Source organism: Pseudoalteromonas denitrificans DSM 6059 (assembly GCF_900112265.1).
GTDB classification, from domain to species: domain Bacteria; phylum Pseudomonadota; class Gammaproteobacteria; order Enterobacterales; family Alteromonadaceae; genus Pseudoalteromonas; species Pseudoalteromonas denitrificans.
In genome coordinates, this window is record NZ_FOLO01000022.1 from 11,868 (window position 1) to 69,538 (window position 57,671).

At 33.9% G+C, this 57,671-nt stretch carries 49 protein-coding genes (1 of these 49 only partly in view); 17 read left to right on the plus strand and 32 right to left on the minus strand.

Annotated elements, in window-relative coordinates; genetic code table 11:
• The 5 genes from BM088_RS14105 to BM088_RS14125 all read right to left on the minus strand — a co-directional run.
• Positions 1 to 2,490, minus strand: a 2,490-nt coding sequence (locus BM088_RS14105; protein WP_177208053.1) for a fibronectin type III domain-containing protein, incomplete at its 3' end; no start/stop codon positions are given.
• 599 nt (positions 2,491 to 3,089) lie between these two features.
• Positions 3,090 to 4,721: a M28 family metallopeptidase gene (locus BM088_RS14110; RefSeq protein ID WP_091985127.1), complete on the minus strand. Its 1,632-nt coding sequence runs from the start codon at positions 4,719 to 4,721 to the stop codon at positions 3,090 to 3,092.
• A 442-nt stretch (positions 4,722 to 5,163) separates the two neighbouring features.
• The gene (locus BM088_RS14115; protein ID WP_091985132.1) at positions 5,164 to 6,162 is read right to left on the minus strand and encodes a tetratricopeptide repeat protein; all 999 of its coding nucleotides are present in this window, start codon (positions 6,160 to 6,162) and stop codon (positions 5,164 to 5,166) included.
• Positions 6,159 to 6,842, minus strand: coding sequence for a hypothetical protein (locus BM088_RS14120; RefSeq protein WP_091985135.1), 684 nt, complete (start codon positions 6,840 to 6,842; stop codon positions 6,159 to 6,161). The genes BM088_RS14115 and BM088_RS14120 overlap by 4 nt, the downstream gene beginning before the upstream one ends.
• Positions 6,843 to 7,071: 229 nt before the next feature.
• The gene (locus tag BM088_RS14125) at positions 7,072 to 7,365 is read right to left on the minus strand and encodes a YciI family protein (RefSeq protein ID WP_091985139.1); all 294 of its coding nucleotides are present in this window, start codon (positions 7,363 to 7,365) and stop codon (positions 7,072 to 7,074) included.
• 174 nt (positions 7,366 to 7,539) lie between these two features.
• Between BM088_RS14125 and BM088_RS14130 the strand changes: the two genes are divergently transcribed.
• Complete coding sequence (locus tag BM088_RS14130) at positions 7,540 to 8,520, plus strand: hypothetical protein (protein WP_091985144.1); 981 nt, start codon at positions 7,540 to 7,542, stop codon at positions 8,518 to 8,520.
• 184 nt (positions 8,521 to 8,704) lie between these two features.
• Here BM088_RS14130 and BM088_RS14135 read toward each other — a convergent pair whose 3' ends face one another.
• The 3 genes from BM088_RS14135 to BM088_RS14145 are packed head-to-tail and all read right to left on the minus strand — an operon-like array spanning position 8,705 to position 10,346.
• Entirely contained in the window at positions 8,705 to 9,298 is a 594-nt protein-coding gene (locus tag BM088_RS14135; RefSeq protein WP_091985149.1) for a class I SAM-dependent DNA methyltransferase, read from the minus strand.
• Positions 9,299 to 9,343: 45 nt separating this feature from the next.
• Complete coding sequence (locus BM088_RS14140) at positions 9,344 to 9,763, minus strand: GFA family protein (protein WP_091985154.1); 420 nt, start codon at positions 9,761 to 9,763, stop codon at positions 9,344 to 9,346.
• Between the two features lie 49 nt (positions 9,764 to 9,812).
• On the minus strand, positions 9,813 to 10,346 hold the full coding sequence (locus BM088_RS14145) for a GNAT family N-acetyltransferase (protein WP_091985157.1): 534 nt from the start codon (positions 10,344 to 10,346) through the stop codon (positions 9,813 to 9,815).
• Positions 10,347 to 10,465: 119 nt separating this feature from the next.
• Between BM088_RS14145 and BM088_RS14150 the strand changes: the two genes are divergently transcribed.
• A complete protein-coding gene (locus BM088_RS14150; RefSeq protein ID WP_091985161.1) occupies positions 10,466 to 11,842 on the plus strand; it encodes a DNA-3-methyladenine glycosylase 2 family protein in 1,377 nt (458 codons plus the stop codon).
• Positions 11,842 to 12,381: a methylated-DNA--[protein]-cysteine S-methyltransferase gene (locus tag BM088_RS14155; protein ID WP_091985164.1), complete on the plus strand. Its 540-nt coding sequence runs from the start codon at positions 11,842 to 11,844 to the stop codon at positions 12,379 to 12,381. The genes BM088_RS14150 and BM088_RS14155 overlap by 1 nt, the downstream gene beginning before the upstream one ends.
• Positions 12,382 to 12,581: 200 nt before the next feature.
• Here the strand turns inward: BM088_RS14155 and BM088_RS14160 are convergent, their stop codons facing one another.
• Positions 12,582 to 12,854, minus strand: coding sequence for a hypothetical protein (locus BM088_RS14160; protein WP_091985168.1), 273 nt, complete (start codon positions 12,852 to 12,854; stop codon positions 12,582 to 12,584).
• Between the two features lie 509 nt (positions 12,855 to 13,363).
• Between BM088_RS14160 and BM088_RS14165 the strand changes: the two genes are divergently transcribed.
• Both BM088_RS14165 and BM088_RS27260 read left to right on the plus strand, forming a co-directional pair.
• Positions 13,364 to 13,618 carry a DUF2960 domain-containing protein gene (locus BM088_RS14165; protein WP_091985172.1) on the plus strand — a complete coding sequence of 85 codons (255 nt, stop codon included), beginning with the start codon at positions 13,364 to 13,366 and terminating at the stop codon, positions 13,616 to 13,618.
• A gap of 281 nt (positions 13,619 to 13,899) precedes the next feature.
• Entirely contained in the window at positions 13,900 to 14,076 is a 177-nt protein-coding gene (locus BM088_RS27260) for a hypothetical protein (RefSeq protein ID WP_177208054.1), read from the plus strand.
• Between the two features lie 211 nt (positions 14,077 to 14,287).
• Here BM088_RS27260 and BM088_RS14170 read toward each other — a convergent pair whose 3' ends face one another.
• Entirely contained in the window at positions 14,288 to 14,923 is a 636-nt protein-coding gene (locus tag BM088_RS14170) for a thioredoxin domain-containing protein (RefSeq protein WP_091985176.1), read from the minus strand.
• Positions 14,924 to 14,991: 68 nt separating this feature from the next.
• On the minus strand, positions 14,992 to 15,636 hold the full coding sequence (locus BM088_RS14175) for an outer membrane beta-barrel protein (protein WP_143085080.1): 645 nt from the start codon (positions 15,634 to 15,636) through the stop codon (positions 14,992 to 14,994).
• A 222-nt stretch (positions 15,637 to 15,858) separates the two neighbouring features.
• Between BM088_RS14175 and BM088_RS14180 the strand changes: the two genes are divergently transcribed.
• Positions 15,859 to 16,596 carry a type 2 periplasmic-binding domain-containing protein gene (locus tag BM088_RS14180; protein ID WP_091985181.1) on the plus strand — a complete coding sequence of 246 codons (738 nt, stop codon included), beginning with the start codon at positions 15,859 to 15,861 and terminating at the stop codon, positions 16,594 to 16,596.
• A 9-nt stretch (positions 16,597 to 16,605) separates the two neighbouring features.
• Here the strand turns inward: BM088_RS14180 and BM088_RS14185 are convergent, their stop codons facing one another.
• The 6 genes from BM088_RS14185 to BM088_RS14210 all read right to left on the minus strand — a co-directional run bounded on the left by BM088_RS14185 (position 16,606) and on the right by BM088_RS14210 (position 22,970).
• Positions 16,606 to 16,839, minus strand: coding sequence for a hypothetical protein (locus BM088_RS14185; RefSeq protein ID WP_091985184.1), 234 nt, complete (start codon positions 16,837 to 16,839; stop codon positions 16,606 to 16,608).
• A 5-nt stretch (positions 16,840 to 16,844) separates the two neighbouring features.
• Positions 16,845 to 17,144, minus strand: coding sequence for a PAAR domain-containing protein (locus BM088_RS14190; protein WP_091985188.1), 300 nt, complete (start codon positions 17,142 to 17,144; stop codon positions 16,845 to 16,847).
• Positions 17,144 to 17,749 (minus strand): DUF6931 family protein, encoded by a 606-nt coding sequence (locus BM088_RS14195; RefSeq protein WP_091985191.1) that lies wholly within the window; start codon positions 17,747 to 17,749, stop codon positions 17,144 to 17,146. The genes BM088_RS14190 and BM088_RS14195 overlap by 1 nt, the downstream gene beginning before the upstream one ends.
• Complete coding sequence (locus BM088_RS14200; RefSeq protein ID WP_091985195.1) at positions 17,749 to 19,737, minus strand: type VI secretion system Vgr family protein; 1,989 nt, start codon at positions 19,735 to 19,737, stop codon at positions 17,749 to 17,751. The genes BM088_RS14195 and BM088_RS14200 overlap by 1 nt, the downstream gene beginning before the upstream one ends.
• 42 nt (positions 19,738 to 19,779) lie before the next feature.
• A complete protein-coding gene (locus tag BM088_RS14205; RefSeq protein WP_091985199.1) occupies positions 19,780 to 20,925 on the minus strand; it encodes a hypothetical protein in 1,146 nt (381 codons plus the stop codon).
• Positions 20,926 to 20,999: 74 nt separating this feature from the next.
• Entirely contained in the window at positions 21,000 to 22,970 is a 1,971-nt protein-coding gene (locus BM088_RS14210) for a hypothetical protein (RefSeq protein WP_091985202.1), read from the minus strand.
• A gap of 178 nt (positions 22,971 to 23,148) precedes the next feature.
• On the opposite strand from BM088_RS14210, the gene BM088_RS14215 reads away from it, so the two are divergent.
• Entirely contained in the window at positions 23,149 to 26,151 is a 3,003-nt protein-coding gene (locus tag BM088_RS14215) for a response regulator (RefSeq protein WP_091985206.1), read from the plus strand.
• Here BM088_RS14215 and BM088_RS14220 read toward each other — a convergent pair.
• The 3 genes from BM088_RS14220 to BM088_RS14230 form a co-directional block, all read right to left on the minus strand.
• Complete coding sequence (locus BM088_RS14220) at positions 26,129 to 26,737, minus strand: LysE family translocator (protein ID WP_091985211.1); 609 nt, start codon at positions 26,735 to 26,737, stop codon at positions 26,129 to 26,131. The two genes, BM088_RS14215 and BM088_RS14220, sit on opposite strands and share 23 nt — an antisense overlap.
• Before the next feature lie 307 nt (positions 26,738 to 27,044).
• On the minus strand, positions 27,045 to 27,497 hold the full coding sequence (locus tag BM088_RS14225) for a hypothetical protein (RefSeq protein ID WP_091985215.1): 453 nt from the start codon (positions 27,495 to 27,497) through the stop codon (positions 27,045 to 27,047).
• Between the two features lie 134 nt (positions 27,498 to 27,631).
• The gene (locus BM088_RS14230) at positions 27,632 to 30,895 is read right to left on the minus strand and encodes a hypothetical protein (protein WP_143085081.1); all 3,264 of its coding nucleotides are present in this window, start codon (positions 30,893 to 30,895) and stop codon (positions 27,632 to 27,634) included.
• Between the two features lie 363 nt (positions 30,896 to 31,258).
• Here BM088_RS14230 and BM088_RS14235 point away from each other — a divergent pair, with 363 nt between their 5' ends.
• On the plus strand, positions 31,259 to 33,130 hold the full coding sequence (locus tag BM088_RS14235; RefSeq protein ID WP_091985223.1) for a TonB-dependent receptor domain-containing protein: 1,872 nt from the start codon (positions 31,259 to 31,261) through the stop codon (positions 33,128 to 33,130).
• Between the two features lie 30 nt (positions 33,131 to 33,160).
• Here the strand turns inward: BM088_RS14235 and BM088_RS14240 are convergent, their stop codons facing one another.
• The 5 genes from BM088_RS14240 to BM088_RS14260 form a co-directional block, all read right to left on the minus strand.
• Positions 33,161 to 34,093, minus strand: coding sequence for a LysR family transcriptional regulator (locus BM088_RS14240; protein WP_091985233.1), 933 nt, complete (start codon positions 34,091 to 34,093; stop codon positions 33,161 to 33,163).
• Between the two features lie 66 nt (positions 34,094 to 34,159).
• A complete protein-coding gene (locus BM088_RS14245) occupies positions 34,160 to 34,591 on the minus strand; it encodes a DoxX family protein (protein WP_091985236.1) in 432 nt (143 codons plus the stop codon).
• Positions 34,592 to 35,011: 420 nt separating this feature from the next.
• Positions 35,012 to 35,473, minus strand: a complete 462-nt coding sequence (locus tag BM088_RS14250) for a hypothetical protein (protein WP_091985240.1) — start codon at positions 35,471 to 35,473, stop codon at positions 35,012 to 35,014.
• 131 nt (positions 35,474 to 35,604) lie between these two features.
• Positions 35,605 to 35,979, minus strand: coding sequence for a response regulator (locus BM088_RS14255; RefSeq protein ID WP_091985243.1), 375 nt, complete (start codon positions 35,977 to 35,979; stop codon positions 35,605 to 35,607).
• Between the two features lie 65 nt (positions 35,980 to 36,044).
• Positions 36,045 to 36,941 carry a GGDEF domain-containing response regulator gene (locus BM088_RS14260; protein ID WP_091985247.1) on the minus strand — a complete coding sequence of 299 codons (897 nt, stop codon included), beginning with the start codon at positions 36,939 to 36,941 and terminating at the stop codon, positions 36,045 to 36,047.
• A gap of 939 nt (positions 36,942 to 37,880) precedes the next feature.
• Between BM088_RS14260 and BM088_RS14265 the strand changes: the two genes are divergently transcribed.
• A complete protein-coding gene (locus tag BM088_RS14265; protein WP_091985251.1) occupies positions 37,881 to 40,040 on the plus strand; it encodes a prolyl oligopeptidase family serine peptidase in 2,160 nt (719 codons plus the stop codon).
• Between the two features lie 374 nt (positions 40,041 to 40,414).
• Here the strand turns inward: BM088_RS14265 and BM088_RS14270 are convergent, their stop codons facing one another.
• The 4 genes from BM088_RS14270 to tmpT all read right to left on the minus strand — a co-directional run bounded on the left by BM088_RS14270 (position 40,415) and on the right by tmpT (position 43,970).
• The gene (locus BM088_RS14270; protein ID WP_091985254.1) at positions 40,415 to 40,834 is read right to left on the minus strand and encodes a hypothetical protein; all 420 of its coding nucleotides are present in this window, start codon (positions 40,832 to 40,834) and stop codon (positions 40,415 to 40,417) included.
• Between the two features lie 125 nt (positions 40,835 to 40,959).
• Positions 40,960 to 41,328 (minus strand): hypothetical protein, encoded by a 369-nt coding sequence (locus BM088_RS14275; RefSeq protein ID WP_143085082.1) that lies wholly within the window; start codon positions 41,326 to 41,328, stop codon positions 40,960 to 40,962.
• Positions 41,329 to 41,894: 566 nt separating this feature from the next.
• A complete protein-coding gene (locus tag BM088_RS14280) occupies positions 41,895 to 42,797 on the minus strand; it encodes a hypothetical protein (protein WP_091985260.1) in 903 nt (300 codons plus the stop codon).
• Positions 42,798 to 43,325: 528 nt separating this feature from the next.
• Complete coding sequence (tmpT, locus tag BM088_RS14285) at positions 43,326 to 43,970, minus strand: thiopurine S-methyltransferase (protein WP_091985263.1); 645 nt, start codon at positions 43,968 to 43,970, stop codon at positions 43,326 to 43,328.
• Positions 43,971 to 44,122: 152 nt separating this feature from the next.
• Between tmpT and BM088_RS14290 the strand changes: the two genes are divergently transcribed.
• Positions 44,123 to 44,527: a helix-turn-helix domain-containing protein gene (locus BM088_RS14290; RefSeq protein ID WP_218156526.1), complete on the plus strand. Its 405-nt coding sequence runs from the start codon at positions 44,123 to 44,125 to the stop codon at positions 44,525 to 44,527.
• A 378-nt stretch (positions 44,528 to 44,905) separates the two neighbouring features.
• Here BM088_RS14290 and BM088_RS14295 read toward each other — a convergent pair whose 3' ends face one another.
• On the minus strand, positions 44,906 to 45,721 hold the full coding sequence (locus BM088_RS14295) for a substrate-binding periplasmic protein (RefSeq protein ID WP_091985274.1): 816 nt from the start codon (positions 45,719 to 45,721) through the stop codon (positions 44,906 to 44,908).
• A gap of 450 nt (positions 45,722 to 46,171) precedes the next feature.
• Here BM088_RS14295 and BM088_RS14300 point away from each other — a divergent pair, with 450 nt between their 5' ends.
• The 6 genes from BM088_RS14300 to BM088_RS14325 all read left to right on the plus strand — a co-directional run bounded on the left by BM088_RS14300 (position 46,172) and on the right by BM088_RS14325 (position 54,516).
• On the plus strand, positions 46,172 to 47,410 hold the full coding sequence (locus BM088_RS14300) for an efflux RND transporter periplasmic adaptor subunit (protein WP_091985279.1): 1,239 nt from the start codon (positions 46,172 to 46,174) through the stop codon (positions 47,408 to 47,410).
• A gap of 25 nt (positions 47,411 to 47,435) precedes the next feature.
• A complete protein-coding gene (locus tag BM088_RS14305) occupies positions 47,436 to 48,143 on the plus strand; it encodes an ABC transporter ATP-binding protein (RefSeq protein WP_091985283.1) in 708 nt (235 codons plus the stop codon).
• On the plus strand, positions 48,140 to 50,635 hold the full coding sequence (locus BM088_RS14310; protein WP_091985286.1) for an ABC transporter permease: 2,496 nt from the start codon (positions 48,140 to 48,142) through the stop codon (positions 50,633 to 50,635). Before BM088_RS14305 ends, BM088_RS14310 begins: the two co-directional genes overlap by 4 nt.
• A gap of 106 nt (positions 50,636 to 50,741) precedes the next feature.
• Positions 50,742 to 52,124 (plus strand): sigma-54-dependent transcriptional regulator, encoded by a 1,383-nt coding sequence (locus tag BM088_RS14315; protein ID WP_245763828.1) that lies wholly within the window; start codon positions 50,742 to 50,744, stop codon positions 52,122 to 52,124.
• Complete coding sequence (locus BM088_RS14320; protein ID WP_091985290.1) at positions 52,114 to 53,367, plus strand: sensor histidine kinase; 1,254 nt, start codon at positions 52,114 to 52,116, stop codon at positions 53,365 to 53,367. The genes BM088_RS14315 and BM088_RS14320 overlap by 11 nt, the downstream gene beginning before the upstream one ends.
• A 15-nt stretch (positions 53,368 to 53,382) precedes the next feature.
• A complete protein-coding gene (locus tag BM088_RS14325) occupies positions 53,383 to 54,516 on the plus strand; it encodes a GNAT family N-acetyltransferase (RefSeq protein WP_091985293.1) in 1,134 nt (377 codons plus the stop codon).
• Here the strand turns inward: BM088_RS14325 and BM088_RS14330 are convergent.
• On the minus strand, positions 54,493 to 55,083 hold the full coding sequence (locus BM088_RS14330; RefSeq protein WP_091985296.1) for a DUF938 domain-containing protein: 591 nt from the start codon (positions 55,081 to 55,083) through the stop codon (positions 54,493 to 54,495). The genes BM088_RS14325 and BM088_RS14330 overlap by 24 nt on opposite strands.
• Positions 55,084 to 55,139: 56 nt before the next feature.
• Positions 55,140 to 56,480, minus strand: a complete 1,341-nt coding sequence (gene astB, locus BM088_RS14335) for an N-succinylarginine dihydrolase (protein ID WP_091985300.1) — start codon at positions 56,478 to 56,480, stop codon at positions 55,140 to 55,142.
• Positions 56,481 to 56,756: 276 nt separating this feature from the next.
• On the opposite strand from astB, the gene BM088_RS14340 reads away from it, so the two are divergent.
• Positions 56,757 to 57,671, plus strand: partial view of a sigma 54-interacting transcriptional regulator gene (locus BM088_RS14340; protein WP_091985304.1) — the 5' portion only. The gene runs 621 nt beyond the window's last position; only the first 915 of its 1,536 coding nucleotides appear in the window; its start codon is at positions 56,757 to 56,759; its stop codon lies off the right edge, out of view.

Here is a 57,671-nt window from a genome sequence, read left to right on the forward strand (position 1 = left end):
AAAAGATATATCTGAAGTCATGCTTTTAAACTTTGACCTTTGTGCTCCATCTGGTTTATCAACATAAAGATTGTAAAATGCATCTCCAAGATAACCTGAAGGTTCAGTCCATTTTAACTGTATTATTTTACCCGCAACAACAGTATTTGGCATTGCACTAAATGAACTAACTTTACCTATGCTTGCCGTGACAGTTTTTGATATAGCAGGGCCACACTCACCACTGCTATTACACGCTTCAATATGAATTGTATGAACACCCGTCATATCAAAAACATGCGAATACTGCTCAACTGATACCAAACTCAAAAGCGCTAATTTAGCTGAACCGTCAGGTTTACTAACATAAAGGTTATACAGCGGTGTATTTATGAAGCCTTCAGGTTTTGACCATTTAATTAAAGCAGACTCACCTGTTACTAATGCATCTTTACTAATAGTAAATAAACTTACTTTACTGATACCAATAGCCTTCACGGTAGTACTTTGTTCATCTCCACATTGCCCTGTTGAATCACATGCTGCAACGAAAAATGTATGCACACCGTTCATATCAATCTTTCGATCAAAGGTTTCCGCTGTTATCATGCTTTGAAATTTAGTTTTTGATGAACTATCAGGTTTATTTACTGAAAGATTATAATATGTTGTTCCTACAAAACCTTGAGGTGCCTCCCATTTTAGCTTAGTCACTTCTCCCGTATTTATTTCAGAGGGAGTTCCAATGAAAGAGCTCACTTTGCCAGGTTTTACAGCAACGTTTAATGAGGTTTCGGCACCACAGACTCCTGAAACATCACACGCCTGAACATAAAAAGAATGTATTCCTTGCAAATCAATTAAACGTGAGAAACTGCTACCCAAGATCATACTTTCAAATTTCGATTTTGCTGAGCCACCAGGTTTCTTTACATAAAGGTTATAATATGGTGTACCCACAAAGCCTTGCGGGGCACTCCATATAAGTTGTGTGCTTTCACCCGACTTAATGTTATAAGACGAAGCTGTAAATGAACTCACTTTATTTGGATTAACAGTTACAGATAATGATGCCTCAGCACCACATATACCTGAAGCATCACACGCCTGAACATAAAAAGCATGTGAACCTTGCAAATCAATTAAACGAGTAAAACTGGTAGCTGTCATGCTTTGAATCTTTGTTCTCGATGAACTATTAGGTTTCTCAACAAAAAGATTATAATAGGGTGTGCCCACAAAGCCTTGTGGTGCCCCCCAAGTGAGTTGAGTACTTTCACCAGATGTTATTTTATAAGACGAAGCTGTAAATGAACTCACTTGATTTGGATTAACAGTTACAGATAATGATGTCTCAGCACCGCATATACCTGAAGCATTACACGCCTGCACATAAAAAACATGTATTCCTTGCAAATCAATTAAACGGGAGAAGCTGTTACCTGTCATGCTTTGAATTTTTGTTCTCGATGAACTATTAGGTTTATCTACATAAAGATTATAATAAGGTGTACCAGTAAAACCTGCAGGCATTGACCATTTTAATATTGTTGTATTACCACTATTTATTACACTAGATGAAGCAGTAAAAGAAGAAACACTTCCTATTCCCGTGACAGAAATAGACTTGCTAGCACTGCAACCGGCGCCATTAGGATTACATGCAATTACTTGATACGTATTACTACCACTTTTTTCAACAACAGCATTGTATTGAGTACTACTAATCGTTGCTTTTAAATTACCATTAATTAATATTTGATAAGTAATACCCGCGACAGCATCTCCGGGAGCTGACCAAGTTAAAACTATATTTTCATTTTGTTTTTGTGATGTCATTGAAGCGTTTAAGTTTTGCACCTGACTGGGAGCAGCATAATAATAAACTGAAGCAGAAGCAGACTGTCCACCACAGCCGCCATCATTACAAGCTACAACCGTGTAATTCCTATATCCGGGAGTATTATTATTTACATATGCATATTGGTTAGAACCACTATATATTTGCGCACCATTTTGATAGAAACGATAATAATTTGCATTGGCGACTCCTCCCCAACTCACTATTAAATTTTGATTGATAGGCTGCTGACTTTTTTGTGGTATTGGTGTACTGGCAGTTCCTGGTGCAACAACACGCTCACTCACCATCACACTTATTGATGATTCTGAGCTACACTCACCAGATGCATTACAAGCCTGTACATAAAATGTTTGGCTCCCTGTTATATTTATTGTGCGTGTAAATGATTGCGATGTTGTATTACTTAACTTTACAAATTTAGAACCATTTGATTTTTGAATCGAAAAATTATAATAAATAGTACCACTTGCACCAGAAGGTCGCCCCCAACTCAAAACGGTACTCCCGCCACTATAAATGTTATAAGAGGATGCAGTAAAATAACTCACCCCATTTGGAGCTGCAGCTAATACTGAAGTACTAACAAACGTGATTGCAATTAATATATAAGGTAAATATATTCTGTGTAAATGTAAGAGCGGGGTCATTAAATAAAATCCTTTAGAAATGACTTTTTATTATTTTATAAAAATGAATAAATCAAAAGTATTAGGTATTAGGTATTAGGTATTAGGTATTAGGTATTAGGTATTAGGTATTAGGTATTAGGTATTAAAATGCTAATTCTAATACGATAAATTGATATCGAACTAAATCATCACAAAACAGTCACTCTAAAGGGTAATTATTACAAGGCCGCAGATTATACTTGTTTTTTGTACCTATACAATAGAAATCAAGACTTAATAAAAAATCACTATATACAAACCAAGAAAATTAATACTAGAAAATAGATGTAAATATATAGCCTTAACTCTAAACACAGTGATTGGGTGCTATAGCAATTCTTTTACTTAGTGTAATTTTGAGTCTTTCGTGGGCAACTTTATGAGTGATTAATCTAAGTTGATAGTGTTATAAATTTTGATCTCAAGAAATTTTACAAATAGCTTTGACATCATTGCATTTGAACCAAATAGGATAGTCACAGTTGAAACCACTAAATGTGACTTCAACAATGAATTATAATTTAAAGGATTCAGCAAATAAATTTAAAAGATATGTTTACTTAACCAAAACTCGAATTTTAACGTTTGAATTCTGAAGTTTTACTCCATTGTGGCCAAATATTTTCTTTAGATAACTTATGACCAATCTCAAAAAATGCTTGCATATCTTCAACAGCACCGGAGAGATCCCATTGTTCATTATATTCATCACACAGGTTGTGATAACATTTTCCCAAACTTGATTTTAACTGCTCACGCAATGCCTTAGTCGCTTCATCTACAGGAACTTTTCCGCTTTTAGCGTAAAGCGCTGGAATACCGATATTGGCAAATGCAAAATGATCTGAACGATAATAAATGCCTGCAGCAGGGCGAGGATCACCAGAAATAATACGCCCTTGTTTTTTTGCAGCAACGGTTAGGTAATCATCAAGTTGAGATTGCCCTAACCCATATACTGAAACATCTTTGCTACGACCATCAACATTTAATGCATCCATATTAATATTGGCAACGGTTTTTGCTGCAGGAATAATCGGATTAGCAGCATAAAACTTAGACCCTAATAGCCCTTGCTCTTCTGCTGTGACAGCCATAATTGTAATTGAACGTTCCGGGGCTACAGGTAATTTAGCAAACGCTTCAGCAACTTCGATAAGCGCCGCTGTGCCAGATGCGTTATCTACAGCACCATTATAAATTTGGTCACCTGTTAAGCTTGTATCTTTACCCAAGTGATCCCAATGTGCAGTATAAAGAATATGCTCATCGGGCTGAGTGCTGCCAGGTAAAGTTGCGATGAAATTGTAGGAGACCGACTCTTTTACTGTATTTTTCACACTAATCGATGCTTTTAAATCGCCCATATCAAGATTATAACTGCCCTTTGCAGCTAATTCTTTCGCTTGATCAAAATTTAGGCCCGCATTGGTAAATAACTCTTTTGCAACATCGCTATTTATCCAACCTTCGACAGCAACACGGCCTTTATTTAAATCATCACGCACAAAACCAAACTGAGGACCTGTCCATGAATGCTCAACCACAGACCAATTGTATGATGCAGGCGCAGTTTCATGAATAATAATTGCCCCTTCAGCACCCTGGCGACTCGCTTCTTCATATTTGTAAGTCCAACGACCGTAATAAGTCATTGCATTGCCATTAAATATCGCAGGGTCTTGAGTCGCAAAACCAGGATCATTAACTAAAATAACAACTGTTTTACCTTTTACATCTAAGTTTTTGTAATCGTTCCAATCGTATTCTGGTGCATTAATGCCATAACCCACAAAAACCAAGTCAGAATTTTTTAATTCTGAAAACTCAGTAATTCGGCTAGAGCCCATCACCATATCATGACCATATTGATAGTCTTTACCACCAATTGATAATGTCATATCAGGCGATGCCTCAATTGACACCATAGGAACGGCTTGTAAAAAACTATCACCATTTCCAGGCTTAAAACCAACAGCGGTTAATTGCTTGGTTAAATAGTCAAGCGTAAGCTCCTCTCCCTTACTTGATGGTGCTCTCCCTTCAAATTCATCTGATGCAAGCACTTTTATATGCTCAATTAACTGCACTTTATTTATGCTATTGTAGCTGGCAGTTATATCTACCGCCGTATTTGTTTTTTCAGAATTCGAACCACAGCCACTTAATAAAACTGAGGTTAGCAAAGTTAAACCGATTACTTTTTTCATTTTTTTATTCTTTGATTGAGAATGACGCCATGATTATATTGAGTTTAAATCCAATAAGATATCTGATTTTATGTACTGGCTAATTTCAAGTTGTAGTTATGTACTTTTAAAGATAAAAAACACTCACTGAATAGTTCCATTTTGCTTTGTATTATTTTTATACTTTCAGCCACAAGTAAGTCAATTATTGAACTTAATTTAACAGGACGCTTGTAGCGATTAATCGATTTTTCTAATGCAAGGTTTTTCAGGCTTTGCTGAGTTTGTATTAACGAAGCTTTCAGCTTTTTTCACAACGACAGTTTGCACTACGACTTACAAGCCCGCAGCTTTGTGACGTAAACTCAACTATTGTTGTTCTCGTAGTAAATATCAAATGCATTGAATCATTTCAATGCATATAAACTTAGACATTTCTACAAATGAAGGTGTGACAAAACATTTAACTTAATTTTTTAATCCGCTTTTCCCCTTTGCTTTTTAAATCACTATTTTTTGTTTGTTTAACAATCTCTTTATACAATGCAATTGCAGCCTTCTTATCACCTTTAGCTTCAAAAATATTAGCCAAGCGATATTTAGCCCAATCTTTTTCTATCATAGATGATGTTACCTCTGTTCCTTCAATATATTGCTTTAATGCTTTTTCACCTTCATCAAAATGACCTTCACTTATGACACTTATTCGTCCTATTTGATATAAAGCGTTAAACTTAGACTCATATTGTCTGGTTGTTGATGTAGTCATATCCGCAGCTTTATGCAAATCTTTTAGAGCCTTTACATAATCTTTTTGTTGTTGAAAATACATACCTCTTCGATAAAACAATTCAGGTTCATTTGAGAATAGTTTAAGCGCATTATTAAAAACATTTTCCAATTTTTCATGGTCTTCTAATTTAGCATACACTTGTATAAGTGCTGACGCCCCAGACAATACATCAAGCTTTTTAATTGCAAAAGCCTGCTTTAAGGCTTCATCAATATCTCCTCCCATTAAGCTTGGCGCCATTAAATGAAACCCCATTAAACGACGACGATAGTCAACTTTTTCAGGTGAAATTTCAACTGCAGCACGAAAGGCCTCATGCATTTTATTGACATAACCCATTTTGCTAAAAATACTTGACTCTTTGGCTTGTAAGCCCATGATCATACCGTAAAAATATTGCACTTCATCACTTTTAGGGTTCATCTTTTCGGCTATTTCTATATATTTTTCAGCTTCATCAAGTTGATTATTTTTTACTGCTATTTGCGCTAAATATAAATATTTTTTAAAACTATCATCCGCTTCTTTAAGCAGCATGACTTTAGCAAATTCAAAGTTGTTATTTTCAAAAGCAGTAATGCCTTCGCCAATACTCGCATGTATGGGTAAGTTTAAAGTACCTGAAATGAATGTGATTAATACAAGTTTTTTTAGGTTGAATATCTTCATACAGCTCTCTTTTTCATCGTAGGATAAAAGTTGGTGAATTTAATACGTAATAGCCAGAATCCCGAAAATAAGATAACTAACACAACAGGGATGGCTAAAAATTCAATTTTTCTAAGTGACTCAGGAAATAACTTAGCTTGCCCTAAAAAGAAAGCGGCTGTTGCCATAAACATTGGAAAACACATACGCCAAACATGCCTAACAATACGTTGAGATCCACGGGTGCCGCCTTGATAAATCATTTTAAAATCGAGAATCGCAGCGAATGCTGCAATACTGGCAAAAAAATAAAAGACGCCGAGTCCAAAACCGCTTAATTTCCCCGTTTCACTCATAGCAGCCTGCCAGCCATATTTAACCAACATGACTGTTATAAAAACAACTCCAATAAATGAGATATATTCAAAATAACCAATTGTATTCGCTTTACGTTTAATGGCCATCCAAGAAGTTGAAATTAAATAACAAATAAAAATACCATTGATCAGTGACAACATGATGCCTCTGCTATATGCCACATAAACTGATGTAACTCCTAACATCAGCATCGCGATTAAAAATGTATTTCCGGCAGTTTTGTGAATTTTAATATTATTAGGGAAAATAAGAACTGAAAAACCCGCTAAAATTGCGAGTGCTCCTGCAATAAAGTGAATAAGTACAAGTGGAGGTAATGTCATTTCAAGCTCGCTAAAGTTTAATTGTTAATATAGAACGTTAGATTGCAGGTAACACGCCACATTGTTAAGGCATTGTTATAAAAGAAGTAACTTAGAATTATGTAAACTAAATTCAGTTTCATCCCAAAGATGGGAATGAAAAAACATATAAAGTCCGAATAATGGGAAACTGGATGAATTGAATGAAATAAAATGGCTTTCCTAAATCAATTGAAAGCCATTAATTTAGTCATATATAGGTTTTAAATATATCTAACCCTTGCTTGGTCATCGTTGGCATAAATTCTGTGATGTCATAATTTGCGATATCTGCAATATAAAAAGGATCTTCTTTTATAATTAAATCAAGTTCACTGCGGTCAGTGGCATTAACTAAAATAATCCCACCATCACGAGGAATTTTACGACCTGAGACTAAGAACTTGCCTAAGTTATAATATTTTTCCAAATATATTATATGCTCATTTATATAGTTATCGACTTGTGATAACTGAGTTTTATAGGTTAAAGATACTATAAACATTCAAGTCTCCATTTAAATTTATATTTCACTGTTATGAATAAATAATTACCTAAAATTAATACATTAAAGATATTTTCCTTATTTCCTCCACATTTGTTCCTTAAACATTACATATACTAATGAAATATTGTTCCAAAATCATGATTTCTATCATTTAAATAAAAAGGATTTAATATGCCAAAGTCTATAGTGATTTTAAATTTACTCGCCGATAAATCAGATGGCGCTTTTGACAAGCTTGAACAAGGCTTAATAGAAATGAACCGATCATCTGGCACACAGGTTGAAGTGATTGATGCTGCAGAGTATGTATTCAATTTCAAAAAAGGTAATATTTTCCATTCCGATAAGAAAAAAGTAAAAACCTATTTAGAAGAAATGTCTGATGTTCGCATGAAGCTATTTAACGCAAAAAAAATTGTAATTTCTGCTCATGGCACCGAAAAAGACAGCGACCATTGTTTTAATAAAGTAACTAAAGGCGATGTGATTTTTTCACATACTCAATTAGTTAAATTTTTAAAATGCTTCTTGCTTTCAGGTGGCAATTTTAATATAGATTTAATGATTTGTTATGCAGCAAGAACCGCGAACTACGCAGGTCCTCAACTTAAAGATGTGCGAAAACACGACATCATTACCAGCTTTGCTTATAAGGTATTTAAAGGACTTAAAAACTCAGCTCCCTACAAAGTGAGCATTGTGGGTCGCGTAGGTGCTTGTGGTTATGTTAGTGGACAAAAACCAGCAAAAAAAGGCCGCACAGTCCCAGATTTATTTATAGGTGTTGAAAGTGAAACCACCACATCACAAAGACGATTATTACCCACTTTAAAAGATGGGTATTTAGTAGAAAAAGAAAAAATAGAAGCAACATTAGGCAAAGTTGCTATGAATGAAATGTATTCTAAATTTCACCCAAGTTATAGCATGACGGAACAGTCTTTACAGGTTATAAGAGCTGATACAATGCCTGAAATACAATATAAAAGTTATTTGCTTAAAAAAGCCAGTTGGAATGATTTACGCCATACTTTGCAAACCACAACCAAAGAAAAAGATTTATACGGTACCTTAGTATACTTTGATTGTCCGCCAGGTATTATGGTAATGGATATGAGCAATAATAGAGAGCTTTATCATGGAGCAATTTAGCTGGCACAGTCTTAATTTTAGTCAATAAGAGAATGAGTTAAAAACATTAAATGATAATCAAAATTCACTTTTATATGACATCAATTATGAGTCCTGATTGACTGAGCCATTCCCCTAAATTTGAGTTTTTTTACTTCATAACCTTAAAACCGCGTATAGCGGTTTTTATATATAGAAGTTACAGCTAATTTTTAACCGCATTTTCACCGACAGCCATTAAAACGGGCATACTGCCTTTTTCACTTTGCATTATAAAAGGGCTAGATAATTCTTTTATATTGAAATCAATAGCTTCAAACGCATTTTTGACTCTGAGTTCAGTTAACCCTGTCGTTGCATTGTCTTCTTCTGAAAGCCAATCCCATTGAACAAATAAACCATCATTTTTTAATAGTGATTTTAATAACCCTAAAGTGACTTCATACTCTGGTACAAAACCACACACTGATGAAGCTACAATAATATCAAATTGATTATTTAATGCTGGGTATTGTAGGATTAAGTTTTCAGATAAATAATCTGAGATGGTAGCAACATTTTTTAGTTTTTTTTGTGCTAATTTTTTAATCATTTCAGATGAAGGGTCAATAGCAGTAATATTATCTGCTATTGGACTCATTAACTGAGTAAGCGCTCCCGTGCCACATCCGAAATCAAGAATTGTTTTTTCTTTTATATCAACAATCCGATTAAGCTGTGTAAAGACTTTGTTAGCATATAAGGAAACTGAAGGATCAATATCCCAATTTTGTGCGTATTCATCCCATTCATTTTTCACATGATTCTCCTTTGGACTTTAATATTGATTGAGTAGATAAAGTATTTATATTTTTGATGCAAAGTAAGTCAAAATTTCAGCTTTTGTCATTTCTTTAGTTTCATTCGCGAAACAGTAATAATCAGGACGTTGGTCACTAAAGTATTGCATATTCATTTTTAAACCTTTTAAATTCGGGAACATGCCTACTGGCATATTGTATTCACCGGTTTGTTTTAATTTATAAAACAAATGTGTTCCACACTCAGAACAAAACCCTCTAGATGCCCAAGGAGATGAGTCATATACATTAAGTTTTTGACTGCCATCTATTTCTACCTCTGTACCACATTGCACAGCAAAAAATGGTGCCCCACCCCAAGTTCGACATGTTTCACAATGACATACACTAAATTTAGGGTTGATATTTGCGACAGTTATTTTAATGCTACCGCATAAACAACTGGAAGAATTTGAATCTAACATTTATATGTCCTTATAGTTAAATAGTAAAAATGATTTTATCACTTTTAGTTTATTTAAATTCTGTACTAAGTAATGCATATTGAAACTCATCACCCCAGACACCTTTAAAAAATACATTTTGAATAAAGTGTGCTTCTTTTCTAAAACGAATTTTTTCTAATAATTTATAGCTTGCTGTATTGTTAGCATCTGTGATCGCGATTATTCTATGTATCTTGAGCTCTGTGAACAAATAAGTAAGTAAACAATTAATCGCTTCAAATGCGATGCCTTGTTTTTGAAATTCAGGCGCTATGGTAAAACCAATTTCAACTTGCTGATCATCAATAAAATAAACCGCTAAATCTCCTAATATATTATCTGTTTGTATGTCAGTTATGGCTAATTGATACCAATTACCGGCCACAGCAAAATTTTTATAGTCAATATTTTCAAATAATGAAATCGCATCTTCCAGAACATAACTGGACCAACTCTGAAACTGGGCAACTTCAGGTCTAGCCCGATAATCAGCAAACGTTTGTAAGTCAGAATACTTAAAAGCACGTATGATATAGTTTTTTGAATTAAGTTTTGGTGTCATTTTTATTCCATTAAATTTTATTTTGAAAGTTTTTATTTCAGGTTTCACTTCCGATTATGGCTAGAATTTAAATTTTGCTAAGTTATAGTTACTTTAACATTAACTCAGATATTATTTTGATGCTCAATCCTCCTTTAGATGATGAAATTTGTCAAAAAGCAAGAATGTCGCGAGATCCACGCTTTGATGGCAAATTTTTTACTGCAGTACGAACAACGGGGATTTATTGTCGTACTATTTGCCCTGTATTTCCGCCTAAGGAAGAAAATGTATCCTATTTTTCAACTGCTATTGCCGCAGCTACTGCAGGTTATCGCCCGTGTTTACGTTGTAGACCCGACAGTGCACCTGGCTCTCCAGCATGGAAGGGTGTGAGCACCACTTTAGAACGCGCCATTAAACTCATTGATGAAGGGGCTTTGCAAGAAGGTAACTTACAAGCTTTATCAGAACGCTTAGGTATAAGCGATAGATATCTCCGAGACGTTTTTAAAAAGCACTTAGGAACATCTCCGAAGACCTATGCACTTTACCAGCAATGCTTATTTGCAAAACAGTTATTACACCAGACAAAGCTTCCAATCACACAAGTTGCTTTAGCAAGTGGCTTTTCAAGTATAAGGCGCTTTAATGACTGCTTTGTCAGCCAACTTAATTTAACGCCATCTCAAATGCGAAAATCAAGTGCAACCCAGTCAAACTCATTACAACTGAAGTTATATTACCGACCACCTTATGACAGTAGTTTTATACTTAATTTTTATAGCACCAGGCGTATTAATAAACTTGAATGGGGAGATCAAAATAGTTATGGTCGCACATTTGAATGGCTCGGTACAGTCGGTAGCTTTACAGCCAAGCATATTAGAGATAAAAATAGGTTTGATGTCTCAGTAGAGTTAAGTGATGTCAAACAGTTAAAACCTATAATAAATAACATCAGACGATTATTAGACTTAGATGTTGATATGTCTCTTGTTGAATACGACTTGCAACAAAACTTTAAGGACCAGTTTCCAATAAAATCGGGGATACGTTTGCCCGGTATTTGGAGTATGTTTGAAGCCGGGATCAGAGCCATTTTAGGTCAACAAATATCCGTTGTTGCAGCGAGAAATCTAGTGACAACTTTAGTAGAAACATTAGGACAATCTATCGGAGAAAACACACTATTTCCAACACCTAAATCAATTAATGAAAGTGATTTAAGTTTTTTGAAAATTCCAAACTCTCGAAAACAAACGCTTAAAAATTTAGCAAGTCATTACCTTGAACATTTCAATCCAAATGATGCCGAACAATGGCTCAAGCTCAAAGGTATTGGACCTTGGACAATTAATTATGCAAAAATGCGAGGGCTGAGCGATCCTGATATATTTTTGGGTGGCGATCTGGGCATTAAAAAAGCAATTGGCAATGCAGATTATAATTTTTTACCCGAACAGGCATCTCCATGGAGAAGCTATTTAACTTTTCAATTATGGAGCCAACTTTAATGTATACAGATTATATGCTCAGCCCTTTAGGTTTAATGGAGTTTAAGGCATCAGATAAAGGCATAACTCAAATTATTTTTTGTGGCGATAAAAACCGTCAAACACAAGTAAATACCAATCATATTACCGAACTGTGTAAACAAGAATTAACTGAGTATTTTGACGGTAAACTTAAGACTTTCACTGTACCTCTAGATCAAAAAGGCACTGAATTTCAAAAATCAGTATGGCAATGTTTAACAAAAATTCCCTTTGGTGAAACACTGTCCTATGGTGATATCGCGATATCACTTAATAATCCGAAATCAGTGAGAGCTGTAGGTGGTGCAAATGGTCGTAATCCCATCAGTATTATAGTGCCTTGTCATAGGGTGATAGGTGCTACTGGTACTTTAACTGGCTATGCCGGCGGAATAGAACGTAAACTCTGGTTATTAAAACATGAAGGCATTAAAATTAAAAATGCCAAAATAAATGACAGGCTTGATATTAAAAATGTACTCCATAAACGACAAGATAAAACACAATTTTTAAAATAATAAAAATGAAATAGATCAAGCACAAATTGTGACATTAAAATTTAGCTGATGAAATATAGCGATAATTTAATGACTCAAGTCTCCAAAGTAACATTTGATTATTTCTTTAATTTTATACCTGTTATTTGAAAGTGCTTTATTTATTTTTTCAACTTCTTCTATGAATACAGTTTTACGGCTAAACAGCAGAGATACCTGATTTAGATAAACGATACTGAATGAAACCTTATATTATCAATATTATTTTTATATAAATAATATCTTCCGGCTAATGCATCCTCTATCGTAAAGTTGACTCGTTTATGTAATATCATTCCCATTTTTTGCACTATAGACACAGCTTTAACGATTAGCCAAGTTTGATTTATTTTTGAAACTTGATTAAAACGCGATCCAAAATAACTTCCCGGGTTAATGACCCCTATTAAATTTCCTTCTATTAAATTCCCTTCTAATAACCCGACTAAACCCAAATTATTTAAGTCTTGGCCTTCACTTGAACTCCAAAAAAACGCATATTTTCATCGTGATAAGGTTCTGAAAATAGACCTATTACAGCCTTTACTAAAGCTCGCGGCATAAAACAGGTCAACCTTCCTTTTTTAGCTGTGGTAAACTTTGCACGCTTGATGACATTTTTATATAGATAGATCAAATATTTAACTGTTAAAAAATAGTTTTAATGATTTCAATATCTATGCCCATAGACTTTTTATTTATTTCAAAATAATAAGGTGACCAAGGAAGCCCCTAAACCAATAGAAAAACTCGTTTTACAAATTTTTGATTGACTTAAAAATGGTATAAACCCAACTATTATTAAAAAGTGTATGATGCGATACAAATAGAGATCCTTTGTAACAATGCAATATGCAATACAAAAACAATAGAAAATAAAAGCTGGATTTGAAGTAATTAAAGCTTAAAATACGCTGCAATTAGGTATCTTTTAAATATCATAAACCTTTTAGAGGCAATAAAAATGGCGAGCAGAATCACCTACAAATTTAAAAACAAAGCAAAAGAAATTAATTTCGCCTACGACAAATATCATAATATGCATGAAGCTGTTGCAGCTGAAGAAGGTATAGATTTAACCAATTACTTAAAAATGGTGCAACAAATAGAAATGACCTCTAAAGGCTCTTCAGCGGTAAGAAATTATCGAGATTCTGAATTTGAAAAAATGGGATTTAGCGACCTTTACTTCATAAAAGGCGACCCCAAGTCAGAATAATTAAAAAGGGGTCGGAGTTAATAAACACTATTTATCAACTTTAACCCTACATATTCAGATTTTTTCATATCTATTTGTGCGATATATCTCAAAAACAAATAGGTCATGTCATAAAATAAACTTTAAATTAACAATAAAAACTCATAACACACTGTATTTTATTGTTTTTATATTCAACCACCCATATTTCATTTATATGATGAACTAAATGGGTACTATTTTATTATCTAAATTAACCTAAAATTAATATTACTTACTTATGTTAATACAGGCGATTTAAAATGGACTTTACATATCAACAAGAAGGATTTTTAGGGCAGCCAGGATCGACTCTAGAAAGAATAAGCCAATACAAAGCATGTTTAGAAGAATTTTTGGCTTTAGGCTATGACGATTCATATTTACAAGAAATTCGCTTAGAAATGAGTATATTGCTAAAAAGAAGATCCAGTGAATAATTTATTCACAAGCCATTAAATAAAAGTCATTTAAAAGTCATTTAAAAGTCATTTAAAAGTCATTTAAAAGTACAAATAATAAACAGAAACAAGGTCCAATTCCAGTTTTATTGTGTAATTTATGACACTGAAAAAGATTTTTCATTATTGAATCTTCTCCACTGACTGTCATTTGTAAGCCTTGTATAAACATGCTTATCCTTTCTAGTTTCTATGGTTTTTTAAGAAGATATTTCACAAGTTTAAAATACTTTTCATTATTATCGGTATCTTCTGATGCAATAACCAAATATTTACCATTAACTACCACTGAAGGCACACTGGTTATTTTATTCTCAGTCATTTCTTCATAACTTTCATTCATATTGTTTAATACATTTTCACTTTTTCCTGCAACCTCTAAGAATTGCGTTTTATCTATTTTATTTTTAACAAAAAAAGATTCAAAACCTTCTTGATCAATACCTGCTTTATATAACTCAAACAATTCTGAAAAATGAGCCATATTGTTAGTTTCTTGAAGTGCATAAAAGATACGTGCATCATTAGCCCAATTTTCAGACAAAACCGCATGTTTTCTAATAAAACCTATATTTGGGTTCTCGGATTTGAATTTTTGTAATGGTTTCTCAAAATTTTGGCAATGAGGGCAACCCAACCAAAAATATTCAATCAGAAATGGCGGTTTTAAATCACCAAAATTTATATTTTCAACAATGCGGTAGTGTTTATCTTCCTCATATGTTGATTGTTTTGATTGATTGATTTCATTCTGGCTTTGGGGATCAGAGCAGCCTAACAAACTTATTGCTGCGATAAATACAAAAAATGAAAAGAACTTAGTCATTTTAGAAACCTTTTATTAGTTTATTTTGAAATTTATGATGTCGTGAGTTTTGCTTTTAATTATTACATTTATAGTCTTATCATAATGCCTAAGGATATAATTTTAGTAGAAATATCTGCAACTTTTGTATTTTCTAAATCAAGGGTCATGGCTATATTTTTACTAAAACCATAACCAAATCCAATGCCACTTAATAATGACACTCCTCGGTCTTTTTCATTAACAATGAGTAAACCATCAACATTCTGAGTTAATGTTTCAAATTGATTATCAAATGCATAAGCACCAAGCTGCGCTCTTAAAAAAATATTATCAGTGATAGGATATGAACCTATGGCTCTAAAATCTAAACTTAAAGTGCTAAATTCGCCCTTATGATGTACTTTGACTTCAGTGGTCCCATCAGTTTTTGTAATGTCTTCTATTACCTTAAAATCAGATTTTGGCAGCATTGAAAAACCCGTTTCAATTGCAATAAATTCATTGAAATTTTGACCTATAAAAATGCGAGCTCCCATACCTGACGAAGTATCTTCTTGATACTTTAATGGTTCTTGTAAATTAGTATCTAAACTAGGTGTGAAATTCACATTTTCAAAATTCACATTTTGAACTGAAATCCCCATATAACTAAATGTATTTGTTTCATTTGAGAACACAAAACTTGATGAGACTGCACATACACTTAAAAGTGTACTAACTAAAATATTCATCTGAAATATTCCTTTTTTATTTTTATAATCTAAAAATATCACAGAAAATAAATATAAAATATTTTTATCAAATTTATTAATAAAATAAGCTTCAAACAATTACCCTATTAACTTTCACAAAAACCTTACAATACGCGTTACAAAGTCTTATGTTTCATAATTTATTTCAATTAACTATAATTAAGATTCAATTTTCATTCTTGTTATTTAGAAGTTTTCAAAATGAATAAACTATTTATTATTTTTATTATTTGTACTTTCATCTCACCTCCATCAAGTGCCAGAAACATACGTTTAGCTGTGGGTTTAGATCATAGCCGTATGATCTCAGATAATTACCCTCTTTATCGTGCAAGTTGGATTTTTTTAACTCAAGCATTAAGAGAATCAGGCCATACAGTTAGTGTTTTTTCTCAGTCTTCAATTAATGCACTTGTTACCGTTCAAGAAGGTAAACTAGATGGGCTTTTTTTGGCTGCAAATCTTATTGGAAGAGAAAAATGGGCCGTATTGAGCTCTCCTTTAGGCTATGACTATTTTGGTTTTTTCATAAATAAATTGAATAAAAACGCCCAAGGAGCAATAGGCACAGTTAATATTGGTAATTTAGATCAAATACTCTCAAACCAACAGCAAAATGAATTATTACAAATTGCCACAGCTCAAAGAGGCTTAAAGCAACTGGCGAAACAGAAAATTGGGAAATTTATTTTGGCAGAAGGTTATGGAAAATATTTGCTAAATAATGAATTAAAATCAATTTCAGAAAACATTAAATTCCAAACATCAGGAGCTGAAAGAAGATCAGCGCATGTTGCTTTATCAAAGCAAAACCCAAACTATAAAATTTTACAAAAGATAATAAATGATGCTATCAGGTCAGGAATTGAAAAAGGTGACTACGATAAAATAATGAATGAAAGCCATTTACCGCTGAAAATGAGAGTGTCAAATCCATAACGTAAAAGTTTATTCACTTTCTTTTATATGTGTAATTGCTTTATCTGTTGTTTGTAGCATATTTAAAAATTCTTTAATTAACAGCACCAGTCCATATAAGGCTACACCATGATGTGCGCCTATTTGATGGGAATCAGTTTGTAATTGCGTATAAATTTGATACAAACTTGTGCCTGTTAAAAACAAAGCGATGAAGATATTGGTAAAGTGGCTATTAGCAATATTACTTAAAGTTTGAATCATTATATTTAACCTATTAATACAGTTGGTAAACCTGCTACGATTGATCCACCATGGGCGCTGGTATCACCCATACGAATAGCAGGCTTACCACCAAGTAAAACCGTAGTACTCCCCATTACTAAGCTATCTGGCGGACCCACACAAGTAGCATTATCCCCCATTACAGCCGCAGGTAAACTCCCTATCAATACGGTGGGTGCACCAGGACCTATTATTGGACCTCCAACATGTGGTATCGGTGGCACAGCAGGTGTTTGCATTGGACATACATGCATGTCAGTTATTCTTGCTGCTGGTAGTCCCATCAGGCTTCCTCTTTAATACTTAAAAGTGTTGTAGTAACAGCTTGACCATTCGCAATCTCAAGACCTAATTGAATTGCTTTGATATAAAACTTTTCATAGCCCATGTCCTCTTTTTGCCATAGTGGCACTGCTGCAGCGACTGTTATTGCAGCTGCAACCGCATGTCCATACAGAAAAGCGGGCGGCATTACCGCAGGTAATTCTGGAGCAACAATAGATCCTGTTCCAGACCAATAAACAGCCTTAGCAACCCAAGCTGGCGCGGTTTCAAGCCCTACTCTATCCGCTAATTGATTTGCACGTATACGATATGTTTCATTCGGTTGTTTTAACCAATTTCTAGCACTATTTATGGCATGAACTTGGGTTTCGCTCCATTCTTTTTCTCTTATCTCCAGTACAATACTGGCCCAATTTATCGCATCAACCATAGGTAATGCATGTGCTATAAATTGAATAACATCATTATACAACTTTGCCGTTTGCAAACTTTCAATCGCAAGAGCTGGAGTCATATCAGGGTTTGTACAATTTTGTGCATCTTCAGATAATTCATAACGACTTAAAATTGAAGCTACTGATGTATTTGGGATTTTTTTATACATTAATTTACCTGTACCAAGGAGCCTGAAATTTGCGTAATACCTGAAGAAGATACTTTTGTCATTGCTGAAGAGCTCAATTCAGCTCCTGCACTACCACTGACTTTTGCTTGCGCTGATGTACTCACAGTAACACCTGCATTACCAGACAGTTCAGCATTCGCATTAGCACTTGCTGAAAAGTTGCTACCTGCACTCACTTTGGTTTCAGCATCACTATTCAATTTAATATTTGCACCATTGATTTGAACATCACCGGTAGAGTCTACTGTAAGCTTGTCACACTTTATAGCAATGCCACTTGTGCTCAATTCAATTGAATTACTACCAACGGTTAAGGTGATTTTATCATCGCCCGTCATGGTAATTTCTTTGGCTTTTTCTGCCAAGGTTTCTTTAATGGTCAATGAATAATTATCATTGCCCGTAACTGAAATCGCCTTTTCTGTGGTGCTGGTAAATTCATTTGTTATTGTTTGTGTTAAATTATTTTCAACTTCAGTTAAATGATCTTTTGCCGCATGAAAATATAACTGTTCATTATCTGATTTATCATCAAAACGAATTTCGTTTGCGGTCTCACCAAGCTGTGTTTTGATGCCACTTTGTGTACTATTTAATTCATTATAAGGTGGCGGATTATTGCTATTATATACACTTCCTATGATCACAGGTTGATCGGGATCGTTATTAACAAAACTGACTAACACCTCGTCGCCAACTCTAGGTATAAACTGCATGCCTAAACCTGAACTTGCCATAGGTTGAGATACTCGGATCCAACAACTAGGGCTATCTCCACCCACTTTATCCCAGTGAAACTGTACTTTTATTCTCCCACTTATATCATGCTGTGGCTGACCTGTATCACCACCTATGACTATTGCAGTTTGCAAACCATTGATTATCGGTTTTTTCTTAAATTTGGGGTAACTTGGATAACTACTTGGACGACAAATAAATTGATTATGATAAGTCACTGATTGCTCTGCGGCTTCAATAGTGTGGGTAATTTTTTCTATGGCATAATTACCTAATTGATTTGCATCTGGATGAGCCGATAAAGCAAACTGTGTCGCAAGCATTAACTCTTCTACTATGCTTTTAGCTTCCACTAAACTAAAGTCACTTTGTATTTGATTAAGTTTATTTTTAACCACTGAAGCTGTTAAGTCGCTCATATCCCCTTTAACTGAGTTAGTACCAAACTCATATTGAGTTAGTTTTTGATTGTTTGCGATACTATGAGATGACTTACTGTCGCTGCTATCTACAATTTGTGTACTCTCATAATCATAATTCACACTGCTAACAGCACTACCATGAAGCTTCAATTTAGGCTGCCATTGAGTAACCAGCATTTGTTCGCCTGTTCGACTTGGCTTGTAATCAAGTTTAGATACTGATGCATCTTCATAGGGTGAACTAGGGTCTTGTAATTTTAACTGATGACTATTACTCGTATGTGTAAAATAATAATGAATGCCTTGTTCAGATAATAATCTTTGTACAAAGTCAAAGTCTGTTTCATTGTATTGAACGCAGTAATTACGCTCATCACTGGGTAAAGTTCCTAACGTATAATTACCAGAGAAGCCTGCATCATCAAATACTTCAGATATAATATCTGATAAAGTTTTTTGTTGGAAAACCCGATAATTTGTTCTAAATGTCAGTAACCAAAACCACGGTCGCAAAACAAATTTATAACGTTGATAATTGTTATCACTTTGACTTTCAATTAACTGAATTTCGGTTAAGTACCCGTGAAATACACGTTTTTCTTTTTGCTTATTGTCTGCTATTTCATTCCAGTGACAACTTAAGGGTTGTCCTAATTGGTCATCGGCAGAAAAGTTGCTACTGACAAGGACACCCTGAATTAAAAATGGGTCTGATAAACTTTCATTTATTGTCAGTTTATGACCTAAGTGAGTATTATTATTAGAGTCAGTAAAATATAACCCTCTATTTTCAAATTGATATGACACGCATTGTCCTTATAAGTCGCGAATTTATTTTATTTTTATAGATCAATCTAAAAGCACTCTCGCATTATCGCCTTGCTCATATATTAATAAGCTAACAGCCGACAATGATTTTATTTCATCTAAACTCACAGTAAGAGTCTGGTTTCCACGTTCTACATTATCATTTAACCTTTTAACTATTTTTTTAACTTCAGTTAATTCTAATTGTGCCTTTGGTACGCGAGTCTTTACAAAATCAAACCATTTTTCACTCATATTTTTGAGCACTTTAGCAATCACTTCTTTATTTGTAATTGTAAAAGGTTTATTTAATGCGCCACCATCTCTTAATACATCATAAATTATATGACCATTCTTTTTAGCTACCATCATATTTTTTGTATTTAATTGCAGCTCACCAATATGACCATTGCTCATTTTTAAAAAAAATTTTATATCTTTATATCCTGCATCTGTTGCACCACAATTATATTTTGAATGGGCACCTTTACCTGTACCATATCTATCTTTCATTGCGGATTGAAAATGCTGTAATTCGCTAAACTCTTTTGTGAGTGAAATCATTGACTTTGCAGCAACCATATCTTCCATATTATCAAATATGATTGTCATTCGAGCTGCATCTTTCAAATCACCAATATCATAATTTCTTTTACGATTTGTTATTTTATCTAAGGCACCATGAAAGTCTTTCACACCAAAATAAGCACCTGGAGGCTGCTTAACTATGCCATTACATACTGAGGAAATCTGCACTGCATATTCTTTTAATTCTTCCTGAGCTTCACAGGTATTTTGAAACATAACAAAAAGTTGCTTTCTTTTTAGCTGAGTATTGGCAATTTGGTTTCTTGCTTTAAAATCAAGTTCCTTATTGTTTAACTTCTTATTAGTATTTGAATCCAAATAATGAGTAATAGCCCCTTTAGTTGTCATTATGCTTAGCATAGATTCATCTTGGTGCTTATTTGATTCATTTTTATACTGATAATTTGCTATTTTTAATCTCAGTTTCTGAAGTTTTTGCTCATACGCTTGATTATTGACTAAACGGAACCCTTGAGACATACGTCCTTGTAAATTTATTTTTGCCATCACGGCAGCTTTATTTTTTTTTACAATCGCTTGTTGAATTTTTATATCTTCAAATGAAGATACTTCTGGTATTTGTTTAGTATTTATTGGCATTTCACCCTCAACAATAATCTAATCTTTTTACAATCTAACATTCAAAACTACTCAGTCAAGCTATCATGAAAAAATTAACCATAAAGTAACTTAGCTTGATGGTTTTTAGTCGAATATTGGCTATGTAATAGACTTAACTGTGATATTTCACTATCTATTAATATCCGTAATTGCTGCATGGCTTTTAGCCTTTTTGAAGTTTGATGAACTTTATTATTTGGATCTAACCAACTGTGTAATGGTACCAATATTTTTGTTGATAAATAATCAACTCTGTTTTGAATGTCCTGTAAACAAGTATTAAGTTGCGCTTTTGTTACTGCTGCACCATATTTACTTTTTTTTGTTTGAAATAATTGACTGTAACTTGTTAACCCTTTATCTATCGCTTGAGTATATTCATGCCTTCTACCAAAAGTAACCCAACTTAGCTTTTTCCATTTAGCTAAATCAATAACTTTATCCCCCAAAATAGCACGTTTAAATGCTTGTTCATTTAACCAAGTTTTAGATAAAATTTGATTATTAATACTTTTTAGAGATAACTCAAACTCTTTCATAACTGCGACAGGGTTAACTTTTTTAGTATCCGTACTTGTTAACTTTGATTTCTTGAACCAAGTGATTTCATCTAACACACCTTTACCAGATCCTATTTTTGTACCTGCGTGAGTTAAACTTGGTTTATCAAACCTGCGAATTTCACTTAGATGTGCCGCGTGATGTATATCCCCCAAATAGCCTGAAGTAAGCTCTTTATGTTTTAATATTGCTTCTCTAAGTTGGTCAGCATCTTCTCTTAAAGCATCACCTACGCCTTCAACTTCACAAGGGTGCTCTTCCATAACCCTACGTGCCTCTTCTTGCATTGGCCGTACATGGTCATCAATAACCCGTTTGGTATAACTTATCCAAGTAGAAAAACTATAAGCATTTCCCGGTAACATTGCTACAAGCTGGCTTTGACTACAGCTACTGATCACATAACATGCTAATAATGGGCTTGTTTTAAAAATATTAAGGTCAAAAGAAGAAACATATAAACTTTTAAATAATTTATTAACCTTTTTAATTTCTTTACAATGCGTAATGGTTTTAATGATACTTGTTAGTGTTTGTCTAAAATCATTAGCCCACTTTACGGCTTGTGCACCAGCAGGCGCAAAAGCATCCGTTGCAGCAGATGCTAAATCTGCGGCTAAATCAACCGCCATAGCATTACGTTCTGACTGTAGCGCCTGCTTTAAGCTATCAACTGCCGCTTTAGGATCTCCTTGTGCAAAAAAATACTTAGCGATACGTGTTTTTCTAATATCAAGTTGCTTTTTAACTAAGGCATAAACTTTGGGAGCAAACTCAAGAATGAATTTAGCAGTACTTGCTAATGGAATAAGGTGCATAAGTAAGTTTTCTAAAAGCTTATATATTTCAGTTTTTAGCATATCAATGAATTGCATTACTGTTATTTGCAATGATTTAATCAAACCCAATACAAAATTAACCACATGATTGATTATGCCACCTATTGTTGACTTACCAACAGCACTAACAGCTCTATTCACTCCACCCTTAACTTTATCTATGATCTCCCGTACCATCGAAGGCACACTAAACCCTTTAAAACCTAATTGTTCTAATAAACTTTTTACATCTGAAGCAAAGTCTTTAGCTGTTTTAAGTTTACTTTTAAATTTCATATTGCAACCACGAAAAATTTGCATGCAAACATCTCGTTGCGCTTCTTTCATTAACGCTAATTCACGCAGTGTTTGCGCATCAGTTTTTGGACCAAAAAACAATTGTAAATGCAATTTCCAAGGAGCATCAGACCTTGTACTGCGTATAGACGAACGAAAGTCCTCTTTAGATTGACACCAAAGACCAAATTTAATTTTAAGATCAGATAACGTATCCTCACATTTATCAGTTTCATAGTTTTGTATTGCTGTATCGACTTCCTTTAATAAGGAACTACGAGTCGATAATTTCCCTGCATATGTTTGCTCTCTCCATTCGTCATAACTCATGAGTATTGGTAAAGCCATCAAAATGCCTATTTAGTAAAATAAATAATTGATTAATTATAGATAAATTTCATTAATTAGCATTAGATATCTTATAGATTAAATTGCTGTAATTGGGTTCACTAGTTTCATTCTTGTTTTTTTTTACTATATTTATAAAAGTTTTATTTTTTGTATTTGGGATTATTTTAAAATAACAATGAATATCAAAAACAATGAAAGTAATGCCTCTATCACTTTATCTTTGCTTAGTAAAACATTTGCAATATTTAGCATTACTTTAGGTTTAATCGTTTTACTTGGCTGGTATTTTAATCAGGCGGTCATTACCCAGTTACACTCTTCTCTTGCACCTATGCATTATAATACAGCCTTATGTTTATCGTTGCTGGGAGTTGGTATATTATCAGTCAATTACAAATGGAGCTTCATTTTACCAAGTTTAGTCTTTTTCATTAGTTTCATAACTTTAATGCAGTTTATACTTGATTTTAATTTAGGTGTAGATCAATTTTTTTTAGCACAAAAAGGCAACTTATATAACCTACTACCAGGTAGAATGTCTCCTATCACAGCCATATGTTTATTATTCTCTTCAATTATTATTTTGTTATTTTCATCAAGTGCCTTTCCAATAGAAATAAAATTAACCTTAAGTCAAACTTGCACTTTTTTTATACTGTCATTACCTGTTATTTCATTACTTGGGTATGTTTTCAATTTAAACTTCACTTTTGCTTGGAGTTACTTTTCTCCCATGGCAATTCATACTGCCTTAGGCATTATTTGTATTGGCATCAGTCTTAAATTTAGTTTTATTAATCACTATAAAGACTCAAAACCTCTTTTTGAAATTTTTATAGTCAGCGGAGTATTGTTAGCGATATGGTTAGTTGGTGTATATCAAGAAAACACTAAAATAAAAGCCGAGTTAAATAAAGAAATGCATCTAGTTGGAACCCAAATAAAGCAGCAATTAGATACACAATTACAACACATAAAAAGTATCAAAACGAATTCAAATAACATTCCAACAAACACAAATAAACTTATTTTAAACACACCTTGGATCACGCGTATTCAATGGTTTAATATCAATAGCGCTTCTAATGTATTTAGTTTGCCAAAGGCTAATACTCAAAACTTTTTATCTTCAGAGTTATTAGAATTATTTGAACACGTTGAAAAAACGAAAGCCCTTTCATCAAGCGTTATAACTGAAACAAAATCAAATAATAAGTCAATTTTAGTTATCATACCGAATCTATTAAACGGTGACAGTTCAAAAGATGACCCGCTTAAAGGTTTTACAGTTGTTTATATTAATATTGATTTATTTTTTAAACAATTAGTCCTAAATAATACAAGTCATTTTTTATCTATAAAGCTGAACCATAACTATCAAGAGTTTTATAACAATACACAGTTAAAAAATGAAAATTACTTTTCTTTAAAACAAAATATTCAACTCGCGGGTTCAACTTGGAGCATTATCATAACGCCAAACTTGAGTTTTTTTAAAAACATCACAACTTTTTTACCAGCTTGGCTATTTACCTCGGCCTTTTTTGCCACACTTTTATCTGCATTTATCTCTCAATATTGGTATTTATTACAACAAAAGTCCCATGAACTTAGCAAACTTAAAGAACGCTTCTCTGATGATAAAAAGACTAACAATGCAATTGCAGAAAACATTAATGACGCCATTGTGATAATTGATAATAAAAGCATTATTCAATCTTTTTCAAATAAAGCAGAATCTTTGTTTGGTTACACTAAAGAAGAAATTGTAGGTAGGAGCGTAAATTTATTAATGCCAACAAAGTTAAGTTTAGCGCATGATAAACATGTACAAGGCTTTAACGCTAACAAAAAAACATCAATTATTACTAAAAGGAAAAGCCTCAAAGGCCTCACAAAAAGCCAACAAGAGTTTCCAATTGAAATTACTTTAGTTGAAGTTTTAAGTGCTAAAAAACAGCTGTTTATTGGTATTATTAAAGACATATCACAACAACAACATAATGAAGTACAGCTTGATAAAGCAAAATGTGAAACTGAATCTATAAAACTCGCTAAAAGTAAATTTATTGAGTATATGGGTCATGAAATTAAAAGCCCTATGAACAGTATTTATGGTGTTTTACAATTATTACAACACGAAAGTGATTCACATATAAATAAAGACTTAATAGAAAAAGCAATCTTTTCCTCTAAATCATTGTTATGCAGTATAAATGACATCATTGATTTCTCAAAAATAGAAGATGATAAATTATTTATTGAAGAGTCTGTCATTAGCCTTAAACAACTATTACATAGATTAATGCTTGATATGACACCTATTGCTGAACAAAAAAATGTCCTATTATCGCTTACATATTCAAGCAATTTTACCGATGGCTGGTTAGCAGATCCTGTTCGGATCCGGCAAATAGTTTTAAACTTGATAATTAACTCATTAAAGTTTACCCAAGATGGAAAAATTGACATTCACATTGATATTATTAACTCTAAAACCAATCGAAAGTCACTCAAAATTTCAGTATCGGATACTGGCATAGGCATGCATAAAGATAAAGTCTCAAGCCTCTTTAACCATATAGACCAAGGAACTAAACTAACAACATACTTATGCGATGGTTCTGACCTAGACTTATTAATAGTAGAAAAAATGATACAACTCATGGATGGATCAATTAGTGTAGGCAGTATCGAAGGTGAAGGCTCATGTTTTTTAGTCATTTTACCTTTGATAAAAGAAGACAAAAACTTTTCAGAAATACAATTACATACTGAAGAGGTCGCACCTCACTTTAATGATAAAGTCATATTATTGGTTGAAAGTGACAAAATAAGTAAAGTAATAATTAAAGCAATGCTTGAAGCAACAAATGCAGATGTAGATGTAGTTTCAAGCGGTGAAGAAGCGCTATCTTATTTAAATAAAAAACAAGTTGATATCATTTTAATGAATACTAGGTTACCAAATTTAAATGGCATTGAAACATGTAGACAGATCAGAGAAATAAATAAAATTTTACCGATTATTGCTATTAGTGAAAATAAAATTAAAGATGATATTAGCAATTTTCAACACTTAGGCTTTAACGCTCGTATCAATAAACCGATAGAGCTACATTACTTATATCAAATACTCACAGAGCAACTAAGACCTACATCAAAACTCTTGCTGTAATACCTAACAAAACAACACCTGTTATTTTTTCAATAATATGCACATTATTACGAAGTTTTTCTAATACTTTAGATTTAGATAAAGCAAGGGCAATTAAACAATACCAAACTGTATCAATCCCTCCGACCGTACTCACCATAATTACTTTTTGTTGTAAGCTCGCATTAGCATCAATAAATTGACTAAATAAAGCGATAAAAAACATCGCTATCTTAGGGTTAAGAAATGCAATCATAAACCCTTCCCATGCACTTTGTTTTAGTGAAACTGTGGCGGTTTGATGTTTAAGTTCACCGAGAGATGATTTTGATGTAAAGGCTTTATAAGCTAACCAAAGTAAAAATACTGCCCCAGAGTATTTAATGATATTAAATAACCAAGGTGTTTCTTTAATAATAACAGCCATGCCAATGACTGTTAAAATCGCATATAAGGCAATACCCGCACCATGTGCAATACTAGCAACCAAACCATTCAATCTTCCGCCTGCAACTGTATGTTTTAAAACAATTGCCAAACTTGGACCTGGAGTCATAGCACCTAAAAGACAGATTGTAGCTAAAGAGAACCATGCTGTGAGTTCCATGTTATTTCCTATTTATTTCACTAAGTACTTAGTCTAACCAATTTCAAACATGAAAATAAATTAAATTATAGACTAACAGCCATGAAGTAATTTCATGGAAAGAGATATAAACACCATATCGATAGCGAGATCGTTTTCTTTTTGAATAGTCAATTGTTCTTTAAAATCTCAATTTTGTTCATTTTGAAAACTAACTAATTGTGCGCGAGCATTTAATTTGAGTTGCTCTAGTTTAATGAGGAGCAACAAAAATTAAGTGTGTTTTAAGTGACATCAAAAAAAGATACCGATTTGCCCTCAACTGAGTCTATCTGAGTAAAGGCTGACTTTGAGGTAGGGTAACTGATACTTTTAAATTAAGCTCTTTTTGTTGACCTTGTTTAAGTATGAATTTTGTTTCTTGTCGTTCCATTACGGGTGTTGCGACATTACTCACATAATACTCACCTGCAGGTAAAATCAGTGTTACAGCTTCATCATTACTTGTTTCAAACTTTTTAATCAGATTTCGATTACTATCAAAAATATTAAACTGCTGTTTTACTCTACTTTCTTTGCATTGTGTTTTCTCTTTAGCATCAAGGTCAACGACATTTCCGGAACAAAAGACTCTAAAAGCAATCACCTTAAGGCTTGTTTCAGCAGGTGAAGCCGCAACCTGTATTTTTGACTCTTCCACTGCTTGTTCCAATTTAATGTTTTCATCTTGGCAAGCCGTTAGTAACACACTTGCCGCAAATAAAAAAAGGTATTTTTTCATTACGTTTTCCTTAACAATTGGCTCCGAAAAGCGACAGAGCCAATGACGTTAATAAATATATAGTTTAATTTTCTAATTTGACACCTGAATTTTCAGGCTGAATTAAAGCCTGAAAATTCAACTTAACCTATACGTTATCGTTTAAGCCTACGTGTAAATAACCCCGCAAGACCAATCATTAACATACCAAAGCCAAACCCGCCGCCACTGCTTTTCTTTTTGTTAACTGTCACGCTCACATTTTGGCTTGCAGTATCATTAACAGCCTGACCATCATCAGCTAATATGGTAAATGTTGCGCTACCATGCTGATCTTCAATTGAAGTTAAGCTTAAAGCACCTGTTTCAGAGTTAAATGAAACATTTACTAAAGTCGACGTTGTAGGGTAAATTGAATAACTTACAACTTGATCTTTTTCGTTCTCAGGTACTTCACTTGCAGTGACTGTAACATCACTCGCAGTTGAAAAGTCTTCTTCTAATGAAATACTTGCATTACTAACACTGAACTCAGGCGCATCATTTACTGATTTAACATTAAAAGTGAAACGACCTTTTGTTGTATTATGCTCAGTACCATTACTACCACGTAAATAAACTTCATCAGCGCCATAATAGTTAGCTTCTGGAGTATATTTAACATTATCTAATTCAGCTAAGGTAATATGCTGTGCTTTTTCAAGAGCAACATCAGCCAATGTTAATGTACCATGCATAGGGAGTGATTCAATATACATATGTGTTACAGCTTCTGAGTCAGCAATATCATCGCTAACTAATGCTTGTGTTAATGAGAAAGCACTATCTTCATTAACTTCTAGCATGTGATCTTTCAGTTGAACTTGAGGTAATTTACCAAGCTGTACTCTGAATACACCACGACCATGGGTAAACGCATACAATTGATTATCAACAATTGTTAAATGTTCAGTCATTACATTTGCAAAGTCTGTGTTTTCTACAACCCAGTTATCACCACCATCAAATGATACAAATAAACCTAAATCAGTACCAACATAAAGTCTTTTACTATCAGATGGGTCTACCACAATTGAATGAACCGGAATATCTGGAATACCATTCATTTGGGCTAAATTATCGATTGCTTTCCAGCTAATACCACCATTTTCAGATTTCCAAATATGATTAACACCAAAAGTAGAGTAAGTCGCATATGCTATTTGACTATTATTGGGGTCAAATGCAATTGAAGAAACATTACCTTGGACTGGTTGTGCTGGATGCCATTGTGTAGCCTCTGCAGCTGAACTCGCTTCTTGGCTACGAACAATATAACCACGAGAAGTACCCACTAGTACATGGTCAGAGTCACCTGTAGCGATGCCAAATGCAGTAATACTACTGCCCTCAGGCATAGCCGATGAAGCACGAGTCCACTTTTGTCCTCTATCATCTGTACGCCAAATATAATTACCGCCTGTCCATAAACGCTCAGGTTTATTTACATCTAAAATATGTGGTGCAATAAATCTAAAGCCAGCATCTTCACCTTGAACACTTGCTTCATTCCAAGTTTGACCTGAGTCATAGCTCACTTGTAGTGAATTATAAACATATGAAGAATAAATAATATCTGAATTAGTTGGATCTATTGAAGTATAACCACCATCACCGCCACGAATTTCAGCCCAAACTTGACCATTTGTTTCGGTACCCATTTGAGTACCATTATCTTGTGCACCAGCAGCATATTTACTGCCATCACTAGCTACACCACCATGATAAAACTGCGTTACAGCATAACCATTATTCATGTTTTCAAACTTGATATATTCTTCTTGTGCATAACCTATTGAGTTATCGTCATTCCAAGTTGAATACATTAGATGACACATATCAGACACAACAGCAAAAACATTACCTTGTGCATCTAATGTGCGTTGAACCCCACCATCATTACCTATATACATGGTTTTATTGGTTGTACCATCATAATCAGGGTGGAATGCAATAACATGGTTATCGGCATGAACATAACGTTCATCATCAGGATCTAACCACCACTGACTTGCAATACCAAAGTTTTTACCGCCATTATCTGAACGAAGTACATCAACACCACCAACCCACACTCTTTCAGCATCACTAGGGTCAACAGCTAAGGTTAAATCATACCAACCTTGACCGGTTCCAATAGCATTACCCCCTCCCCAACATTGTTCATTTATTACACCATCAGCATAGGTATATCCTAACATACTACGTGCAATAGGTGCTTCTTCAGGCCTAGAATCTCGACTAACCTGAGTTGTCCATGTTTCACCACCATCCATTGAACGGAATAATGAGTGCAATGCACTTGTTTTATCATCTACCACTAAAGCATAAACAGAATCTTGATTAGAAGGTGATAATGCAACTTCAATTCGACCAAAGTCTTCATTACCTTCAATAAGAGAGTCAATGGTCACATTCCAAGTTGCACCTGCATCCTTAGAAATAAGTACCTTGCTAGGCGCAGTGTGATTACCACAAGCTGCAACTAAGTAATCAACATCTTTATCAGTTCTCAATTCAATATCTAAACAACCAACTGGGAAGATGCGATCGCCTGCTTCAACTGAAAAATCAGCAGCGTCAATTAGTTTAGTCCAATCTGTTCCTGCATTTTCAGTTTTAAATAAACCACCATTACTCGCTACATACATAGTCTTCGGATTATTATGACTAACGGCAATACGGTAAATGAAATGGAAGTCTGAATTATTAACGGTCGATTTGATTGAATCCCAAGAAATACCAGCATCTGAAGATACAAAAATACCATTACCACGCATAATACCTGTATAACGGAAACCTTCACCTGTACCGGCATAAATAACATCTGGATTACCAGGCTCAAAATTAAGCGTTGTAACAGCTAAGTGTGTCATTAAATCATCAAGAGGCTGCCAGTTTTCACCTGCATCAGTTGTTTTCCATACACCACCAGCAACACCTGCTGTATACATCATATCTGGTGTATCAGGGTGGAATAAAATAGCTCTAGTACGACCGCCAACATTACCTGGACCTAGCTCCTCCCAACGATCTACATTATCGTTTGCAGCAACACTTGAGCGATAAAGACCATTTTCTTGCGGTAATACAAAAGATTGCGCAGCTAAATCATAATGAGGTTGCTTTTGCATAAGCAAACGCGCTGTATCATATTTTTCTACAGGTAAAGTTTTCATGCCTATTGGCATACGCTTTGAATTAAAAAATTCAGCGGCTTCATTTGGCTTACTGTATTTTGTTTTATTTATACGTTTTCTTTCAAGCTTATCCTGGAACTTTTGAGGTAACTGTAATTGATTAGATACTGATTCATTTGATTGATATAAATAACCACCAAGTGCAACAATTACACCCGTTGCAACCAATGATTTAGACATGAAACTTCCCATAATTTTCCCTTTGTATCATTTTATTGTTTTGTCGTTTTAGCGTTTTTATTTATGTGTACTTTGTATATTGACTAACAAAGTGGAAGCATTTGTATCTTTTTTTTGTTAATAAGGTCAATTAAATAAGGTAAACATTGTAAACGGTTGTAAAGATTAATTTAATTAAAGGTAAGCTAAATATTACTTAAAAATCATATAAGAGTATGATTTTTTTAATTTAAAGTTAATAATATTCATTATTCATTTGATACAATTGTTAAAGCGAGGATAATATACGCAAAATTAAAACAAGCTGTATAATGCGTATCTATTCTTAGGTTTAAACCTGTATTAAAGAAGTTGTTTTTAAATATGATCCTTTTTCCTGCTTATATATTCCTTGCCAGTTCTATCATTGAGCCTCAAGATTTAAAACTCATTGAACGCATTCAAGTAAATGCAAATAGAAATTTACTTCACTCTCAAACATTAAGTTCAGGGAGAACAGATTTAGTTTTTTCTGATGAAAAATTAAGCTTAAATCGCAGTATTAGTGATTGGTTAGTGCAAATACCAGGGCTTAGTCTTAACGGCCAAGGAGGCTTAATGCAAAGTTATAGCTTAAGAGGTTTAAGTCGCTCAAGGATCAGAACTGAAGTTGATGGTATTCCTATTATTACAGACCGAAGAGCAGGAAATTCAATCTCTTTTATACCACCAGAGCTGTTTTCCAGTGTATCTGTTCAAAAAGGCCCAAGCTCAACAATATTTGGCTCTGAAGCCATGGGTGGCGTGATAGCTTTATCAACTATCACACCTGAAAGCCTAAACCTGTCAATAAATCAGCAAACGAATGGCGATCAAACAAGCTTAGCCATGAGCTATGGCAGTGAAAAAATTAAAACAGGTTTAGTTTACCGAAATTCTGAAAATAGTTTGGCTGCTAACAATAAAGAACTAAATACTCAGTTCAAACAAACAGCTGGTTTAATTAAGTATCAGGATAGCCTTAATAAATATGATTTCATACTCAGCTTTTTGGCCAGTAATACGCAAGATATAGGAAAAAGCAGTGAACTTTTCCCTGATAAACGTATTACGGTTTACCCTGAAGAGTTTCATAGTCTAAGCCAATTCCAATTAAGCTATCAAAAAGACTGGCTCATAAAGTTTTACCATCACTACCAAAATTGGGACAGTGAAGTAAAACGTATTAATTCCAGAACAAACTTAACCGCATATCAGGCAAATACTTTAGGTAGTTTATTCTACCAATCGCATCAGTTTCTAAGCGGCGAAGGAAGAATGGGCGTTGAGTGGGTTGCAAGACGTGGTGTCAATATTTCAGAGCAAGAGCTTGACCAAAACAGTCACCTTAATTTCTCTCATACGCTGTTAGATGGTAAACAGGATAACATTGGTTTTTTTATTGATGATCATTGGCAAGTTGATCAAGTTAATTTAATGGCTGCAATCCGATATGATACGATTTCTCAAAAAAATACATACCAGAAATCTACCCGTCATGGGGATAAATTAAATACGAGTTTTGCTGCCACTTGGCAGATATCTGATACGCTAAAGCTACACAGTGAATATGGTACAGGATTTCGTTTTCCGACCTTATCTGAATTATATTTTAACGGTGAAACACCTAGAGGCTCAACTTTAGGTAATACACACCTAGCACCTGAAACAAGTAAAGGTGCTTCTCTAGATTTATACTATCAAAACGATATCAGTAAGCTGACTTTAAGTGGTTATGTGCAAAATTTAGATAACTACATTGAAAGGTACCGCATAAATAGTGACTTACGAAGTTATAGGAATATAGAGCAAGCTAAAATTCATGGCATAGAGTTAAGTTATGAGTTTCAATTGAACGATTATTTATCTCATCAACTCAGTTACCAATGGCAGCAAGGTGAAAATAAAAATAATGAAACCTTATCAGATTTAAACCCATCACAATGGCATTTTCGCAGTACATTAGCATTAGATAACGCGAGTTTTCATAACCACTTTAGTTATCGAGAAACTTACTCTGATTTTGGTGATGGTGAAGAGCAGCTTAACAGCGCTTTTATTTGGAATCTAAAATGGCAATACCAGTTAGACTCACATTTAGACTTAAGTATTTATACTAATAATTTACTTGATAAACTCTATTATGGCTCAGCTGATGAGGATGCAGATTTTCAACCAGGAAGAACAATAGGCATTGAATTAAAGTATCAATTTTAGTCATTGCTTTTTCAAATAATTTAACCGAAGTTACTTATGCTGAAGTAACTTCAAACCATAATTTATCGTTTTATCTAAATGTGCTTTAAACAATTTATAACATATCTCACGAAACCATTTATGCTCAGGATCTAGGTTATTTTTAGCGTGCCAAAGTATATAATATTGATGTGCTTTGATATCTATCGGCAAAGGTTTTATTTGCAAATCATAATGATGCGAAAAATCAGCAGCGATATGCAAAGGAGTCGTTAAAATAGCATCAGTTTGTTGTAATAAAGCCATTGCAGATTGAAAAAAAGGCACTGACGCAAATATTTTTCTTTTTTGGTTGATCAAAGATAATGCATCATCTACAGGACTGTCTTTATCTCCTCCTCCACTTATTACAATATGTTGTGAATTGACATAATCTTTAACAGATAGTGCTTTTAATGCTTTTGGGTGTGACCTTTTCATTACCATGACTAATTGATCTTCAGCCATTTTTTTACCGTATAAATTTTCTGGTATTGAATCTGCAATAGTTGAGACTAAATCAAGCGGTCTGTCAGATAATTCAAATAACCAACTCTTTTGCCAAAGTTGATACTCAATACTGATCTCTGCTGCAACGTTAAGCATTTCGCTGCAAATATCAGGTAATAAAAACTGTGAAACATAGTCACTTGAAGCAAGTGAAAACTGGCGCTTACACTGGGTAATATCGAGCTCTTTTGGTAAATATAAGTTATCCAAAGTTTGTAATAAGCTTGGTAACTTATCTTTTAACTCTTGTGCTTTTTGAGTTAAAACAAACTGATTCGCTTCTCGAATCAAAATAGGATCATGAAATGATTCGCGTATTTGCAGTAATGTTTTACTCATTGCTGATTGCGTTACATTTAATGCTTTTGCTGATTCAGTTAAATTACGTGTTTGCAGTAATGAAATAAGAGCAGGTAATAATTTATAATTGTTCAAATGAAAGCCTTAAAGCTTGGAAGTAACTCACTCAAAATAAATTAAGTGAGTTTAATAATTAATAAATCACAATTTTTTATTGATAACTTCATCCAATGAATACTTTCCAGGGCCTTGAATTAATAGACTCATCACACCCGCCATCAGTAATAATTGAAATTCATAACCGCCTTTACCAAACATGCCTGCATCTAAATGTACAAAACTGATAGCCACTAACATCACGATAACTAGGCTACCAGCAGCTGCGCGTGTTAATAACCCTACAATCAATAATGCTCCGCCTAAGGTTTCTGATAAACCTGCTGCAACGGCTAGTAAATAGCTAGGTTCTAACCCCATGCTCGCTAACCAACCAGCAAAACCATCTGGATTACCTTCACCAAATAACTTACCCCAGCCATGCCCTATAAATATAATGCCTAAAACAAGTCTTAATATAAATGGCGCTAAAGCATGGTTATTATTATTTAAAAGTATTTTCAATAAATTTTTCATTTCATTACCTAGTTTTAATATGTATTTAAGGACTATTACAAGAGCACTATTTTAGATACTCTATAAGCATGAATTAAAATTTCTTTTTAGACTTTATAGTATGAAATAAATTCACAGTCAAATTTTTTAATAAAAATTCAAAACTATCAATAAATTGAATTTAGTTCTAGAAACACACTTCAAATTAGAATAAATTGCACAAGTAGCTTGAACAAAAAATTATAAATTTTTTTAGCAAGTCTACTGCAATCATTCCCACATAAATGACATGACAAATTTAAGTAGTAAGCATTTTATAATACCGTTAGGGTGATTTTTAGAAGCTATTATGATCACATTACGACCATATATAAAAGTGAAGAAAAACTTATTGAGATATGAACAACAATACACTGTCATTTTCCAGTTTTAAAAACCTTATTATAAGGTACAGCACCCTATATCTTTCTCTATATTTGAAATTAGGCCATTAACAATAAACAACTCTATAAAAATATCTATATTACGTGCATGAAAACCAACTTCAAACTCATTCGGACTTGATAGCGTTAGGCTGTAAATATAAAAGTGCTCTTTAAAGTTATTCATTGTGATTTCAGGTATATCTTCAGCAGCTTTTTTTTGAAACCGATTGTCTATGTATTTCCACAATAAATCAGGAGCGTTGATGTAGCGAATAAGTGCCTGAACACTCTTCTGGTTTGGTCCTTGTTCATCACCATAGATACAACAAAAATTTAAATCTAATCCATTAGTTAAGTCTTCAGGTCGTTCATTTAGCTCCCAAGCCTTTTCTTCAAAATTGAAGGTCGCTTTACCTACTCCCCTAATGATAATTTCAATAGGTGATTTTCTAAATATTTTTTTAATCAAACCGAACAATTAAAACTCCTTTGTAAAAGCTGTAGTGTTCAGCTAAATAATGTGGACTAAACCGTCTAGGCTTTGCTAGAAACTTTAATTCCTACACAATGCACATAAGTTGTATTAGTCTCGACTTCTTTTAGAGTTATCTAAAATAAAATCGATTCAACTAATAGAGGCAGTTCTTTTTCTAATTTTTCAGAAGGCAGTACAAAGTCAGCACCTAAAAGCTCAGCTATCTTTAAAAAAGAATCAGGTTCAACCTCACCAAGAGCGCCACTATAAGCAATAATCGGCGTATCGTCATCAGCCTTAAAAGTTTTTATTTCTTCATACCCCATAACATTTGGCATGTTTAAATTTAATACGACTAAATCTAATTTATTTTCGTCAATTAAACCCACATTGTTAACATTATGATTTACAAGTGTGAAACTCAAATCACACGATACCTTTTTAGTTAAGTTATTTGAGATTGAACTTCGTTCGATTTCATTATTTTCTATCAATAATATATGATACATATTCACCTCGCTAATTTATTGATACTACTAAAACAATCTTTTAAATCTCGACTTTCATTAACACACTAACACGATATGAATTCAGGATAACTTCTGTTTATTCCATTTTCTTTGGCTAAATAAAATGCTTTATCAGCATTATTTATGAATGTATTCACATCACAGACATTAAAACCTTCTGCAGCACTAATGCCTGCACTAATCGTCATGACATCAGAAAAACCTTTAGAGTGCGCTAAGTTTAAATTTTTAACTGCACATATCACTTTATCCGCTATTACAGACGCCCCTTTCAATTCGGTATTGGGTAATACTATAACGAATTCCTCCCCACCATATCGAAGTACCAAATCTAAAGGTCTTCTTAGGTTATCATTCAGCTCTTTTGCTATCGCTTTTAATGTATCATCGCCTTTTAAATGCCCGTATGTATCCTTGTACTCTTTAAAGTAATCAATATCGATCATAATCATTGATGATGCTTGTTTAAAACGAGAGTATTGCTTTAATAATCTGACTATTTCAATATTAAAAAATTTACGATTGTAAATTTTTGTTAGCCCATCAATAAAAGAGTCTCTCTTTAAAGCATCCGTTTGTAATTTATACCTAAGATGGGTTTTTACTCGATTGATTAGCGTTTTAGGAACTATAGGTTTACCTACAAAATCTATCGCACCTGCATCCCAGCATAACTCTTGATGTGTTTCATTCGTATTAGCGGTAACAAATATAATGGGAATTTCTGATAAAGAGGGCATTGATTGAATTTTTTTACAGGCATCAAGTCCAGGTATTCTTCCTAACATCCAGTTCATTAATATTAAATCAGGCTCAGCAGATTCAACAGTATAAATCTCACACACTTCATGTAGGCAACGTGCGATAACTTCCCTAACAGATAAAGAACCATCGACAACTAAAACCTTACAGCCATTTAATTTTTTAATATTCCTAAACATAAACTAAATCCATCCTTGTCGATCAGTTTAATAATCAGCTAAAATTTTTTATGTAAACAATATTACTTCATTATGATTAAATTATAGCCTATTAAACTCAAGATACTTAATACAACATCATTAATACAAAAATGGTAGCCTGAGGCCATTCAAAAAAACGTCACTGATTTGCATTATACTTCTATTTACTTTCCCTCTATAAACCGTAACAGTTCTCAGTTATTTTGATTTATTCTAATACTTTCTTCATTTAGGGAAGAGTGTGTAAAATAATCAGTTTTCCTACTTAATAAGTCAAACATAACGCTCTAATAGAGTCGCATTGGTACAAAGCGTGCGCCACGACTCATTCATGTGACTTCCTTACAACATAAAACTAAATAAAAGTGTAATTAAGCGATTTTTTAATATTGAACAACTAATTAATACTGCAGTAAAAATGAAGTAGTACTTAAAAATCAGTGCTCTTTTCCATTTTGTAAAAAATTTATCGCACTTTCAATTTGATCAAAATACATCTTGTGTTATCCGAGTTATCCTAGGGTTTAATTCAATGTTCAGTTATACGTGAACAGTGCTTTGAATTTTAAAATACACTGCCTGTTTGATTATCTGACTATGCTTGGTTATTTTTCACCAAAATATCATGCTATTTAAGCGATATCCGTTACGAATTTTGCTCATGGTTTGGCTATCATTTATATTAGCCATAATGAAAGTAAAAGATAATGAATTTATTCAATACCTTTACATCTGATAATAATCAAACATCACAAATCTTAGTTCTCGTAAATGATTGTAAATCAACTGCATGAATTCAATATCATTTAGCACTAACAACTTGTTCTTTAACAAAATTAGTTTCATCGACAATAGCTGGACTTTACTTCTATTTCCCTATAGTTTAATTGGCTTTAAATAAGGCAAGGGAATAATCCAATGATAAAAAAAGCACTTGCGTGTGCTGTATTTATAGCACTTTCTGGCTGTGGAAATACAGTCTCTCAAAACCATGAACTTAATACTCAAAAAGAAGCCTCAACTCAAGCTAATGCTATTCAATATCCAAAAACAAAAAAAGGCAAAGTAGTCGATACTTATTTTGATACTCAGGTAGCAGACCCATATCGCTGGCTTGAAAACGACATGAGTGCTGAAACAGCAAGCTGGGTAAAAGCGCAAAATAAACTGACCTTTGATTATCTTTCACAAATTCCTTATCGCGATAAATTAAAAGCGAGTCTTAAAAAATTAATGGATTATGAAAAAGTAGGCGCACCTTTTAAAGAAGGTGACTATACCTATTTTTATAAAAATGATGGTCTACAAAATCAATATGTTGTGTATCGCCAAAAAGGAAAAGGTAAAGTTGAGGTTTTCTTAGACCCAAATACATTTAGTGAAGATGGTACAACCTCACTTGCAGGACTTAGCTTCTCTAAAGACGGTTCTCTTGCTGCATACCAAATTTCAGAAGGTGGTAGCGACTGGCGTAAAGTCATTATTTTAGATGTCAAAACAAAAAAACAAATAGAAGAGACCTTAGTCGATGTCAAATTTAGTGGTATTTCTTGGTTAGGTAATGAAGGCTTCTATTATTCAAGTTACGATAAGCCTAAAGGCAGTGAGCTAAGTGCCAAAACGGATCAACACAAACTCTACTTCCACAAATTAGGCACACCACAAAAAGACGATGTTTTAGCTTTTGGTGGCGTCGATAGTGAAAAGCATCGCTATGTTGACGGAACAGTTACCGAAGATAATAACTACTTATTAGTTTCAGCCTCTGTATCAACATCAGGTAACAAGTTATTTATTAAAGATTTAAATAAAAAAGACAGCCCACTAGTCTCTATTTTAGATCATACAGACTCTGATACATATATATTAGATAATGACGGTAGCAAATTATATTTAGTAACCAACTTAAATACTCCTAATAAAAAAGTAATTACTGTTGATGCGTCAAAACCAACTCCTGAAAACTGGGTTGATTTAATCCCTGAAACCGAAAATGTACTCAGTGTTTCAACTGGTGGTGGCTATATTTTTGCTAAATATATGGTTGATGCTATTTCAAAAGTAAAACAACTAGATAAAAATGGTAAATTAATACGTGAAATTGAATTACCAGGTGTAGGCACTGCACGTGGATTTAAAGGTAAAACTGACGATGAAACCTTATATTATTCATTCACTAACTATAAAACACCGGGTACAACTTTTGCTTTAGATGTGACTAAAGGCGAAAGTGATATATACCGTAAGTCTAGTGCTAAGTTTGACAGCAGCCTATATGAATCTAATCAAGTATTTTATACCTCTAAAGATGGCACTAAAATACCCATGATCATTACGCATAAAAAAGGGATAAAACTCGATGGCTCTAACCCTACAATTCTTTATGCTTATGGTGGTTTTAATGTCAGCTTAACTCCAAGATTTAGCCCTACACGTGCAGCTTGGATGGAACAAGGCGGCATATATGCTGTTGCAAATTTACGGGGTGGCGGTGAATACGGTAAAAAATGGCATAAAGCGGGAACTCAGTTACAAAAGCAAAATGTATTTGATGACTTTATAGCGGCAGCTGAATTTTTAATTGATGAAAAATACACATCAACATCTAAACTCGCTGTAAATGGTGGCTCTAATGGTGGTTTATTAGTGGGTGCCGTGATGACACAACGTCCAGAGTTATTTAGTGTTGCATTACCCGCAGTTGGCGTACTCGATATGTTGCGTTATCATACATTTACATCCGGGGCGGGTTGGGCATATGACTATGGTACAGCCGATCAAAGTAAAGAAATGTTTAACTATTTAAAAGCTTATTCACCTGTTCATAATGTTAAAGAAGGGGTGAAATATCCAGCAACTATGGTTACAACGGGTGATCACGATGACAGAGTTGTACCCGCGCATTCATTTAAGTTTGCAGCTCAATTACAAGCAAAGCAAGCTGGTAATAATCCAACTCTTATCCGTATTGAGACAAATGCAGGCCATGGTGCAGGCACACCAACAAGTAAAATTATAGAGCAATATGCCGATATATATGGTTTCACTTTATATAATATGGGCATTAAAAATCTCTAAAAATGATTGTTATAAAACAATTTTATAATTTAATTAGATAACCAAAAGCCAAGATTCAAATCTTGGCTTTTTTTTACTAAAAAGAAGCTCTTTTCTACTTCTGTCGCAAAAATAATGCATATTCCTACTATTGATATTGAGTCGGGAAATACCAAAAAGATAAAATAATGTAATTTGGCTGCTTAGTTCGAAAAATGAGTATTAGTCTCGGTTTACTAAACGAACAAAAACACTCATTAACGCCCATAATCACTATCGGAGAATATTCACTTTTACCCTCTGAAGATATTAAACTATGGCGTAAAAACAAAAAATAAGATTAGTTTTTATATCGATAAAGCGATAGCCTTTTTTTAGGCTGCGTTTTATTTTACTCATAAGCTTGCCCATTGTTGTTTTAACCCAATAAAATGAACAATACCAATAGATAAACAAATAGCAGAACTCCAAATCCAAAACTCAGGCGAACGCCCCATAGGTGAGCTTATTAAAAAGAAACCTGCGATCCCACGAGCAAAATAAATTAGAGTTATTAATACAAGCGCTAATCGAGTTAATGGAAGTTTAAAAATAATACCAGCAGCAGAAAATGCATACATTGCCCAAATAGAAAGCACAAGAAAAATGCCGCTCGTTATTATAGTTGGTTGAATACTGCCTTGCTCAGAAAGCAACGCCATTTGCTCTCCAGCACCAAAGAAACGATACCAAGATGCTCCAAAATAAATGCAACCTAAATGTAAAATTGCAGCAATGGCACTCAACGCACCTGCAGCGATTAAAAAGATATTCATACTTATATGGAACCTCAGTGTAACCTAGTACCCGCATAAAATACGGATAATGCTTGGTTATATTAGCTAAAAATGAACGTAAACCAAATGTATGACGCCAGATTTAATACGTTATTAAATACGATTCATTGATGCACGTATTTACCCTGCTTATCAACAAATACCATACCACTCGTGGTATACCGTTGACCATTCAACCAGGCTTGAGTAGTAAATATAATCAAATCGCCATTATCATCAGTACGTTGCCATTTGGATGGAAAAGTTACAATACGGTTGTATTTTTCTTTGGATGTAACTCCCAACTTACCAACATTTTTATTTTCAATAAGGCTTACATCCGTAGAAGTATTATTAACTATAACAAAACAAGTTGACCGTTTAGCTTGATTGCAAAAAGCGAATGCATTTTTGTCTACTCGCCATAAAATCTCATCAGCGCAAGAAGAGATAGTGAATAAAAATGCTACGACTAATATTATTAATTTATACATCACACCTAACGAATTATATGGACTCCCCATCTAATTGATAATTGTGCCATATTGAAAGAAGAACATTCAATTAAGGGAGGGTTTATATGCCTTTAATTTAAGTAGTTGGCATACATTCTTTAAAATTAAGGCCGCTAAATTAGTTTTCAGTATCTATGCTGCTGATGAACATCACAAGTGTAACTTACGTAGAACAATTAATCGAGATAAGCTACTAGTAGAAAATTACTCAACTACAAACTGTATTATTACTTTGTAAATCAGCTCTGACGCTCACTGCTGGACGAAAGGTTTTTATAAACTTGGACACGATGTTCATATCATGGCTCCTAAATTTTTATACTTTAATCGTCAAAATGAAAAATAATGCCAATGATGCCGAGTTGATTTGTTAACCGCTTAAAAAAACAAAAACACATTTTGTCAGAATTAAAAGTAAAGAACAGGCTAAGATGAAACTGTAATAAGACTGCCTCTATATGTGTTTGTGGTAAACGATGCTTAATAGCCACATGACAAACATTTAATGTATATGGCTAGCATTAGTATACTGGCACAGCTCTCATTTATATCACCTTTGACAGCCAATGCATGACATTGAGGAGAAACTGTTCATTTTGTTCTGCACCACCTGAGACCAAGCCGTGCTTCTTACCAGTTGAAACAATAAGTTGTGATGAGAACGCCATTCCCTCAGAAAATACCGCAACTCGACCCTTTCCAACCTCTAAAACGGCTCCTTGATACCAGCCATTCATTGATACTCTAGGCGTTTTTGCATTTACTTGAAAAGGTACATCTGGTACGAGAGAAGTTGCACTTTTGCCAAGCATTAAAAGGGGTTTTGCAGTCTCTGGTATTTGAAAAGCTGAACCACCAAATGTTTTAACTTGAGTAATACGTTCGGAGTGAGGCGCACCTTTCGTTATTGAATGATCCATTAAAGAGTTATCATCAAGACGAAAGACAGCGACACGGACATGTCCATTACTAAACTCAAAACCAAAAGCAGCTGATAACTTTTCAATGACCTTTGGAAAAGGTGTGTGATCTGCAACTAAAAAAAGCGAACCACCTTGGGATACCCATTGTTTAACAACTTCAATTTCTCCTGTTTCAAATGCATCACCAAATGGAGGAGTCCAGTCCTGTCTGTTTCTATCAAGCGCATTTGCAATCACCAGGATGTCAGCTTGTTTTAAATATTCTAAAGTAAACTTTTCTTTACTTGGTTTAACAGTATAACCATCACTAGACAGAACTTGAGAAAATGGCTTATACCTGCCATTTGTTGTGAGAAAATTATTATGCGCCTCATCAATAAGCACGATAGGGCTATTCAATTTCGAAAAGCTCGTTTTAGTATTTTTGGGAATAAAATCAGGATCAAATTGTTGAGCGCCATCTGAACAAGATAATACCCCACCTAAAAAAAATCCTAAAATAATCGTTTTACATATCAATTTCATTTAAATATTCCATATAGATAACCATAATCCTAAATAAAGTATGCTAACGAGCCTATTCAATTTATCTAAAAGCTAAAACTAATATAAAGTGGATTTGTGTATCTCACTCTATGTTTAAAAAAGACTTAACCAATACATTTAAGACCTCATTTTTCAGCTGTAGAATTGAATTTTTAATTATTCTACAACCAAAACGCCCATTTAACTTGCTAAGTCAAATTAAAATACTTGCTATTAGGTATTTTAATCTGTCAAGTGAAACCTAAAAAGTCCATTACGCCTAAGTAAATTGCGAATTACTCTGGACATCCATATACCTTATCCGTCTATCAAAAACATATTCTCAGCACACTAAATCAACAACATCTAATGCATGATAAATAAGATAAAACAACTCGTTGCATCGAAACAAAAACGCAAATCATACGTAAGTAAGCGCATATTAGTATGTAACTAACACATAACCTAAACAATCTGAGAATAGATAATCACAGTTGGATACTATACCAAGCTCAGAAAAGCCCTTATCTAAGGGCTTGTATTTTGTAATAGCCATGCAGTTTCTGCGACTTTCGCTTTTCCTTTAAAACCTTCAATTATACTTTTTGACTCAATAAATTTTAAATTATAGAGTTCAGCATAATGTTGCTTAACGCCTACATTACATATTGAAAAGGGTGGGCCTTGCATCATATTTTGCTCATACTCATAGCAAATCAATAACTGAGGAGCCTTACCTGTTATATCTACCAGATGATTTGCATATTCATTTCGAGTTTCTTGTGGCAGAGCAACCAAAGCAGCTCTGTCATACACAGCATCAACAGAGCCCATTATTTCTTTAGATATGTTAAAAATATTTCCAATAAATATGTCAATATTCTTTGCTTGATAGTGCTCTAGCTTGCCCTTTATTGATATGTTTGGTTCAACACCTAACGATTTGAATAACTGATTAACAGCGAGTTTACTTAATTCAGCACCAACAACTTTGTATCCGCTTTTAAGTAGCCAATGAATATCTAAAGTTTTACCACATAAAGGAATGAATACACGATTGCCTTTTTCCAAATTCAATTTTTTAAAATGTTTTATTAATAAGGAGTTCACCTCACTTTCATGGAAACCAATTTCATTTTTATCCCATTTGTTATGCCAAAAACTTTCTTTCATATCAGATCCTTAAATAATCTATTCGTAAATTACCTATCAGCTAACTATAAGCCTCAGTATTGTGTGACGTAATGTTCAGCGGTATGATGCAACTTAAAGTCGACTTTAGGTCAAGTACTATTTATCAAAATTAAATATTTAAGGTGGAAATAGTGGATATTGGTGAAGTTTCAAAAGCGACAGGGTTACCAGCCTCAACGCTTCGCTATTATGAAGAAAAAGGACTCATCCAATCATATGGTAGAAAGGGTTTACGCAGGCTTTTCAATCAAAAAATATTAGAAAGGCTCGCTTTGATTGCATTAGGCCGTAGAGTTGACTTCTCTCTTGATGAGATAAGAGATATGTTTAATACTGATGGTCCTGATATTAACAGAGCTTTACTATCAGCTAAAGCAGATGAGCTAGATAAAAAGATTAAAGAAATGACCAAAATGCGTAACGGTTTGCGTCATGCCGCGGCTTGCTCTGCTCCAAACCATTTTGAATGCCCAAAGTTTCTACGAATTCTTAAGCTGGCAGGTAAGAAAAGATTAAGACAACGAAATAAACTATAAGCTGTTAATTCATTGAAAAGTATTGAAAAACATTTGAAAAAACACCGTTTCGATAATTTTTCATGATTACCCGCTATATCCTTAGAACTAAAATATTTTTATACTGAAACCAACGTTCAAGCTCAGAAACATCAGTGTGAAATTCATAACCCTTTATATTAATTCAATTTTTCGGGCAATATAGAATATAGATAGAAGGGAGCAATCATTTTTGAAAAGTTGCGTCTTGATATTCCATCATGCTTTTGCACTGCATATAGAATGTATTCTCTTTTTACGATTCAATTTAGCCAAAAGTAGTCATTATTTCTTAAACAATTTGTTGTTATCCATGTAGTAAAAACCATATATCACGACCTGAAAAGTTTCACCTTCATTTTAAAATGCAGGTTTCAACCCAACCCAATCTAGATGAAGTTTATCAAAAGCTCCATCCTCTTTCATAGACTGAAAAGCAGCCTGCAATTTTAAATAATATTGCTTATCTAGCATTTTAGATAACCCAAAATAAGAGCCTGTACATGATTCTTCAATACGATAAGAATGTAGAGCCACATTTGTATATTGGTGAGAAAAATCTTGGTCTATCATACGCTGTCGCACTTCAAACGCATCCGAGAAATAGCCAATAATCCGCCCCCTTTTGAGCATTTTAAGTTTGAGTGTGTCGTCATTTAAAATATAAAGCACTTCAGTTAATAACGGGTCGTTTTTCAGCTTGTTGTCAAAAAATTCTGAATAGCTTGCGCCACTGATATATCCTACTTTTTTCTTTTTTTGTTGAGTCACTTTTATCAGGTCTTCAACTGTTTTGATTGGCATATCTTTGTTCTTTTTTAAAACAACTAAACCAATACAAGTAATTCGAGTTGGTCCCAACCAGTTCATATAATTTGACCGTTCTTTATTTTTAACAAGATTAGGGATCAGGTCTATTTTTCCATTTTTAATTTTAACTAAACTTCTTACAAATGGTCTTTCAATTATTTGATAATCTAATTTCGCACGTAAAAAAATTTCTTTTATGAGTTCTATATCCATACCTTCCCAATTGCCACCCTTTAAGTAGGTAGATGGGAAATCGGCTTTACTTACCCTAATAGTGAGCGTTTCAGCGAAAATATAATTCGACAATAAAAAAGTGACCAAACATACTTTCGATACACACATTAGTATTTTCAAAATTCGATTCATTTTATTACTCTGTATTGATAAAAACGTGCTCTGAGCATTAAATTAAAAAGCTTTCTCCATTTAGCTAAGTATTAACGTCATAACTTAATTTTTCAATATGCGCATATATTATTTTGTCCTAATTTTGCATTGAGTGATCTCAATTCATGCCTCATTAGTGCAAAGCTAAAAACCTTCAGAAAAGTGATATTAACCAAGGTTAAAATCTTAGCTAGATAAGAACAAATCCATTACCTATGATTTAACTACTTGGATACAAATTTAAGAATGCACCTTACTCACAGAATAGACCCCATAACCATTTGCGAACATACACAAGTTAAAACCGAACATAAAATTCATTAAACATTCAACAAAAACACCTAACACACTAATTTTTAAGCTTATTTAGTTTTGGCATGCTTATTTCATTATTAGAAATTAATTACTGAAAAATAGTGTGTTTATATTATGAAAATAGAACTAAACCAAAAAAAATCATGGAAAAAAGGCGTTTTAATCACTCTTTTTGTTTCTTTATTGTCTTACGCAGCTTATGCCGTTAGCAGTAAATCCGTAAAATCAGTTTCGGCTGATACATTGCGTTTTCAAACCGTAAAAAGTGGACCGATAGATATTTATGCGACTGCTTATGGAGAATTTATTTCAGCAAAAGAACGTTTATTAACGGCGCCCGCTTTAGGTAAAGTATCTGAAATTTTAGTTCGCCCAGGCACCCAAGTAACACCAGATACTGTTATTCTTCATTTATTTAATCCTAAGTTAAATCAAGAAGTCAGTGAAGCACAAGGCTTACTTGCCCAGCAAAAAGCACAACGTGAAGCATTCAAATATGAACAACAAAACGAAAGGCTCAATTATCAAAGCAGTATTGCAGATATTGAAGCAGAAATAGAAAAAGCATTACTTGAATTATCGGTAAACCAGAAATTACTTAACTTAGGTGTTGCCTCTCAAATTGAATTACAACGTGCGCAACTCTCAGTTGAACAGCAAAATAAACGCCTTAAATTTGAAAAAGAAAAATATCAACAGTTTATTGAAATGCAAAGTTATCAACTCACCCAACGTGATATCACAATTACCCAACAAATCTCTCAGGTTTTATTACTAGAGCAACAGTTAGAAGATATGAAAGTTAAAGCAGGCATTACAGGTTCATTGCAAACATTAGAAATTGAATTAGGCCAAAGTGTGCAACTTGGTGAATCGCTCGCGAAAGTTGGCAGTGATAAAGAACTGATTGCACGCTTAAGGCTGCCTCAACATCAAGCAGACCAAATTGATATTAATGCACCTGTGATCATAGATACACAAAAAGGTTTGATTAAGGCACATATTTCTCGCATTGAGAGTTTAGTTACAAATGGTTCAATATTAGCCGAAGCGATTATTGATGGCGAGTTAACATCAAATTCCCGCCCTTCATTAACTGTTTCGGCTCAAGTTTTTATAAAACATCAAAAAGATGCACTCTTTATAGATCAGGTTTCAGGTCTTCGCCCACGTAGCAAGCAAGCTTTATTTGTGCAAACAAACAACAGCCTGCTTGAACAAAAAGAAGTTACTTTTGGTGAAATATCACAAGGTCAGCTTGTCATTGCCAATGGTTTAAATTCAGGAGATAAAATAGTGAGTTCAGATACCAATAAATATGTTCAATTTAATCAATTATCAGTTATACAATAATAAATAGAATTTGAAGGAAATAATCATGAAAAAAGTCGTCGCTATGAGCAATATCCATAAACGTTATGATGGTCAACAAATTGAAACCCATGCGTTACAGGGGGTTTCATTAGAAATAATGCAAGGAGAATTCGTCGCTATTACCGGGCCTTCAGGCTGTGGTAAATCTACCTTATTATCTATTATGGGCTTAATGGACTCAGCCACAGAAGGTGAATACCATATTGCAGATATAAATACTTCAAACCTTAAGGTAGATCAAAGAACTCAAATCAGAAATGAACATATCGGGTATGTTTTTCAATCATTTAACTTAATTGATAACTTAACTGTTTTTGAAAATATCGCACTGCCTCTTGAGCATAGAAATGTAAAAAAAACTCAAATAAAACAAAGAGTAGAAGAAGTCTTAACACAGGTAGACATGCTACATCGTCAAAATTATCGTCCAAACCAACTTTCCGGTGGTCAGCAACAACGCATCGCAATCGCACGCGCTTTAGTGGGTAAACCTGACCTCATTTTAGTTGATGAACCTACAGGTAATTTAGACAGCAAGAATGGTGATCAAGTCATGTTACTACTTGAGCAGTTAAATAAAGCGGGATCTACAATTGTTATGGTAACGCATGACAGCCGCTATTCTCGCTGTGCTAGCCGTCAAATACAATTATTAGATGGTCAAATAGTGACAGAACAAAATACAATGCAGCAGGTTCAGGGGGTCGCATGAGTTTATATCAAAAAGCTTTTTTACAAGGCGTGGCCAAGGTATTTTCATTACCCAGGTTGAGCATACCGTTAATTTTAACCTTAGGTTTAACCTTAGGTGCCGTATTAAGCGTTATTTCAATTTCTTCAACCTTACTCTATAAACCTTTGCAAGGCGTTAAAAATGAAGCTTCATTACAAACATTTGAATATCGTTTTAAACCTTCCGAAAATTTAAGTGTTTCTTACTGGAATATGCGCCGTTTAGCCTCTGTCAGTGAATATTTTGCTGATTTAGGTCAATGGGCTGGGATCTCCCCTTCAGATCAAGATATCACAATCAATAATACCCTTTACGCGACTACCCGTTATGATGCTTCAAGCAATATATTAGAAGTTTTAGGCACAGAATTATTGCTAGGTGATGATGTAACCGTTGCTTCACCACAAAAATACATTTGGATCTCACAAAGCTTATGGCAAAAAGCTTATTCAGGAAAAAAATCCGTATTAGGTAAACAAATAACAATCGATCAAGAGTCATTTGTAATTGCTGGTGTCATTGAAGATGTGATGGCTGTAAACAGTGCTCAAGAAATTATTCCACAACAAGTTTGGTTCATCAATAATTTAAAAGAAGTTATAAAAGCGCCTGCAAATGTTGGTAATATTGATAACTCACTTGATTTTTTAATTCTTAAATCTGAAAAATCACCACCTAACTTAGCTCAAACAAACGAATGGTTAACTGACTTTGTGACAAACAACGCACAAGGGGAGCGTGTACAAAGGTTTTTAGACTTTTTAAATAGTGCAGATAAAGAAGTCATAAATTCTAATTATCGTAGTAATATGTTAGGTGAAAGTGAAAGTTTGCTCACTGCTTTATTTGCAGCTGTGTTTGGCCTGCTACTTATGGCGACCATCAATTTATTAAATTTATTTATTGCGCATTATCAGACCCGTACTAAAGAGTTCGCAATTCAAATTAGCTTAGGTGCCAGTTTATTAAAAGTTAAAACCTTAGTTTTATTAGAAAATTTACCCAGCTTTTTATTAGCTGCAATTACAGGACTATTAGTAACGGGCTGGGCTTTAAAAAGCTTACCTTTGATCGCTGGTGAAAGCCTGCCTATGATAGGTGCTATCGGCATTAATATCATGACGATTATAGCCACTTTAATCATTGTATTTTTACTTAGTATCTTATTTAGTGCTTTGGCATTAGTTGATATTGAAACGCATTCCTTAGCAAATAACCTTAATAGCAGTGGTAAAGGGTTACAAGCTCAAAGTAACCAATGGTTAAGTCGCTTATTAATGGTATTTCAACTTTCAATCGCATCACTATTACTAACAGCGTCAGTCATGTTAACCATGCAAAGCTACCAATCAGTTTATCAAGATTTGGGTTATGAACTTGGTAATACTTATGATGTCACATTATCTTTTGCAGATGAAAAATGGCGTGAAGAATTAGCTGATTTTGAAGCGCAAGATTATCAAAATAGTGAAATAAAAACCTTATTAACTAACGTCAGTAACTTAATTGAAACAAATGTTGCAGACAGTAAAGTCGTGATCCCCTCAAGCGCACCATTATCAGATAGATTTCGCATTTCAGCTTTTCGCTCACAGGAAAAAAAAGGCGAACGTGTCATGTATCAAATCCAAAATTTGAGCCCTGATTACTTTAAACGCTTTAATATTCGATTTTTAGCGGGTACTAACTTAACGCAATCTCAAATTAATAATAATGAAAATCGCATTGTTATCGATGAGAGTATGGCAAAAACAATATATCCAGATCTCACTTATCAAGAAGTAATAGGTAAAACAATACAACTAAATCAGGGTCCAGATCGCCCTCCTATGATAATCAGTGGTATCGTTGTAAATACAATAAGCCGCGCAGGTGCCGTAGGGGCATATGGATTACCCGCTGTATATACACATAGAGTTGATGCTGGTCGTGATGGTTTACAGTTCAGTGTGATGTTACCTGAAGGTAAAGACCTAACTGCAGATATGCTTGATCCTGAACTAAAACGCCAATTTCCAGGTTTAACTAACTTACAAGTCAGGCCTTTAAATGATGTTTGGCAAATACAAACACTAAATCAAAGAGTAAGCTTATGGGTTGTGGTCACTATGACAGTTTTAACATTATTTTTAGCTGCGATTGGTGTTGCAGGTCTTACTCAGATGACGACTAATCATAAGAAATATGAGCTGGCAGTACGTATGGCAACTGGGGCAAAACAAACTCGGTTATTAAACTTTATATTAAAAGATGCGTTATGGATGTTAATTATAGGTTTAGGAATAGGTTTTATTATCTCTGTTTTTGGTTATAAACAGCTACAGATTTACCTTGAAATGTTACCTGAGTTTAACTGGTTAGCCATGTCTGCTCTTGATTTAGGTTTAATAACAATTGTATTACTTTCAGTAATAATACCTGCCTGGCGTGTTATTAGCTCAGAACCTATGAGAGCCCTCAGAGAAGAATAGTCAAAACAAATAAAACTAGGTTAGACTAGTTGTATTGGTCAAGGGCAGCTCACAAGTTGCTCTTTTTACATAAAAAATATAGAAGCCTTAAAACACGGAGCTCAGTTTGCACGAAACCAATATCAAAAAATATAACGCGACGATTTTACTTGCCGATGATGATGAGGATATTCGCTTGGCACTGGCCTTATTGCTCATGGCAGCAGGTTACCAAACCATAGAAGCAAGTAATGCCAAAGAAGTGATTATTCAAACGAATAGACAAAAACCTGACCTTATTTTATTAGATATGAATTTCAGCCGTGATACCACAAGTGGTCAAGAAGGATTAGATATTCTAAGTCAGCTAAAACAAAGCAATATCCCTATTATTTTAATGACAGCTTGGGGCAGCATTGAACTTGCTGTAAATGGTTTAAAACAGGGCGCCTGTGATTTTATTGAAAAACCTTGGAATAAAGAAAAGTTACTAAATAGCATACTGCAGCAACTTAACTTCTCTAAGATAAAGCAAGAACATCAAGGATACCGCCAACTATTAAGTTCAGATCAATCACAATCGCATAAAATCTGGATCTGCCAATCCCAAGCCATGAAAAATATCGAACAATTGGTGACACAAATAGCCCCAACAGATGCAAATGTACTGATTTTAGGCGAAAATGGTACAGGTAAATCACAATTAGCTGAACGAATACATCAACTATCCGCCAGACAAAAGCACCCTTTAATTGCTGTTAATATGGCTGCAATTCCTGATAACTTATTTGAAAGTGAACTTTTTGGTCATCAAAAAGGCGCATTTACAGATGCAAAGCAAAATCGTATCGGACGATTTCAATTAGCAGATCAGGGTACCTTGTTTTTTGATGAAATAGGCTCTTTACCAATTACCTTACAGCCTAAGTTATTACGAGTACTTGAAACAGGCCAATATGAAGTATTAGGCTCAAGCCAAACTCAAGTGAGTAATGTAAGACTCATTAGCGCAACCAATGCCGATTTATCAAAACAAGTAAGTGAAGGTGCTTTTCGCCAGGATTTATTATACCGACTCAATACCTTAGTGATCACTTTACCGCCACTAAGGGAACGTTTAAATGATATTCAACCTTTAGCTGAAAACTTTATAGATCTATTCAGTATTAAATATCGAAAATCAAACTTAAAACTCACACCCGAGGCAATAAATAAACTCAAACAGCATAATTGGCCGGGTAATATTCGAGAACTGGGTCATACAATGGAACGTGCTGTTTTACTTAGCATGACAAATGAAATCAATCAGGAACAATTATTATTGGATAGCGCAGACAACGATCATTCAAGTATTCAGTTACAACCTTTAGAACAAGCTGAACGTCAACTCATAGAAAAAGCAATGACAACCACTTCAGGTCAGGTTATTGAAGCCGCTAAATTATTAGATATCTCACGTAACGCATTGTATCGTCGACTTGAAAAATTTGGGATTAAGTATGAGTCATGAACATTGGCTCATAAGCGCACTTTCAAGCATTATATGTGTCATCATCGCTTTAGCAAGCGCCTTAACTTGGAGCTTAGGTTGGGAGCTGTTAGCGATAGCGACCTTAATATTTGTTTTATTGTACCCTATGATTTGGCTTGCAACACGTTACTATCAATTTTGGCAGCGGTCGATAATGCAACTGACAACCTATACCCAAATACTAAAAGAAGGTGAGCATAATTTAAGATATAAAAAACAGCACAAAAATAATTTATTGCTTGCTTTACAAAAAGAAATTGAATCATTAGCTAAAGTAAACTTAACAAAGAGTGAACAAGATACGACTGTTGAAAATTTATTAAGTCGCATACTTGACTCTTGGTCCGTTCCAGTATGTTTATTTGACGAAAAACTCAATTTAACCTATCGCAATAATGCAATGAATGAACAAATTAAACAGCCAATGTTGATTGGTACACCTGCATTTGATTTAGGTTTTAAATTAGAAAACGCGTGCTTTAGCCACAACCAATTTGATGATAAATGGCAGTCTCAAAGCATCAACTATTTACATCAAAAACAAAAGCACTGGCTATTTTCAGCATTAGACATTTCGTTATTACTGAATAAAAATCAAATAACCACAGAACAAAACCTGATCCGCGTACTTTCACACGAATTAAGAAACTCACTAACGCCAATGGCATCTATGGCCGATACCTTATTATGCAGCGAACAATTAGACGAGTCACAAACACGATTAGTTTTAAGTAGGATACACAGTAGAAGTAATCGGCTACTTTCATTTATAGGCCAATACAGTCAGCTCACCCAACTCCCCCCTCCTAATTGTATCTGGTTTGATTTCAAAGAGGTTTTAGCTGAAGCTAAAAGCATGATAAATGAATCATGTAATGTGACATTTCAAGGAGACGCACAGTGCTTTGGTGATGAAGTTCAAGTATCACAAATATTGATCAACCTTTTAAAAAATGCGCAAGAAGCATGTGTTGAAACGCAATGTGAAATATCCATTAAAATATATGCTCAACAGCAAATTCAAGTTATTGAGATTAGAGATAACGGTCCTGGTTTTGCTAATTTAAATAATGTATTAACCCCATTTTATACCACAAAAACCAACGGTTCTGGCATCGGATTATCATTATGTGACAGTATTACCCGTAATCATAAAGGTCAGTTAAAAGTCGCAAACTTAAATCATGGTGGGGCTATTATCACCTTGACTTGGCCAACTTAAATAAGACATGAAAAAATGTATTCTTATAAAATAATTACGCATATAAATGAAATTTCAGCCACTCGCTGGGATCTTTTTTTTGATGATAACCCTTTCACTAAACATGCTTTTATTCATGCCTGTGAAGCCAGTTTGTCGGCAAGTTCAAAGCAAGGTTGGCAAGCACATCATTTTTTAATTTATGAAAATGACACTTTAATTGCTGTGATGCCAGGATATGTCAAAAGCCACTCTTATGGCGAATATGTATTTGACTGGTCTTGGGCCGAGGCCTATCAAAATCACGGTTTAACTTATTACCCTAAATGGGTTTGCTCCATTCCTTTTACACCTGTTGAAGGGGGTCGCATTGCAACAAACTCTTCAAATCTATCCATGTTATATCAATATATTAAAACGATTTTAAATGCACAAAGCAAAAAATATAACTGGTCAGGTTTTCATATTAATTTTTGCGATAAGAAAACATCGCATTTATTAGGCAAGCAAGATGTATCTTCACGTTTAGGTGTGCAATTTCAATGGTTCAATAAAGATTATCAAAGTTTTGATGACTATTTATCGTGTTTAACAGCTCGAAAACGTAAAGTAATTAAAAAAGAACGTTTAAAAGCAGTGGCAGAAGATATTTCAATTAAATGGTTAACTGGTTGTAAGATTAGCAGTGACATTATCGAACAATTTATTGCGTTTTATCAACGAACTTACTTAAAACGTTCTGGCCATTTAGGTTATTTAAATTCTGATTTTTTTAGCTTATTAAAACAAAATATGTCTGATGAGTTAGTCATTATGATCGCAACAAAAGATGAAAACGTTATCGCTGCAACTTTAAGTTTAAAGTCATCAACAACCCTTTATGGTCGTTATTGGGGGGCTAGTGAGTATTATGATTTTCTGCACTTTGAGTTATGTTATTACCAAGGCATAGAATACTGTATAAAAAACAACTTAAAATGCTTTCATTCAGGCGCTCAAGGAGAACATAAAATAGCACGCGGTTTTGAGCCTGTATTTACCTATTCAAATCATACAATGGTACACCCCGATTTTTCACTCGCCATTGATAACTTTTTAATACACGAGTCTCAACAGATGCAAAATTATCATCAGCAATGTCAGACTTTATTGCCTTTTAAAAACCAATAATTGATTATTCGCTGGCATATCAAAATCCTTAGTCAATACCAACCCTTCATTATTAGCTAACGCGATAACCTTTTCAATATCACGAATACCACGGCTTGATTCAATATTTTTTAACCATAAATCAAACTGCGCATTACTTGGACTTGTAAATTGATGATTATATTTAAAAGGACCATAAAGACACAAAATACCATGGGGATTTAAATGCCTTCCAACACCTTTAAAAAAGGCTTCGACCAGAGGAAAACTCACAATATGTAAGGTATTTGCAGTAAAGATACCATCAACTAAAGTAAGTGGCCAAGGCTTAGAAAAATCCAGCGTTAGTGGTCGTAATAGGTTCTTTGCACTCGATTCATCTAACCATAAATTAATACCTGGGTGATTTTCTTCTAAGTCGCTGGTTTGCCAACTCAATTGAGGTAACATTTCTGCAAAATGAACTGCATGTTGACCAGTTCCTGAACCCACTTCAAGTATTGTTTTACAGCCACTAAAAGTATGCTGCAAAATCTCAACTATGGGTTGTTTGTTATTTTCACAGGCTTGTGAGAAAGGTTTTTGCATTATGTTTTTACCTGTTAAAAAAGCAAAAGTATAAATATACTTTCGCTTATATCAAATTAAACTTGTTGAAATTTATATACTGAGCCTAAATTCAAAATTTTTGTTAGCTCATCAAGTGCCGCTCTTGATTCAATTAATAATTGTGGGTCTTGTAAATCTTTTGGGCTAATTGTATCTCTGTAATGGCTATCAACCCAAGTATTTAAACGTGTAAATAAACTATTTGACATAATACATGCAGGGTTAACAGCATCTAATTCTTGCGCATTCAGTGCAACTCTTAATCTTAAACATGCAGGACCCCCACCATTTTTCATACTTTCATTCACATCAAAATATTTAACCTGCTTAATAGGAGTATTACCAATAATTAAGTTATCTAAATAAGTTTTTACATTTATATTATTTTCACAATGTTTAGGCGCAATAATGGCCATAGAGCCATCAGCTAACGTTATGATTTGTGTGTTAAATAAATATGTATTTACCGCATCAGAGATACTAACTTGATTGCTCGGAACTTCTATAAAATGTACAGCTTGTTGTGGCAACTTTTGTTTCACTTCATCAATGAATTTTGCGGTATTTAAAAATGCCTGTTCGTGATAAAACAATACATTTTGATTACCCACAGCAATAACATCATTATGGAATACACCTTGATCAATCACATCAGGGTTTTGTTGCACAAAAACGGTATTATCATTTGACAAACCATGCAATCTAGCGACAGATTTACTCGCTTCTAGCGTTTGTCTTGCTGCAAATATTTGTGGTTTTGGCATATCACGGTTAAATGCAGAACGGCCAAAAGTAAAAATCTCTAGTCCTTTATCACCATAGCTACCACATAATCGAGTATGATTTGCCGCCCCTTCATCACCAAAATGATCGTTATCATTTAAATGTAAATGATGTTCAAAAAATTCATCATTATTAAACATGGCTTTTAAAATATTGCCTGTTGTTTCAGGTTCTAATGAACGATGAAATTTATTGGTTAAATTTGCAGGTGTAAAATGTACTTTATTATTATGAGTATCAGCCGAAGGCGATATAGTGGCTGCATTAGCAGTCCACATACTAGACGCAGAATAACAGGCTGCTAATACGTTTGGCGCTTCTTTATGAGCCTGAGATAGAACTTGTGCATCCGTTCCAGTAAAACCTAAACGCCGTAAAGTATGTATATCAGGTCGTTCTTGTGGCGCTAAAACACCTTGTGTTAAACCTAAATCATGCAAAGCCTTCATTTTTGCTAAACCTTGCTTAGCGGCACTTTTGGGATTTGAAATATCAAGTGCACTTTTCAGTGAAGCAACGTTTCCTTCTGATAATCCAGCATAATTATGTGTAGGTCCCACTAGTCCATCAAAATTTACTTCAAAACTTTTCATCAAAAACCTCATCAAAATATAAAATTACAACGGATAAAAACTAAAATGTTTTACCCATATATCATCGCCCCAAAAAGAGTATACTTGATTAAAAAAAACAAATCCTAAATTACTAAATTTATTAGAGTTTGTTGAAAATCGAATATAAAATTCACTTTATGAAACATTAAATATCTTGATTTTATTGTAACTCTGGATTTACACTGTTAGAACTTTACGTTTACGTAAAGGTAGGTTCAAAGCAACCTAATAACCTTTTAAAATAAGAGTCAAGTTATGCGCCTTGAAGTGATGTGTGAAAATAAAACCGGAATAACACGAAAGTTACTCGAAATTTTAGAGCGTTATGATTTAAATCTTTATGGTATGGAAGCGAATAGTGATGGCGTTATCCATGTTCATTTTCCCGAGCTTGAATTTGAAAGATTCAAAAACTTAATGCCTGAAATACGTAAGTTAGATCATGTCATAGATGTCAGAACAGTTAAGAACATGCCACTAGAAACAGAGCATTCCGCATTAGACGCCCTACCAGATCCTGTATTTTTTATTGATTTAAAAGGCAAAGTAACTCGGATAAATAAAGCAGCATCTGCGATGATCAACCTTGAAAAAGAAAAGGTTGAAAATGAACTCCTTAATCAATGGATCTTGGGTTTTTCATTTACAAAATGGGTGGATGAGCAACAAGGTGAAAATCAAACAGTAAAAATACAAGTTTGTGGCATTAATTATTTAGCTGAAATTTCACCTATTTATTTAAACGATACTGCAACATCAAAGCTACTTTCAGGTGGCATAGTACTTTTAAAATCCTCATCCAGATTAAATAAGCAACTCAATATATTGCAAACTGAAACGACTCCAGTAAGCAAAATAAAAAAAGAAACAATGCAAGGCTTTGAAGCAATTCGAGCGCAAAGTTCAGCAATAAAACGCACTTTACTACAAGCAAATAAAGTTGCTTTATTAGACTCTCCTATCTTAATCATTGGTGAAGTTGGCACAGGTCGTAGACGCATAGCCAGAGCATGTCATGACGCCAGTAGCAGAAAAGAAGCTCCCTTTATTGCCATAAATTGCGCAACTTTAAATAAAAACACCATACATGAAAAACTCTTTGATGATGAACAAGGTATATTAAAACGAGCACAATCTGGCACTGTCTATTTAGATGAAATAGCCGAACTT

What these genes read in the sequence shown, in the direction of transcription:
- BM088_RS14110 (WP_091985127.1), bottom strand. Translation starts at nt 4,721, where the DNA reads ATGAAAAAAGTAATCGGTTTAACTTTGCTAACCTCAGTTTTATTAAGT.
- BM088_RS14115 (WP_091985132.1), bottom strand. Translation starts at nt 6,162, where the DNA reads ATGAAGATATTCAACCTAAAAAAACTTGTATTAATCACATTCATTTCA.
- BM088_RS14120 (WP_091985135.1), bottom strand. Translation starts at nt 6,842, where the DNA reads ATGACATTACCTCCACTTGTACTTATTCACTTTATTGCAGGAGCACTC.
- BM088_RS14125 (WP_091985139.1), bottom strand. Translation starts at nt 7,365, where the DNA reads ATGTTTATAGTATCTTTAACCTATAAAACTCAGTTATCACAAGTCGAT.
- BM088_RS14130 (WP_091985144.1), top strand. Translation starts at nt 7,540, where the DNA reads ATGCCAAAGTCTATAGTGATTTTAAATTTACTCGCCGATAAATCAGAT.
- BM088_RS14140 (WP_091985154.1), bottom strand. Translation starts at nt 9,763, where the DNA reads ATGTTAGATTCAAATTCTTCCAGTTGTTTATGCGGTAGCATTAAAATA.
- BM088_RS14145 (WP_091985157.1), bottom strand. Translation starts at nt 10,346, where the DNA reads ATGACACCAAAACTTAATTCAAAAAACTATATCATACGTGCTTTTAAG.
- BM088_RS14150 (WP_091985161.1), top strand. Translation starts at nt 10,466, where the DNA reads ATGCTCAATCCTCCTTTAGATGATGAAATTTGTCAAAAAGCAAGAATG.
- BM088_RS14155 (WP_091985164.1), top strand. Translation starts at nt 11,842, where the DNA reads ATGTATACAGATTATATGCTCAGCCCTTTAGGTTTAATGGAGTTTAAG.
- BM088_RS14165 (WP_091985172.1), top strand. Translation starts at nt 13,364, where the DNA reads ATGGCGAGCAGAATCACCTACAAATTTAAAAACAAAGCAAAAGAAATT.
- BM088_RS27260 (WP_177208054.1), top strand. Translation starts at nt 13,900, where the DNA reads ATGGACTTTACATATCAACAAGAAGGATTTTTAGGGCAGCCAGGATCG.
- BM088_RS14170 (WP_091985176.1), bottom strand. Translation starts at nt 14,923, where the DNA reads ATGACTAAGTTCTTTTCATTTTTTGTATTTATCGCAGCAATAAGTTTG.
- BM088_RS14175 (WP_143085080.1), bottom strand. Translation starts at nt 15,636, where the DNA reads ATGAATATTTTAGTTAGTACACTTTTAAGTGTATGTGCAGTCTCATCA.
- BM088_RS14180 (WP_091985181.1), top strand. Translation starts at nt 15,859, where the DNA reads ATGAATAAACTATTTATTATTTTTATTATTTGTACTTTCATCTCACCT.
- BM088_RS14185 (WP_091985184.1), bottom strand. Translation starts at nt 16,839, where the DNA reads ATGATTCAAACTTTAAGTAATATTGCTAATAGCCACTTTACCAATATC.
- BM088_RS14190 (WP_091985188.1), bottom strand. Translation starts at nt 17,144, where the DNA reads ATGGGACTACCAGCAGCAAGAATAACTGACATGCATGTATGTCCAATG.
- BM088_RS14195 (WP_091985191.1), bottom strand. Translation starts at nt 17,749, where the DNA reads ATGTATAAAAAAATCCCAAATACATCAGTAGCTTCAATTTTAAGTCGT.
- BM088_RS14205 (WP_091985199.1), bottom strand. Translation starts at nt 20,925, where the DNA reads ATGCCAATAAATACTAAACAAATACCAGAAGTATCTTCATTTGAAGAT.
- BM088_RS14210 (WP_091985202.1), bottom strand. Translation starts at nt 22,970, where the DNA reads ATGGCTTTACCAATACTCATGAGTTATGACGAATGGAGAGAGCAAACA.
- BM088_RS14215 (WP_091985206.1), top strand. Translation starts at nt 23,149, where the DNA reads ATGAATATCAAAAACAATGAAAGTAATGCCTCTATCACTTTATCTTTG.
- BM088_RS14220 (WP_091985211.1), bottom strand. Translation starts at nt 26,737, where the DNA reads ATGGAACTCACAGCATGGTTCTCTTTAGCTACAATCTGTCTTTTAGGT.
- BM088_RS14225 (WP_091985215.1), bottom strand. Translation starts at nt 27,497, where the DNA reads ATGAAAAAATACCTTTTTTTATTTGCGGCAAGTGTGTTACTAACGGCT.
- BM088_RS14230 (WP_143085081.1), bottom strand. Translation starts at nt 30,895, where the DNA reads ATGTCTAAATCATTGGTTGCAACGGGTGTAATTGTTGCACTTGGTGGT.
- BM088_RS14235 (WP_091985223.1), top strand. Translation starts at nt 31,259, where the DNA reads ATGATCCTTTTTCCTGCTTATATATTCCTTGCCAGTTCTATCATTGAG.
- BM088_RS14245 (WP_091985236.1), bottom strand. Translation starts at nt 34,591, where the DNA reads ATGAAAAATTTATTGAAAATACTTTTAAATAATAATAACCATGCTTTA.
- BM088_RS14255 (WP_091985243.1), bottom strand. Translation starts at nt 35,979, where the DNA reads ATGTATCATATATTATTGATAGAAAATAATGAAATCGAACGAAGTTCA.
- BM088_RS14260 (WP_091985247.1), bottom strand. Translation starts at nt 36,941, where the DNA reads ATGTTTAGGAATATTAAAAAATTAAATGGCTGTAAGGTTTTAGTTGTC.
- BM088_RS14265 (WP_091985251.1), top strand. Translation starts at nt 37,881, where the DNA reads ATGATAAAAAAAGCACTTGCGTGTGCTGTATTTATAGCACTTTCTGGC.
- BM088_RS14270 (WP_091985254.1), bottom strand. Translation starts at nt 40,834, where the DNA reads ATGAATATCTTTTTAATCGCTGCAGGTGCGTTGAGTGCCATTGCTGCA.
- BM088_RS14275 (WP_143085082.1), bottom strand. Translation starts at nt 41,328, where the DNA reads ATGTATAAATTAATAATATTAGTCGTAGCATTTTTATTCACTATCTCT.
- BM088_RS14280 (WP_091985260.1), bottom strand. Translation starts at nt 42,797, where the DNA reads ATGAAATTGATATGTAAAACGATTATTTTAGGATTTTTTTTAGGTGGG.
- tmpT (WP_091985263.1), bottom strand. Translation starts at nt 43,970, where the DNA reads ATGAAAGAAAGTTTTTGGCATAACAAATGGGATAAAAATGAAATTGGT.
- BM088_RS14295 (WP_091985274.1), bottom strand. Translation starts at nt 45,721, where the DNA reads ATGAATCGAATTTTGAAAATACTAATGTGTGTATCGAAAGTATGTTTG.
- BM088_RS14300 (WP_091985279.1), top strand. Translation starts at nt 46,172, where the DNA reads ATGAAAATAGAACTAAACCAAAAAAAATCATGGAAAAAAGGCGTTTTA.
- BM088_RS14305 (WP_091985283.1), top strand. Translation starts at nt 47,436, where the DNA reads ATGAAAAAAGTCGTCGCTATGAGCAATATCCATAAACGTTATGATGGT.
- BM088_RS14310 (WP_091985286.1), top strand. Translation starts at nt 48,140, where the DNA reads ATGAGTTTATATCAAAAAGCTTTTTTACAAGGCGTGGCCAAGGTATTT.
- BM088_RS14320 (WP_091985290.1), top strand. Translation starts at nt 52,114, where the DNA reads ATGAGTCATGAACATTGGCTCATAAGCGCACTTTCAAGCATTATATGT.
- BM088_RS14325 (WP_091985293.1), top strand. Translation starts at nt 53,383, where the DNA reads ATGTATTCTTATAAAATAATTACGCATATAAATGAAATTTCAGCCACT.
- BM088_RS14330 (WP_091985296.1), bottom strand. Translation starts at nt 55,083, where the DNA reads ATGCAAAAACCTTTCTCACAAGCCTGTGAAAATAACAAACAACCCATA.
- astB (WP_091985300.1), bottom strand. Translation starts at nt 56,480, where the DNA reads ATGAAAAGTTTTGAAGTAAATTTTGATGGACTAGTGGGACCTACACAT.